This is a genomic window from Komagataeibacter swingsii (genome assembly GCF_003207895.1).
In the GTDB taxonomy this organism is placed as follows: Bacteria; Pseudomonadota; Alphaproteobacteria; order Acetobacterales; family Acetobacteraceae; genus Komagataeibacter; species Komagataeibacter swingsii.
The window spans coordinates 1-57,671 of the sequence record NZ_NKUB01000016.1; the positions used below are offsets into that span (position 1 = coordinate 1).

Here is a 57,671-nt window from a genome sequence, read left to right on the forward strand (position 1 = left end):
CCATCCAGAATGCCTCCTTCAGAGAATGGTCTGCATCCTATGAATCACATTTTTAAACCGATGGGTACCCCGTGAGTCAGGCCAAACAATGGTTGGTATGAGTGCCTCGCTCATTTTGAAACATCTCCTGTCGGGGCGGAATGCAACCTGACGCCAGCAAGGGCTTCGCCTGCCATTTTCCGCATTGCACAATCGAGTGCGAAATGATCCTCATCTGTTGTTGTTTTTTACAGTACCCGGGATACCCTGTTTCCCTGCCCGGCATGTTCCGGGTATTTTGGGGCAAAAATATGTCACGACATCAATACATGGAAAGAATTTCCCACCCATATTTTATTCATGTAAATTTCATATTTATACAAGTACGTTATTGAAACGTAACGATATCGGCGCATATATGGCTATTCAGGCTGTTCAATAAAAAACCGGCTGTCCCATGCGTGAAACCTGCGCCAGCCTTTCACGCATGGGCCGACGCCTTCCTTACCGCCGGCCGTACGTGTCCTCGAAGCGGACGATATCGTCTTCGCCCAGATATGGACCCGACTGGACCTCGATCAGGGTCAGGGGAATGCGCCCCGGGTTTTCCAGCCGGTGCATACACCCTAACGGCAGATAGACACTTTCGTTTTCCTGCAACATAAGTTTTTCTTCATTCCGCGTGACGATCGCGGTCCCACTGACCACGACCCAGTGTTCCGCGCGGTGGAAATGCTTCTGCAGCGACAGTTTCTGGCCGGGATACACCACGATCCGCTTGACCTGGAACCGTTCCCCCTGAATCAGCCCTTCGTAAAAACCCCAGGGCCTGTAACAACGATTGTGAATTTCGGCTTCCGCCCGGCTGGCCAGCCTGAGCTGTGACACTAGGGCGGACACATCCTGCGCATAATCACGATGAATCGCGAGTACCGCATCAGATGTCACCACCAGCACGATATCCGTAAGCCCCGCCACGGCGGTCAGCATGCCTTCGCTGCGTACGTAACAGTTATGCGACTGTTCCAGCACGACATCGCCCACCGCCACATTGCCGCAGGCGTCCTTGTCGCCCAGTTCCCACAAGGCATTCCAGTTCCCGACATCCGACCAGCCCAGGTCGGCGGGAATGACCGCGGCGCGGTCCGTGCGCTCCATGACCGCGTAATCGATGCTGACATTGGGGGAACGCAGGAAGGCCGTGGTTTCCAGCCTGCGGAAAGTCAGGTCGTTTTCACTGTTGAGCAGCGCATGGCGCACGTTTTCCAGCACGTCGGGTTCATGCCGTTTCAGTTCCGCCAGCATGACGGATGCCGAGGCAAGGAACATGCCCGAATTCCACAGGTAGTCCCCCGCATTCAGCATTTCGGTCGCACGCAGGTGGTCGGGTTTTTCAATAAAGCGGGCAACGCGGTACACGCTGTCATCGGGGTGATCGGGATGCAGGGGGGCACCAAGGCGTATGTAGCCATATCCCGTCTCGGGCACATCCGGCTTCATGCCGAATGTGACGATGTAGCCTTCCCGCGCCACGGCCGATGCTTTTTCAAGAATGGCAGGCAGGCGCTCGGGATATCGGAAAACGGCATCGGCGGCCATGATCCACAGAAGGGTTTCGGGATCATCCTGCGCCGCCAGCAGGGCGGCGGCCGCGATCGCCGCGGCCGTATTGCGCACGGCGGGTTCGAGGATGATACGCCCGTCCTCGCACCCGTTTTCGCGCAACTGTTCCGCGACAAGGAAACGATGTGCGTTATTACAGACGACAATCGGCGGCGCGAATGCCGCACCGGCGGTACGCTGCAACGTTTCGCCGATCATTGTCCGGCTGGATGCCAGCGCCCAGAACTGCTTGGGGTGGCTTGCGCGTGAAACGGGCCAAAGCCGTGTTCCCGTGCCACCGGACAGGATAACGGGCGTGATGGTCCGGTTACGGGGTTCCGTTACGGATACGGTTATATCCGCTGCTGCCATAAACGTCATGATCGTGACTCCGTCCTGCGTGTTTCATGCTGCACGTATCCGCGGCTTCCCTAGGGAAACAGAACCGGCCATGGCGGACATTGATGTTGCGGATGCACTTAGCGGGAATTTTTTTGTCAAGAATGTGGTGCTTAAACATATTTTCGTCGTGATCATGCCCTTGTGTAGCATCCGCGTGACATATTCCGGGTTACGGATCATGCGCCCCTTATTACTTTCGGTTTTATTCAACCCGCTTTGAAAAGCTTTAGATTCCGGCCTGTTCCGGACAGCAGGCCGCGATACGAAATCAGGGAGGTCCAGGTGCGAATTGCTATGATTGGTGGAGGCTACGTTGGGTTGGTCTCCGGTACATGTTTTGCGGAATTTGGCACCGACGTTGCCATTGTCGAAACCAACCCGGACCGCCTGACCGCCCTGCGTGAAGGGCGCATCCCGATTTACGAACCCGGCCTGGACCGCCTGGTTGCGGAAAACGTGGAAGCCGGGCGCCTGACCTTTGGCGACGACATCGCCGCCGCGGTCAGGGGGGCCGATGCGGTGTTCGTGGCGGTGGGCACGCCATCGCGCCGGAGCGATGGGCAGGCGGATACAAGTTATGTCTATGCCGCCGTGGAACAGATCGCGCGCGTGGCGGACGGCTACACCGTCATTGTCACCAAATCGACCGTGCCCGTCGGCACGGGGCGCGAAATTGCGCGCATTGTGCGCAAGACGCGGCCGGACCTGGATTTCGATATCGCATCGAATCCGGAATTCCTGCGTGAGGGCAACGCAATTCAGGATTTCATGCGCCCTGACCGTGTCATTATTGGCACGGACCAATATAAACCGGAAGGGACGGAACGCGCACAGAACATATTGCGCAAGCTGTACCGACCGCTCTACCTGCTGGAAACACCCATTGTCTTTACGGGGCTGGAAACGGCGGAACTGATAAAATATTCCGCCAATTCGTTCCTTGCGATGAAAATCACCTTCATCAATGAAATCTCGGACCTGTGTGAAAAGGTGGGCGCCAACGTCAATGACGTGGCGCGTTCCATCGGTCTGGACGGGCGCATTGGCAAGAAGTTCCTGCACCCCAGCCCCGGCTTTGGCGGTTCGTGCTTTCCCAAGGATACGCGCGCGCTTACGGCAATCGGGCGCAATGCGGGGTCACCCGTGCGCCTGATCGAAACCACGGTCGCGGTCAATGACCAGCGCATGAAGGACATGGGCGAACGTATCATCGCCTTTGCCGATGGGGATGTACGCGGGCTTACGATCGGGGTGCTGGGGCTGACCTTCAAGCCTGAGACCGATGACATGCGCGAGGCGGCTTCCATTAGCATCCTCGACATGCTGGACAAGGGGGGCGCGCATATCCGTGCGTTCGATCCCGCCGGCATGACGACCGCCCGCCCCGTGCTGCCACAATCCGTAGCCTACTGCACGAATGCACTGGATGCGGCGAAAGGGGCCGACATCCTTGTAGTGCTGACGGAGTGGAACGAATTCCGCTCGCTTGCCCCGGAAAAACTGGCGCGGGAAATGAAGGGCCGCAAGATTGCGGACCTGCGCAATATCTGGGATCCCCGAACCATGAAGGATGCGGGGTTCAAATATATCTCGCTCGGGCGGCCGGACGCGGTACAGCCACGTTAGCCATATTAAAAAAATCCGGGCCATGCATGGCCCGGACAGGAACACGGCACCGTGCCACATGCCCATGAAACGTCATGGGCATTATCCGGCTCGCAGTACGAAACACCGCCTTTCCAAAAAAAGGCGGTGCCCGAAACATTCATTGCCTTATCAGTGTGCTATTTCACATCCGTATCCTGCATCAGGAATGGCATAACCTGCGCCTGAGTGCCGCCGCCACCTGCCGTATCATGGCAGGCAGAAAGGCGGGCCGCCGCATGATGCGCCGGAAAATCGCCCCCACCGCCCCCGAACGCAGCGCCACGGACACAAAATAGGAATCATCAAGCCGCTGCAGTCCCGCCGCACGCTGGTGCAACAGCGCCACCAGTTCGGGATTATCCCGGATACGGGGATCCCGCGCCAGCGCCAGCGCCGTATCATGCATGTCACGATAGGCAATGACCGTACGCGACATGCCCGATGCACGCCCACTGACACTGCCCTGGCGCTGCGTGTAAAGATACGTGGCGTGATCGACCAGGAAAAACCTGCCGCCAGCCATGAGGAAGGCGATCATGAGCAGGAAATCCTCCCCATGCCGCACCACGGGGTCATACCGTATGCCATGGGCAAGCATGAATTCCCGCCGGAAAACCGGCTTGAGCAGCCCCCAGTCAAACCCGTCCCCGCCCGAGCGGTTATGGGCGATGTAATCGCGCAGGCTGATAGGTGTACGCGGCACCTGTCCTTCCCCCATCGCACGGCCTGTCACCTGGCCCGCCATGGCGTCATAATAGGCCAGGTCGTCCGCCACCGCGTCACAATCCCCGGCTGCGGCACGCGCCATCAGCACCTCCAGCCGGTCGGGGGCGAAGGCGTCATCCGCGTCAAGAAAGGCGATCCAGTCACCCCGCGCGGCCCCCAGCCCCACGTTGCGCGCAACCGATGGCCCGCCGTTATACGGCGTGGACAAGACGCGGATACAGTCATGGGCACGCGCCACCCTGCCCAGCAGGTCTGGCGTACCATCGGTGGAACAGTCATCCACTATGATGATTTCCAGCGGCGCATGCGTCTGTTCCAGCGCGGAACTGACGGCGCGCATGATGAAGGCCTGCGCATTATAGGTGGTAATGACCAGGCTGACGGACATGGGAACGTTCATGGGATGCGTCCTGTCATACTGTCGTAAATGTTTTCCAGTGTCGCCGCCCAGCGGGCGACGTCATGCCTTTGCGCCACGAACGCCGGCCCGGCCGCGGACATGCGCGCGGCCAGATCATCATCGCGCAGCAGGTCCAGCAGGCGCGCGGCCAGCGTCATGACATCCCCTTCGGCAAAGGCGAAGCCTGTCGTGCCATCGATAATGCCCTCCGTCGCGCCGCCCCGCGCCGATGTCACGACCGGGACGCCACTGGCCTGGGCTTCCAGCAGGACCAGGCCCATGCCTTCCGCATCACCATTGGCGGCGGTGACACTGGGCAGGCAGAAAACACGGGCCTGTTCCAGCAGTGGCTGCATTTCGGCCGCCGCGTACCGCCCGTAAAACGAGACACCATCCATCCCCGTGGCAAGGCTGGCCAGCATCGGGCGTTCAGGGCCGTCACCGGCAATGACCAGTTGCGCGTCAGGCAGTTGCGCGCGCACGGTGCGAAAGGCGTCGATCAGGTAGCGACAGCCCTTTTTTTCCACCAGCCTGCCCGCGAACAGGATAACCGGCGCCCGCCGGGCAACCGGCAGGCCGGTCGGATGAAAGCGGTGGACATCGATCCCCATGGGACAGACATGGATGCGCTGTTCGGGCAGGCCCGCGCGCAGCGCGGCTTCACGTATGCTGTGGGATACCGCGACAAAACTGACCTGCGGCACGGTGGCCAGTTGCCTGAGCCTGCGCGGATAGGCCCGCCATCGCCGCCCCCCGCCACCGGCGGCGAACCAGTGCATATGGGTGGTGATATCCGATCCATGCAGCGTGACCAGCAGCGGCACATGCAACGCACGCGCCACGGGCCATGCCTCCACCCCGTCAAAACCGAAATGGGCATGTACCAGTGCGGGATTTACGGCACGCGCCAGTTTCATCATGCCCGGCACGGGACGTTCCAGGTAACGCGCCCCCATGCCGACCAGGCGCTGGAAAAACGTGGGCGGTCCGTCATGCAGCGCCCGGACGTCCATGCCATCCAGTGGCAGTTGCCCAACTGTCCGCTCCCCGATCAGCACGGGCCGCCAGCGTGTCAGGGCGCGGGCCTGGTCGCGCACGAACGTTTCCGACCATGGCAGGATCTGCGTTCGGTATATTGCCACACAGGGCCTGGATGCGCCGGGAACGGCTGTCCCTGCCTGTGGCGGCATTTTCATGCCGCGACGGCCTGCACGGAGGCGGCCTGGGACATGGGTACACCATGATGGGCATGCCCCCGGCGACAGGCCCGATCGGTACGCGAGGATTCGCGACCGAAACGCCGGACCAGCGGTGCAAGCAGTACGCCCAGCACAAGGTCCTTGTACATGGCGCGATTGCCGAAGGTCCAGAATGAACGCTCGCTGTATCCCCCTTCGCGCACCAGCCGCACAAAGGCTGCGATGCGACGTGGCAGGCTGCTGCCCGAACAGATTTCGGCACGCAGGGCATAAAGCGGTTCCAGCCCGCGCCATGCCTCCGCGGCGACGCGCGCACGGTTACGCATGGTTTCGGACCATGATGGCGTCCGGGCCAGATCGGCAAACATGTTGCTGTCCTGCACCGTCATGCGCGCAAGGTAGCGGTAGGTATCGGCCCGGTCTTCCAGCCGGTAGCGCCAGCGATCCACAAAGGTGGGCCTGGTCCGCTTGCCCGACCCCACCGTATTGCCCCCATGCAGCCGGTATTCCGTCAGTTCGTCATCCAGATAGACAATGGTGCCGACGCCGGATGCGACAAGGAAGAAAAACAGGTCATGCCCCATTTCCTTGCCCGGATTGTAATGGTCCCCCATGCGGCCCCACAGGGCGGCTGAAGGCTTCAGGTCAGCGCGGAATGTCTGCATGAACCCATAGGAAAAACACCATGGCTGCAACGTCAGCGGACGCGAAACGGGGGGAACGGGCGACGTTGCGTAAAAGGGGGAAATGGGCATCCGCCGTTCATTCACCAGATGCGCGTTATGAAAGACCATCATGACGTCGGGGTCATTCATGAACGCCTGGCGCACGCGTTCAAGGTTATTGCTTTTCCAGAAATCATCCTGGTCGCAAAAAGAAATCAGGTCGCCTGAACTCAGGCTGACCGCATGCATGAAATTGCCTTTGTAGCCAAGGCGTTGCGCATTGCGGTGGACCTGCACGGGAAAGGGCGCGGTGCGAGCGAAATCGGCCACGATGTCCAGCGTGGCATCGGTCGAGCCGTCATCCGTCACGACCAGCTCGGCCGGCAGGCATGTCTGTGCCGCCAGACTGTCCAGTTGTTCGCGGATATGGGCCGCTCCGTTATAAGTTGCCATGACAACCGAAATGCGTGGTCCGTTATCACCTGCCTCAGTCATGTTCTCGCTCTTTCCTAATACTTTACGCAGGGACAGGCCTGCATTCAGACACGCGTGTCGGGATAGGCTTCGGGGGTCAGGATACGCTGCACGATTTCGGGCCAGCTATGGGCCTCAAGCCCGATCACGTCCGATGACCGCAGGGCCGCGTCGATCGCGCGCCCGATGGATTGCGCATCCCCCGGCCTGTAACCATGGCGGCCGGGCGTATCGTTCAATGCAAAATCGGGACAGACGGCGGGAATGCCAAACAGCGCGAACTGCCGCAGCTTCAGGGACGTATCCAGCAGGTAACGGGGCGTGTTCGCGTCCCGGTACGGGGCGACACCAAAACTGGCATGCTGGAGATAGGACAGCGTGCGTTCAAACGCCATTTCGGGATGGATGATGATATTGGGCGCGTCCAGCCCATCCGCCGCATGGCCCGCACCGATGATATGGAAATCGATATCGGGCCTGATCCGTGCCGCAATCTGGAAAAAACCCGGGTCAAACAGCATCGAGCCGATCGAGACGCAACTGGTCCGGCCGGGCGCGTAGGGATCGGGGTAGGTTTTTTCGGCAATGCCACGATCAATGCCATGCGGCGCGAAAACGGCTGAACGCGCGTGGGGCAGGCGTTCAAGCAGATAGCGCGAGGGCATGCGCACCGTGTCGATCATGTCGAAATTTCGCACAAAATCATTCTTGATGGTATCCGCGCATCCCACGACTTCCAGGTCGTCGGACATCAGGTAAATAATACGCGCCGATGGATTAAGTTTCCTGACATCGGAAATAAATATCGGCGCCATGCCGGATTCAATAAAGACAGTATCGGCGCGCCGTATCCATCTTCGCGCGATGGCGGGCAGCATCTGGCGATACAGCCAGAACAACCCCCGCTCCACCGGCGCCAGCGCCGCACGGCGCATGTTGAACGGGTGCCATTTCATGCGCCACAGGTAACATTCCACGCCGTCCACCGTTTCCACCTGGTTGGCGCGATCGGCAAGGCTGGCGCGCGTATCCCCACGCCGCAGCGACAGCGTACTCAAGCCTATGGACAGGAACGCGGTGGGGCCACGGCGGGCCATCTCGGCTGCGATGAAATGGATACTCGCCTTACGCAAACTCCTGAAATCATGGACGGAAATAAACAGGGAGCGCGTCATGGAACTCTGGTCTCCTGCCGTGCGCCACGTTGGCGGCAGGCCGCATGCGCCTGGCGCGCGGCCCCTGGGTTCATATCGATTGCGCAAGGATGCCCGGGCCGTCACGCAACCCGTTTCACGCCGCGCCAAATCCACAGTGTGATTGCGGCAAGATAATGACATGATCGTGCCACGATAAAGGCGGCGGCACAAAGAATTGTGTAGGCACATTTTGCATTTTTTCTACATTTATATTCTGATACGGTGTGCCCGCCATAACAGAATCACTGTATTGCCGCACCACGCCATGCCATTCATGCATCCGGAGGAACCGACGATGTCGTCTGTGACGGAAACTTCGGGAACGGAACGAAATTATCTGCACCAGCTGACATCCCTGCGTGGCGTTGCATGCCTTGTCGTACTGTTCGGTCATGCCATACAGGTTTTCCGTTACCAGAACCCGCAACGCACGGGAGTACAGGCCGCGATGCATGACATCGTGACCTACGCATTCAATGCGGAAGCGGCTGTGGTGCTGTTTTTTGTGCTCAGCGGGTGCGTCCTGTCGCTGTCACTGCGCAAATATACGCATCTGACGGGCCGGATCGTCGGCAGCTTTTACGTCAAGCGCGTGTTCAGGATCTATCCACTGCTGTGGTTTTCCATCGGGCTGGCCATCGCCAGCATGGTTGTCGCGCGTGAATGGGTCGGCGACGGCGTATTTGTCGGCTGGCTGTCGCGTAATCTGCTAACGCCAGTGTCCATCCGCAACACCATCATGTCGGTTGCGGGCGTTTTTACCCGCTACAATGGGCCGATGTGGTCGCTGCGGGTGGAACTCATGTATTCCGTGGCCTTTCCGTTCCTGTTCTGGCTGGTGCGCGCGCCACGGCTGCGGGTGGTTACACTGGCCGGCCTTGCGGCCATCGCCCTGCTGCCCCTGCCGCATGAGGTTGGCACGGTCTTTGCCCTGTCCTTTGGGGCCGGCGCCCTGATCCCGCTGCTGCCGACAACGCTTTCCCCGCGCCACGGGGCTTATGCGCTGCTGGCGCTGGTTGTGCTGCTGTATGACCGCTACGGCCTGATGGCGATGGGGCTGAACCTGCCCGAACGCATTCCCGACATGATTGAAACGGTCGCGGCTTTCGTGCTGATCCGTGACCTGTATGCATCGGGGCGGCAGTACCGCCTGCTGCTCAGCAGGCCGGTCATCGCCATTGGCGAACTGTCCTATGGCATCTACCTGCTGCACCTGCCCATCATGCTGATGGTGTTCAGCATCATGGGGCATGTCATGGGGGCGCCCGCCCTCCTTTCGCATCCGTCACTGACCCAGGCGGGGCTGGGGGGCGCGACCGTCGTACTGACCACGGCGCTCGCGGCCATAACGTACAATATACTGGAACTGCCCCTGCATAACCTCGGCCGGCGGCTGGGCAATGCGCTGCTTGCGCAGCCCGCCCGTCCGGTATCCCCACCACAGGGTGCGGATACGCATGCCTCACACATCTGATACGGGAAGCACCATGTCCGCCACGGTCCATGCCCCCCTGCCCCACCGGTCCATGACCAGCACGCCCGCCCTGTCGCGGGCGGATGGCGTATCATGGCTGGTGGTGGCGGGCGCGATCTTCAACCTTGTCCTGTGCTTCATCAACACACGCCATGTCATCACGATCCGCAGTTCGGAAATCGTACTGTGCGAACTGGCCATCATCTTCCTGGCGTTTGTCGAGGTGCGCAACACGATTTCCCCCGCCGTGGTGCGCATTACGGGGGTGATGATCTGTTTCGAGATCGGGGCCAAGCTGATCAATCCCCGCCTGGACATGAAGATCCTGCATGACCTGGCCATCGCCTATGTCTTCTACCAGTTGGGCACCCGGTCCACCCTGCGGTCGGGTGAGCGCACCATGTGGGTGATGATGGCCATGATCATGTTCGTCGGCTTTTTCGAACTGCTGTTCACCAACCTGTTCGGCACGATATTCGATGTCTGGACCTATTACGTGAACAAGGGCGTCATCAGCAGCAGCACCGTCAATTACAGCAATACGAACCTGTTTATCAGCGGGAACCGGGGGGCCGCCGCGTCCCGCACGTTTTTCCAGTCCATATTCGGGTCGCACCGCGTCTCATCGCTGTTTCTGGAACCGGATTCACTGGGCAATTTCTCGGCCATCGGATTTGCATGGTGCCTCAGCACAAACCTTGGCTCCCGGTTGCGACATGCATTCCTGTTCTTCCTGTCGGGGCTGTGTTTCGTGCTGGCGGATTCGCGCTTTGCCTCCGGTTGCGCACTGGGCATGATCCTGTTGCGCATGACACCGTTTTACCGTTCCCGCTTCGTGGTGTTCGCCATGCCGGTCACCGTGATGATGGGCCTGATGCTGCAGGGCGCCAACCACGAAATGCCCGGTATCCTGCCCTCCATCATCGGGGACAACTTTTCCGGCCGCCTGCTGTTTTCCGGGCGGCTGCTGGATTACTGGAACCTGCCGCAATGGTTCGCCATGGCCCCGTCGCAGGTGTACACGGCCGATACGGGCTATGCCTATATCATCAACAACCTTGGCCTGCCGCTGACGCTGTTCCTGCTGGCGCTGTTTACCCTCCATCCCGCCCGCACCGAAGCCGCCATATCGATGAAGGCGATGATCTCGCTATATTTTTCCACATCCCTGTGCATTGGCGCATCGGTCTTCACCATCAAGACGGCGGCGTTGCTGTGGTTCCTGTACGGCACGACCAACAGCGTCGTTGCGCCATCGGAACCCGAAGTCAGGGAAAAGGCGCCTGAACGCCTGAAATCATTCCGTTTCAACCGATATACGCCCGCAGCGGAGCCTATCGCATGACATTGCCCCATTCCCCCCGCTTATGCCGCTGGCTTTGTGGCTGCGTGATCGCGGCCTCCCTTGCACTTTCCGCCCATGGGCAGGCGGATGCGCAGACATATCGCGGCGTCAACCTTGCGGGGGGTGCCTATTCCTCATCCAGACTGCCGGGCCGTTACGGGTATGACTACCTTTACCCTAAGCCCGCGGAAGTGGATTATTTCACCGCGCAGGGCATGAACACATTCCGCCTGTCGGTATTGTGGGAACGCCTTCAGCCTTCCCTGAATGGCCCGCTGGATGAAAAGGAACTGGAGCGCGTGCGGCAGTTCATTGCCTATGCGCAGGGCAAGGGGGCCACAACGGTACTCGATATCCATGATTACGGGCGCTATCGCGGGCAGGAAATCGGCTCCGCCGCCGTGCCGGATCCGGCCTTTGCCGATTTATGGTCGCGGCTGGCGCGGGCACTAGGCAATAACCCGCATGTCCTGTTCGGCCTGATGAACGAACCGCAGCAGCATTCGGCCGAGGCATGGAAAAACACGGTACAGGCTGCGATTGACGCCATCCGCAAGGCCGGAAGCCACAATACCATCCTCGTGCCCGGCATTGGCTGGGACAGCGCGCAGGGTTTCCCGAAACTGAATGGCGACGCGCTGGCGCAACTGCACGATCCTGACAACCGTCTGGTTTATGAAGTGCATGAATATTTTGATCCCGATGCATCGGGCACCAAACCGGCATGCATTTCACAAGACCAGGCCCTTGGCCGGCTCAGGCCCTTTACCGACTGGCTGCACGCCCACAAGGCGCATGGTTTCCTGGGGGAATTCGGGGTCAGCCGCCAGCCCGAATGTGTCGCCCTGCTCAGGCCCATCCTGTCGCACCTGCGTGAAAACGCGGATGTATGGGATGGATGGACCTATTGGGCGGCGGGACCACTATGGGGCAATTACATGTTTACGCTTGAACCTGACCACGGTCAGGACCGCCCCCAGATGACGGCCATTAAACCTTTCCTAAGCCCGACCAAGCAATAACGCGGATATGGCCGCCACCGCGCAGACAGGAGAACAGGGTATCCCATGGAAATACGGACATTTAATATCGCGGGCATGATTCTGCTCACCCCCCCCACGTTTTGGCGATGAACGTGGTTATTTTTCCGAAACATTCAACGCGGCCCGCATGAAGGAAATCGGCATTCCCGGCCCCTTCGTGCAGGATAATCACAGCCTGTCACGCCAGCGCGGCGTGATACGCGGGCTGCATTGCCAGCTTTCCCCCCATGCGCAGGGCAAGCTGATGCGCTGCACCCGTGGCAGCATATGGGATGTAGGCGTGGACATCCGTACGGGATCACCCACCTTTGGCCAATGGGTGGGGGCGACCCTGTCCGAGGAAAACGGGTCGCAGTTATGGATCCCGACCGGCTTCCTGCACGGTTTCTGCACATTAAGCGAAAATGCCGAGGTGCAGTACAAATGCACCGATTTCTGGGATCGTGACTGCGAACGCTCCGTGCGCTGGGATGACCCGCTGCTGGCGATCGACTGGCCTGTCGCGGAAAAGGACGCAATCCTGTCTGAAAAGGATGCAGCCGCCCTGCCCTTTTCCAATGTTGATGACTGGTTCCATATATAAAAGTCGACATCCGGACGCTTTTCATCAATGCATTGTTTTCAAGCACTTCCGAAAGAAGGCATGTAACCGCCTGCCTTTCCCGATCCATATGAAAGAGGAAGCCGCGCATATCGATTCTGGTAAGCGGGGCATGGCCAGCTTGCAACGGCGCTGTCGGACCATGACGGCGCGGTATGGGTCGGGCGACCGGAGTTCGATTTCGACCGGCCCGATACGATTGATGCCGTCATAAGGGCGCATAATCCCGCCGTGGTCGTGAATGCCGCGACATGGGTCTATTCCCCCATAACCGCAATTTCGTCCGCACGATGGTCAATGCCGCAACCCAGCGGCCGACCCTGCGGGTTATCAGTGACCAGATCGGCAACCCGACCAGCGCGGAGGCGCTGGCGGATGTCATCATGCATATTATCAGGCAGATCCGCGATACCGGATGGAAAACGCAATATGCCGGGATCTATCATGCAACCGGACAGCGGCAGGCAATCTGTACGACCTGGCCTGCACGGCGGTAAATGCCACAGCCGGTCATGGACGCCATCACCATTACCGACTGGCCCACACCGGCACGGCGGCCACCCGATGCGCGCCTTGACTGCGCGCGCTTAAGGCAGGTGTCCGGCTGTGCGCCCGGCCCGTGGGAACGCTTCTGCCACAGCCGGCATAAGCCCTTTCCCTACGGGGCGCCACATACCTGCCGCAGCCGTTCAGCCGCGCGCAGCATGGCGGCACGGTACAGTTGCCCCCGTGATACGGCACCGGGAAAACGGCCAAGTTCACGCTGCAATGCACTGCCACGCATAAAGTAATGACGCACGAAATGTGTCTGCCGCAACAGATTTGCAATATATCTTTTCTGATCCAGGACAGGATGAAGAAAGGTATGCCCGCTTTGTGGCAATACAAGTTCTGTCGATAATATGGGCGGGAACCAGGAATAGCGCGAAACATCACCATAGCGCGCAAGCGGGATGAAGGTCAGGTCCGCCGCCGCCACTTCGGATGCGACAAAGGCTTCCCCCAACGGCCAGAAACCCGTTTTATCCATATTGGCCGACATCGCGCGCCGCCGCTGCGCCAGATGGATCAGCGCACGACGGGAAAAAAACGAAATACAGTTCAGTGACGCCCGCAACTGCCCCGCGGGGTAAATACCCGTATGGAAACGGTGCCAGTACCATGCCGGTCCTGCATCAATGGAATGGGAAATGAAATCGGCCCCATCCGCGATCATGTCAGCCAGCAGGCGGCTGCCATTCCCGGCGATACAGGCGTCATATTCCACAAACAGGTAATAATCATAATCCGGAATCCGGGCCTGTACCTGATAATGGGTGTAGTCGGCGTTCCACCATAGCAGGCTGCCCTTTTCAAACCGGTTGGCAAATCCGAGCGCCAGCATTTCCGCGTTACATGTGCGTAACACGCGGCCATATGGAATGGTTCCCGCAAAACCATTTGTTTCATCAATGGAAATAAAAACATCCGCTTCAGGAAATGTTGACTGCAACCGTTGCAACTGCAGCCGCACGAAGCTGTCCCATGTATAGGTTTTCAACACAATCGCGCATTTTTTTCCTGCACTCACGTCAGTCATCCTGTGTTACTGGATTACATCACACACAAAATAAAACCGGTTTTCTTTACTTAGTTTTCGAATATGTCTGCAAGGATGGGAACGATCCGCAAATCATGAAATTGCATAAATTCCCTAGATTGTTTTAAAATATCATATATCTCGCGCCTGCATAGTAATCACATAAACGTGTGGTAAATAATATATTTATATTTGCATTGAATGTACACGAATTATCTGCTTTTAACGTAAACGGCCGACACGGTCCGCCACCTTCCCCGATATCCGCCAGACATCATGATCAGGCCATCTGTTTGACGAAACCGGAATACAGAAATGTCCTATACGGAAATATCCTTCATACGTTCCAATATTCCGAAAATAAGCCAGTTGGCCGATGGCATCAGCGCAATGGAAAACTCTGGCATCTACACCAATTACGGACCAATAAACCAGAAATTCGAAAAACGCCTGGTTGAACAGGTATTCAGTGGCGTCGGCCATTGCGTTACGGTATGCAACGCCACGATCGGGTTGATGATGGCGCTGAAATATGCAACGCGGCACAAGGATGCCCGTGTGGCGCGTTACGTCCTCATGCCATCCTTTACTTTCGCCGCGGCGGCGCATGCCGTGTTATGGGCAGGATTTACACCCCTGTTCTGTGATATTGACCCCTCGGACTGGATGGCGTCCCATGCGGCGGAAAATGAATTGCTGCATGAATACGGTGAACAGGTCGCAGCAATATTTCCCTACGCCACTTTCGGGAATGCAACCGACCTAAACCATTATACGGAACTGGAAAAACAGACAGGTATTCCCGTTGTCATAGATGCGGCCGCATCCCTTGGGGCGCATGACGCACTGGGACGGGGATTCGGGACCGGTTCGCCGCACGCCATCATATGTTCCCTGCATGCAACAAAAACAATGGGGATCGGGGAAGGCGGTTTCATTTACGCCAGCAACCCCGACATGATCGAAGCCCTGCGGGCCATGGGCAATTTCGGCTTTGGCCAGTTCCGCCACGCCACAATGCCCGGACTTAATTCCAAGCTACCTGAAATCGGGGCGCTGCTTGCCCTGTCGGGGCTGGATAACCTGGAACGCGTTGTTGAAAGGAAGTGCCGCATAGAACAGATGTATTACGACCATCTGCCCGGTTTCGGTTTCCAGCGGCAGCGCGGCGCACGCATGTCCTACCAGTTCCTGCCGGTACGCCTGCCCCCACGATACGCGCCGCACCGCAACGCGATACTTGCCCGCATGAAAGAAAGGCGGATCGGCACATCAACCTATTTTTCTCCCCACCTGTATGAACAGAGTTATTTCGCCAGCCATTGCAAGGCTGGCGACCTGCAGGCGACCAACGCGCTTGCCGCCTCCATCGTATCCTTGCCGTTATGGCACGAAATGACGCCGGAAATGGTGCGTTACGTGTGCCAGGAATTCATGAACGCCTGCAACGCTACAGATATGTAAGCCCCCGTTCCTTATCACTTATGGAAAACGGATACATGCAGCCATGTCCACAGATACGAAAACACCTGTCCTTATCGTTGGTGGCGGCCCGGCCGCCATTGCCGTCCTGCTTGCGGCCTCGCGCATAGGCGAACTGCCACGCCTGCTTGATGAGGGCCTGACGCTGGTTGAGCGGGAGCCGCAAATCGGTTCGGGCACGCTGGGGCGATATGTCATCAATTCCGACAGCGCGGCGGAAACATTCGTCGATGCGATAACGGATAATCCGGTGCCCGAACTGGCGCGCCTGACCCACCATCCACTGGTGGAAATGATACGCAGCCGGGGCAGGCTCCCGTTACCGCTGCGTGTTGTCGCGGATTTCCTGGATATGGTGGGGCAGGTACTGACAGCCCTCATCACGGCCCACCCCGCATCACGGATACTGACCGGGTGGCAACTGAAAAGCCTGCACCAGACCGTGGATGGCAAATGGCGGGGCTACCTTGCCTCCAGCGACGGGGCACATACGCAGCACCTCATCGCCAACAAGGTCGTACTGGCAATGGGCGCGCACCAGCCGGAACAGCGGCTGCATGATGAAGTGGTGGGGGATGGCCCCCTGCTGCCCCGCCATGCAGGCCGGGTCATGCAATCCGACGAACTGCTTTCCCCCGATGGCATCACCAGATTACGCACCATGACGGCAGGACAGGAAACCCCCAGGATTGCCGTGATCGGCGGCGCGAGCAGCGCATTGTCTGCCGCACATGTCATAATGCGTGACATGGCGGACCGCATTGCGCCAGGCAAGCTGACACTGCTGCACAAATCCCGCCTGAAACTGTTTTACCGTACGGCGGAAGAAGCCGTGGCGGATGGGTACACCGAATTCCATGAAGAGGATATCTGCCCGGTCAGCCAGTTCGTCTACCGTTTTGGCGGCCTGCGTTATGATTCGCGCAACCTGGCCATGCGGTTGATGGGCATTGCCGGCGCCCCGCCCGAACCCCGCCTGCATGACGTGCGGATAACGGACGACAACCATGCGGAAGTACGGGCCATCGTGGATAATGCCGATGCCATTATCGCCTGCCTTGGCTACCGGCCCCGCCGTATCAGCATGATCGATGCGTATGGCCGCCCGATCGCCCTCTGCGCCGATGCCCCCGATGGCTGCCTGACCGGCCCGGAATGCGGGATCCTGAATGCAGCGGGACAGGAAATCCCGGGCCTGTTTGGCCTGGGCCTGGCATCGGGATTCCGCCCCACGGGGGCGATAGGGGGCGAAGCCAGTTTCCGCGGCCAGGTCAACAGCCTGTGGCTATGGCAGACCGCCATTGGGGAAAAGATCCTCCATCATCTCCTGCCGCCCGAAACGTCCCTGCTGGTCCCCACGCCGTGCCTGCGCGCGCCCGTACTGGAACCCGCGCGCGGGCATCTCCATCCCTGAATATCCATTTTCTGTATAACCAGAGCATGCGGGACGTTTTTTACTGTCCCGCCATATCCATTTTATCCAACACTGTTTGAAACGGGCCGCCCCCTGGCGCATACAGAAAATATAAAGAAATTTTGGGGAAGCTTTTTTCATAAAGCTAGGAAAGAACGCCGCCTTTCTGAAAAAGGGCGGCATCCAGAAACATTTGCTTCCATTTACTCAGGTCAGGGTATTGAACGTACCCGCCTTCAGCGCCGTTTCAATTTCTTCCAGCGACCGCCCGCGCGTTTCGGGCACGTAACGCCAGACAAAAGCAAAGGCGAGCAGATTGATCGCGGCATACATCCAGAACGTGCCCGCCGCCCCCAGCGCCTGCACCAGCGACAGCGTGGTCAGGGAAATCAGCAGGTCCGCCGTCCAGTGCGTCGCCGCGACTAGGCTCATGCCCTTGCTGCGGCACGACAGGGGATAGACCTCCGCCCCCACCAGCCATATGGCGACAGACAGGCTGCCCACATTGAATATGGCATAACAGACCACCGCCGCCGCCGTTATCCATGTATTGATGCCGTGGGTCGACCCGATGGCGAACATCGTCCCCAGCACCATGAGGGAGACAACCGCACCGGGAATAAGCCGCAACAGCAGCCTGCGCCGCCCCCATGCATCCACCGCCCAACTGCCAAATGCGGTGGACAGCACCATGGCGACCCCGATGGCGATCGAGGTCAACAGAGCGGATGACTGCCCGAAGCCGACACCTGCGAAAATGGTCGGTGCATAATATAGCACCGCGTTGATGCCGGTAATCTGGCAGAACAGCGCCACCCCGACCGATGCAATCACCGCCGGGCGCACCCATGGCTGCAGCAATGCGGACCATGGGGCCTGCTCGTCATGCATCGCGACAATGGAATCCAGTTCGGCCCGCGCGGCCTGGGGGTCACGCCGCAGGCGTTGCAGCACCTCGAACGCGCTTTCAAGGTTTCCCTTCATGGCCAGCCAGCGCGGACTGCGTGGCAGGACCGACATGCCGACAAACAGGATGATGGCGGGCACGATGCCCAGCCCGAACATCAGCCGCCATGACTGGTGCCGGCACAGATACCCCGCAATGAAGGAAACAAGGATGCCGCACACGACCGCAAGCTGGAACAGGACCACCATCTGCCCGCGTTTTTCACGCGGGGCGATTTCCGCGATATAGACCGGCACGATCTGCGAGCACATGCCCACCGCCAGCCCGAGAATGAACCGCGCGCAGACCAGTATTCCCACCCCGGGCGCCAGCGATGCGACCAGCGTGCCGACAATGAACACAAGGGCCGCGAACATGATCATGTAACGCCGCCCCAGCCGGTCCGACAACGGGGCCGCCATAAGGCAGCCCCCCAGCGCCCCGGCCACGATGGCGGATGTCACGACCTGCTGCCCCAGCGTGCCGAGGGTGAAATCGGTGGTGATCTGCAGCAGGGCTGCGGAAATGATGCCGGTATCGTAACCGAACAGCAACCCACCCGTTGCGGCCACCCCCGCAATCAGGTTCACGATACCGGTTCCGGGGGCCGTCTGCCTGTCATGCGCCATTATTATGCGTTCTTTCCAGCTTGCCCTTCAGGCTTATTTCAGGGGAATGCGCACCACCAGCCATGGCCGCTCTTCCATGTCGTGGCCGTCATGGAATACGGGCAGCCGCCCCCACTGGCCGACCGTCAGCCACAGGGCGCCGTCCTTCAGGGTCAGTCCATCCGGGGCGATCAGGCGCGGGTCATGCGCGACAACGGACAGGTGGCCATCCGCCGTGCGACGCAGCACGGCGTGACGTTCGATGTCCGTCAGGTACAGGGTATTGTCCGGGCCGGTCGCCATGCCATCGACCACCGCGTCTTCCCCCTCGTCGCGCACGGCGCGTTCCAGTTGCGCGGGCTTGACGGCAGGATCGGCCAGCAGGGCCGTGGGGGCGCTGTACAGCCTGCGGCTGGACAGGGGTTGCCAGTACAGGCGGCTTGAATCCGTGCTCAGCGTCACGCCATCAATGCCCCCCTGTCCCATGGCCGGGTGCGCCATGTCATAACGCAGCATCTGCCCGTCCAGTTCCATGGCGAAACCCGGTTCCGCACGGGTCGAAGGCGAGTTTTCCAGCACGCGCCGCGCCCGCCCGCTGGCAATGTCGACCACGATGATCGCCGGATGGTCCATAAGCGAGGTATCGCTGACATAGGCCGTGCCCTGCGCGCCATGCGTCATGTCCACACGCACGTCATTGACATGGCTGTCAGGCCGCGTGGCGCCAGCGCCCAGCGGTATGGTCGCCACGATCCGCCCGGTATGCCCGTCCAGCCCGATCAGCGCCGGGGCGGCCGGTGTGGTCTGCCCGGCCACGATGCCTTCATCCACGATCCACAGCCGGCCGGTTGCATCCACCGTCATGCCAAGGGGGGAGACGAAACGCGCCTGCGTTGCCTCATCGGGAAAGGGAACGGCCCTGCCTTTCTCCAGCACGCCCAGGCGCGGTCCCTTATGGTCGGCGGCACTGCGCGGGAAGGCCAGCACGATACGCCCGTCGGGCAGGGTTGCGATGCCCGATGGCTGCATGTCGTAAAAGCGCGCGACAACGCTGATATCACCCGACGGTGCCGCGCCATGATCCACGCTGTCGCGGGCAATCGCCGCCACGGGGGCCAGCAGCCCCAGCATGGCCGCCGCACATGCGGGATATAATGCCTTGTGAAATAAACCTGTCTTCATAATGCTCTCTGCTTTCCCCTGTTCATGCCCGATATGGGCGGCATGGTCGTTATAGGCCTATAACAGCCTTTTACCCGACCGGGACATGCCACGGGCACGGTAGCGCGCCCATTCTTCAGGCGGGCTGCGCGTCCATTGCGGAACGAAGGGCGGGATAGAGCCTGCGGTAGAACGCCAATGGCGCGGCGTAGGCATGGGCCAGTTCGGGATCGGGAACCAGCGTTTCCTCGCGCTGCTGCGGCAGGCAGACGGCCTCCACCGCCTCCCCCGTCACGGCAATGCGGGCTAGGCGGGCGGCGCCGAATGCGCCCCCCTGTTCCCCATGCGCCAGCCGGTGCAGCGACAGGCCCGTGACGCTGGACAGGATGGAGACCCATGTGCGGCTGTTGGACCCGCCACCGATCACATCCGCCTGCGTCACGATGGAACCGGCATCCGCCAGCACGTCCACCACGTCGCGGAAGGAAAAGGCGACCCCTTCCAAAACGGCCTGCGTCATGTCCGCGCGCGTGGTATTGTGGGACAGGCCGGCAAACATGCCACGGACATGCCCGTCATTATGGGGTGTCCGCTCACCCGACAGGTAGGGCAGGAAGACAACAGGCGATGGCCGCGTCACGCGCGCGGGCAGTTCCGCCAGCAGGTCGCGTTCCGCCATGCCGGTGGTGCGCGCCCACCACGCCAGCGAGGATGCGGCCGACAGTGTCACCCCCATCTGGTGCCATGTATCAGGCACGGCATGGCAGAACGCATGGATCCCGCCCTGTGGATGCGGCCGGAAACGGTCGGTTGTTACCCACAACACGCCCGACGTGCCCAGCGACAGGAAGGATGACCCGGCCCTGACCGCGCCCAGCCCTACCGCACCCGCTGCGTTATCTCCCGCGCCCCCTGCCAGGACCGGGCGCGTCTTCATGCCCCAGCGCCGGGCGATGGCCGCATCCAGTACGCCCGCGGGCGCCGTGCCTTCCACCAGTGCCGGCATATTGTCACGCCGCAGGTCGGTTGCCGCCAGCGCGTCATCGGACCAGCGGCGCTGGCCCACATCCAGCCACAAAGATCCCGAGGCATCCGACATATCCTCGATCATGTCGCCGGTCATGCGGTAACGCAGCCATGCCTTGGGCAGCAGGACATGGCGGGTCGCGGCAAAGACCTCCGGCTCATGTTCCGCCACCCAGAGCAGCTTGGGCGCGGTAAAGCCCGACATGGCGATATTGCCGCATATTTCACGGCTTTTGGGAAACCTGTGCTCGAATTCCGCGCATTGCGCCACCGCGCGCACGTCATTCCACAGGATACACGGACGCAGCACGCCACCATCCCGCCCCAGCAGGACCGCGCCATGCTGCTGGCCAGACAGGCCAATGCCCGTGACCTGCGCCATTTCCCCCGGATGGGCCGCAACCAGCGCGTCCATGGTTCCCAGCAGGGCCGTCCACCAGTCCTGTGGCGCCTGTTCATTCCAGCCCGGGTGTGGGGAGCTGACACGCAGCGGACTGGAATGGCTGCCTATGACATGCTGATGGCTATCGACCAGAACGGCCTTGAGGGCGGACGTGCCCAGATCAATTCCGACAAACATTATTATTATTCCCATGCCGTAACTGGCTTTCCAGTCCGGCTGTTCTTGCTTTGCCGCTTTGTTATGCCCCAAGTGAATACACATCGGGGATGGCATGGCAAGCATGGGTGGGACACCTTCTGGTGACCTGCAATCACAGAAAATTTTCCGTCATCCCGATGTATTACACAATATTACGGATGACGCAGGAACAATATCCGCGATTATTCCAAATATGAAACTGTTCCCTGTGTGAAGGGCCGTTTCCTTACTTCCATGAAAGACCCAGCCCCCCACAGGGATGCCCTGGGGCGGATCATTCGATAAAATATCCAAAGGCACGCCGCCTTTAAAAAAAAAGGCGACGCCCAAAAACTTTTATTTCTTTCTCCATGGGCTGTTTCAAAACAGCCGCCTGACCGGAAGTGGCCATGCAGGCCAAAACCTGCATGCCATCGTGAAACGCCCTTTGTATTTACGTGGCGACAACTTTTGATTTCATGAAGTCTTCCACCATTCCGTTGACCTTATCCGCGCATTCAAGCTGCGGCATATGCCCGATATCAGGCAGGATGTGCCGTTCGACAGAAGTGGACAGGCCATCAGCCTGTGTCACGGGCAGGATTTCATCCTCCCGGCCCCATATCACCGTGACCGGAACACCCACCGCCGCCAGTACGGGACGCAGGTCATCGCCCTGATGCCCGCCCGGGAAACAGGCATCCGCCACCGTGCGCAGGGCGGCCTGCACCCCATCCAGCCGTTTGTAGCGCAGCACGTCATCGGACATGCGCCGCCCGATCAGCGATTTGTCATGCACCAGGTATTTCAGCACGTCCTGCACCGCGCGCACGCGATCGGCTTCGATAAAGCCGTTGATGAAGGTCATGTTGATCTGCGGCCCAAGCCCGGCGGGCGCCACCAGCACCAGCGAGGCCACGCTGTGCGGCGCCGTATGCGCCAGGGTCAGCGCAATGCCACCGCCCAGCGAATGCCCCATGACATGCGCCTGCCTGATCTTGAGCTGCGCCAGAAGCTGCGCCGTCACATCGGCAAAGAACGCCAGCGTGCCCGGCCCGACATCCTTTGACGATTCGCCATGTCCCGGCAGGTCGAAGGCTATGACACGCCGCCCGTGCGCAAGGGCGGCGTGATTGAGCATCCAGTTTTTCAGGTCACCGCCAAACCCGTGGATCAGCAGCAGAGGCGTGCCATCGCCCTCCCCGCGTTCATGCACGCGCAGGGTGTGGTCGCCCACCGTCATCATGACCGGTTCATCAACCGGCGCGCTGTCCGACTGCGCATCGGATGATGCGGCAAAGTCAGCCTGGAAACGGGTAATGAAGGCGTCAATATCCGTATCAGGCACCGCCGGGTCCGCCACCACGCCAATCAGCGCGCCCACGGGCAGCATTTCACCGTTCCCTGCGACCTGTCGCCGCAACGTGCCGGTGACGGGGCTTTCAAAGGCATTGGTGATCTTGCTGGTTTCGATATCAACCAATTCGTCGCCGGTTTTTATGGCCGCGCCCGGCTCGACCATCCACCCGGCAATCTTGCCTTCGGTCATGGCCAGCCCGAATTTGGGCATGGTGATGGGGGTTATGTCATGGGTCATGTCAGACTTTCTCCACTACGCGGTGGGCCATGGTGGCGGTCACGGCGGCCTCGATCCTGTCCACGCTGGGCAGGTAGAGCGTTTCCAGAACCGTGGCGAAGGGAACCGGCGTATGCGGCGGCACCACGCGACGGATGGGCGCGCGCAGGGTATCGAATGCCTCTTCCGCCACGATGGCCGCGATATCGGTGGCCATGTTGCACCGTGGGCTGGATTCATCAACAATCACCAGCCGCCCCGTATCGGCCACGCATTCCAGGATGGTGTCGCGATCAAGTGGCGAGGTCGTGCGCGGGTCGATGACCGTGCAGCTTATGCCCTTCTTTTCCAGCCGGTCAGCCGCCTGGTTGGCAAGTCCCACCATGCGGCCAAAGGCGACGATGGTGACATCGCGCCCCTCCCGCGTCAGGTTGGCTTCGCCAAACGGGATGGCATAGGGTTCATCGGGCACGTCCTCCTCCTCATCATACATCACCTTGTTTTCAAGGAAGATGACGGGATCATCATCGCGTATGGCCGAAATCAGCAGGCCCTTGGCCTCATAGGGCGAGGACGGGATGACCACCTTCAGGCCGGGAATATGCGTAAACAGCGGATACAGTGCCTGACTGTGCTGGGCGGCGGCATTGAAGCCCGCGCCGAACATGGCGCGGATCACCAGCGGGGTCCGCGCCTTGCCGCCAAACATGTAGCGGAACTTGGCCGCCTGGTTCATGATCTGGTCAAGGCAGCAGCCGACGAAATCGACAAACATCAGTTCCGCCACCGGCCGCAGCCCGGTCACCGCGGCACCCGCGGCGGCCCCGATATACGATGCCTCGGTAATGGGGGTGTCCAGCACGCGGGTGTCGCCAAATTCCTCCAGCAACCCCTTGGTCACGCCCAGCACACCGCCCCATGCGTCCTTTATGCCGGCCGATCCGCCACGGCCGCCCGCGACATCCTCGCCCATCAGGATAACGGTGGGATCGCGGCGCATTTCCTGCCGCAGGGCTTCATTGATCGCCTGCCGAAAGCTTTTCTTGCTCATGGTTCATGTCTTCCGTGCGTTGGGGGATACGGGTCAGTAACGGACATACACATCCGCCAGCAGGTCGGCGGACTGGGGCAGCGGGTCATCCTTGGCCTGCACCACGGCGGCCTCGATCTCGTCCGCGACGGCGGCATCGACCTCATCGAGTTCGCTGCCTTCAAACAGCCCCGCTTCCGTCACGCGGGTGCGGAACAGCTTCAGGCAGTCATGGTCGCGCCGGGCATTGGCCACTTCATCCGCCGCGCGGTAGGTCATGGCGTCACCTTCAAAATGCCCGTACCAGCGCGCCAGGTGGACATGCAGCATGACCGGCCCCCTGCCTTCACGCGCATGGGCGATCGCCTCGCCCGCCGCCTGGTGGACGGCGAAGTAATCCGACCCGTCACATTCGATATAGGGCATGCCAAAACCCGCCGCCCGCGCCTGCTGGGTGCCGGCACAGGCATAGGATGCGCCGGTGGCCTCGCCATAACCATTGTCCTCCACCACGAACACGGCGGGCAGGTTCCATACGGAGGCAAGGTTGAGGCTTTCGAGTGTCGATCCCTCGTTCGATGCCCCGTCGCCATAGAACGCCACCGCCACCCCGCCGTCACGCAGGGTCTTGTGCGACAGCGCCGCCCCGCAGATCAGCGGCGGCCCGCCCCCCACGATCCCGTTTGCCCCCAGCATGCCGCATGCCAGGTCGGCAATATGCATCGACCCGCCCTTGCCACGGCATACGCCGGTGCTGCGGCCATAGATTTCGGCCATCATGCCCGCCACACCCACGCCCTTGGCAATGCAGTGACCATGGCCGCGATGGGTGCTGGCTATGGTGTCGTTATCCGTCAGGTTGGCGCATACGCCCACGGCGGACGCTTCCTCACCACAATACAGATGTACGAAACCGGGGATTTCCCCCGTGGCAAATTCAACATGCAGGCGCTCTTCAAACATGCGGATGGTGCGCATCGCCCGGTAGGAGCGCAGCAGCGTTTCACGCGCTATTTGCATGGTTGTTTCCCCTGTCTTTCCTGGTCCCGCGGCACTGCGCCTGTGCATGCCGCCGGGCTGCGTGCAGCACACACGCATTGCGCCATTGCGGGCAAGGACGCATCACGGCCCCTTCACGCCCATGTGACGCGGAGCGTACGAAGTGTCGCGAAACCGCGACACTCAGGCAGGTGTTTATCCACCAGCATCCCTGAAACACCGAACGCAAAGAAACAGCATGCTGCATGGTCCCGGCTTCTTGCGTCCTGACCCCGCCTTCCCCGCCATGGCCCGGACGGGGCTTGAGGCTTCATGGCAGCGCTGCCGGCATGAATACGGCCTTGACCCGGCGGCAGCCCCCCTGCCGGAGGTGCTGTCGGGCGCGGAGCTGCGGCAGTCATGCCTGCGCATGGGACGGCTGCTGTATTTTGCCGGGCCGGAAATGGAACGGCTGCACGCGGCCCTGGCCCCGGTGGGCTATACCGTCATGCTGTCGGACATGGATGGGATCGTGCTGACGCATCAGGCGGCCAGCACCCTCCGGCGCGGCTGCCGCCGGTGGCATTTCTGGCCCGGCGCGGTCTGGGACGAACGTCATGCCGGGACAAACGGCATCGGGACATGCCTTGCCGAACACCGCAGCATAAGCGTGCACCGCAACCAGCACTGGCGCAGTGGCCTGCATGGGCTGGCGGGCATTGCCACGCCTGTTTATGATGCATCGGGCCGGATGGCGGGCGCGCTGAACGCCAGTTCGTTCCATCCCACGCCTGATGGCAGTCTGGGCGTGCTGATCGCGTCCAACCTGTTGCAGGCGGCGCACCAGATCGAACAGGCCTGCTTCATGGACCGGTACCGGGGCCACGCCATCATGCTGCTGGGCAATGCGGTGGGCGCGTCCGTCCCGCTGGTCGCCCTGGATCGCGACCGGCACGTGGTGGGCGCAACCCATGCCGCACGCGCGCAGATGGGCCTTCCCCCCACGCAGGATGTAAATATGTGCCTGCTGGATGATACGGCCATCCCCGCCCCGGCCGCGCCATTGCGCGAGGCCCAGACCATGGCCATCCATACCGCGCTGGCCAGCGCACGCGGCAAGGTTGCGGTCGCCGCGCGCATGCTGGGTGTCAGCCGGTCCACCCTGCACCGCAGGATCCGTACCATTGCGGAACAACAGCAGGCCGGCGCACGCGCCTGAACGCCATGGACCCGGCGCCACCGGCACATGTCCAACACAGGATCTGACCCTTTTTTCACGGACAGGCGGCCTGTTTCCGTCATCGCGATGCCACGTCGTCCGTTTACGGATTGATCATTTTTATAAAATAGACTGCGAATTCGGATTTTATGAACGTCCCTGCCTGAACCGTTCCAGAAAAAAGGTGCCCGCCATGTTATTTATTAAAATAAAAATCCGTTATCGTAATTTCAAAACCAATATATAAATCAAACAAGGATAAATAAAAATGGCCGATACAACCATTCTTTATGGCTATGGAAATACCGTCGATAGCAGCGGTGATTATGTTCTCACTCCGGTAGCGTGGGTAGCGGGGATCGCAGGGGTAGGCGGCGGTAGCGCCACATTTGAAGGAAGCAATGTCAATGCGACCCTTTCCTTCGCCCCGACCGTCATCGGTCTGCTAAGCCCCTATTCCGTCACGTCGGAAGACGGGGCGCATGTAACACTGACCGGAACCGACGGGTCCCTTGTATCCGCCCTGACCGGCACCACGATTACCGCGAACGGGGGAACTGTCACCCTGGCGGGCGAAGATGCCATCTCGGCCCTGTCCGGCACCACCTATAATATCGAAAATGGCGGCACCCTGATGATCAACCAGGTGCAGGGGGCCGATGCCATCGCCGCGCTGGGGGGGTCAACGGTCAATTTCGGCACGGGTGGTGGAACACTGGTCATCACGCCGGGGTCCAATGTATCCATTCTGGAATTCCCCAGCATCACCGGGTTTGACCAGCCGGGCGCGACCATAGAAATTCCGAATGCGACCGCCATTGCTTCCGTATCGCAGTCCGGCGACAGCACCAATATCGTTACGACCACCGGCCAGACCATTCAGGTCCAGGGTGATTTTTACGATTACGCGACCCAGCACAACCTGTTCCAGTCAACCAGCGACGGGAACCTGTATATCAGCACCACCCCCGTCAACAGCACGGGCGATACAGGCGTTCTGGTCTGTTTCCTGCCCGGTTCGATGATTTCCACCCCCTCTGGCGCGGTTGCGGTGGAAGATATCCGGGAAAATGACGAAGTCCTGGCGTTGGTGGACGGCCAGATGATTCCACGCAGGGTCACATGGGCGGGCAGGGCGCGGGCAACCGTGCGCATGGACCTGCCTGATGACGAAGCGGGATACCCCGTGCGGATCCTGCAGAACGCCATTGCCGATGGCGTACCCTGCAAGGACATGCTGATTACCGCCGAACACTGCCTGTTTTTTGACGGTCGGTTCATCCCCGCCCGCATGCTGGTCAACGGGCGGTCGATCTTCTACGACCACTCGATCCGTTCCTATGATTACCATCACATAGAAACAGAAGAACATTCCGTCATCATGGCCGATGGCATGCTGACCGAAAGCTATCTTGATACCGGAAACCGCCGTGCATTCCAGCAGGATGGCAATGTCATCCGCATCGGTGGAAAGACCTGTGACTGGGCACAGGATGCCGCAGCGCCCCTTGGCATCAGCCAGGATTTTGCTGAACCCATTTTCCGCCAGATTGAGGCGCGCGCCATTGCGGCAGGATATGAAAACGTGTCAGGCGCCCCTGCCCTGAGCGACGATCCCGCCCTTTACCTGCTGACGGAAACCAATACCGTCATCCGGCAGATACGCGCGGCCAACGGCTTTGTCTTTTTCATGATTCCCCCCGGCGTGCAGGACGTGCGCATCATGTCCCGTGCCAGTCGCCCATCGGATATGATCGGTCCTTATGTGGACGACCGTCGCCAACTGGGTGTCCTGGTCAAGGACATCAAACTGTTTGAAGGCAATGCCATCCGTGCCATCACAACGCATCTTGCACAGGACATCCCGACAGGCTGGCACGATGGCGTATGCGCACCGCACAACGCCCCCTGCCGATGGACAGATGGCCAGTCACCCCTGCACCTGGGTGCGCATCATGCGGCCGCCATGCGCCTGCTCTGCATCGAAATTCTGGCTGGTGGCCCCTATGCCATCATAAAGAACGACATGGCTGCGACAGCTATACCCCGCCTGACAGCCTGAACCCGCGGGTGGTCCCTAAGGGAAGCAGGCATGGGTTCTGCTTCCCTACCGCGCGGATCGCATCGAATCCGCGCCCATCAATGCCCCCATTCATCAGTAAACAGCCATCAATTTCCGCACAGGAAGCTGTCTGATAGAAGTTTTTGGTGAAGCTTTTTTCAAAAAGCTTCAAAGAACGCCGCTTTTTTGAGAAAAAGCGGCATCCAGAAACCTTTCTTGTTTTCCACCATATAATTTATTTTGCTTTCGGCTGACCGGATACCTGTTTCTTGGCCAGCGCCTTGCGCATCGCCGGCATGATTTTGCGTGGCTGCCTGAACCACGCTTCAAGATCCTTGGGCGCCATGGGCTTGGCGAACAGGTAGCCCTGCATGACATCACAATGCAGGCTTTCCAGCAGTTCGTACTGCGCTTCCGTTTCAACCCCTTCGGTCACAACCGTCATGCCCAGGCGGTTACCGATCCCGATAACGGCGGTCGTCACGGCCTGCGCATTCGCGTCATGCTCCAGATTCATGATGAAGCTGCGATCAATCTTGATTTCCGTAAGCGGCAGGCGGGTCAGGCGCGACAGGGATGAATAGCCGGTGCCAAAATCATCCATGGACAGGCCGACATCAAGGGCACGGATGGCATGCAGCACATCCATCGTATCCTTGTTTTCATCCATCATGACGCTTTCGGTTATTTCCACCGTCAACCGTGTCGGCGCGATACCGAACCGCGTCAGCAGGTTGGAAATCATTTCCGGCAACTGGCGCTTGCGAAAATGACCTGCGGACAGATTGACGGATACCGCCGGGATCATGACGCCATCACGGTCCCATGCGACAATCTGGCGGCAGGCTTCTTCCAGGCACCATGCACCGATCGCCTCGATCTGCCCGGTATCTTCCGCCACCGCAATGAAGCGTGACGGGAAGATATTGCCCAGATGCGGATGATGCCACCGTGACAGGGCCTCCACACCATACAGGTCCCCTGTTTTCGCCTTGATCTGTGGCTGGTAATGCAGGTTCAGCAATCCCTTGGCCAGGGATTCACGCAGGGCGGACCCAAGGACAAGACGGTCCTGCGCCGCGGCATGATCTTCCGGCGTCGCGACACGGTACGTGCCCCGCGCTTCCTTCTTGGCTAGACGCATCGCGGCTTCGGCATGGCCGATCAGGGATTCACTGTCCGGCCCGTTTTCGGGGAACATGCTGATCCCCACGCTGACCGAGGCCACAAGGAAATTGCCCCCGATTTCGATGGGTTCTTCCATGCCCGTAATCAGCGTTTCGGCAAATGCCGTTGCATTGGCGGCCTTTGTATCAGGCAGGATGATAACGAACTCATCCCCGCCTGCCCGGCTGAGGATATAATGGCTGCGACACAGGCTTTTGATCCGTGTGGCCACCGCCTTCAGGAAGTCATCCCCGTTGGTATGTCCCAGCGCATCGTTAATGTCGCGAAAACGGTCCAGGTTGAGCATCAGCACGGCAAAATGGTTATCGCCCGGCTTGCCGACCAGCGTTTTCAGGACTTTATGAATCGCGGTCCGGTTAAGGAAACCCGTCAGGGGATCATAATTCGCCAGTTGGGAGATATGGTGCCGCGCATCATACTGTTCGATCAGCACGCTGCAGAAGGAAACGCAGCCCGCCACGACTTTCTGCGGCCAGTCGCTGGTTTTGTTCAGGTTGCGTGAAAACAGGGCGAATATTCCCGATATCCTCCCGTTTCCGGCCTTGATGGCGGACGCCCAGCAATGATGGAGGCCCAGCGACACCCCAAGCGATTTATAGCTGTCCCATACCACCGTCGCGGCTTCATCCAGGTCGTTGGATAGGGCCATGATATCCGCGTCGGACAGGGTCACGTTCTCCAGCGCCGCGGCATAACGTCGCGGCAGGCCGGGACCGGAGAGAACATGCAGGCGGTGGCCTTCACCGATCAGGACCAGAATGGCAACCGTATTGGGAACGAAGTTTTCAACCTCGCGGCAGACAAGGTCAGCGACATCCTGGATCTGCATTTCGGTCGAAAGGGACTGAAAGACCGTATTCTGCAGGTCCAGCAGTTTCTTGCGGTGGTTTTCCTCCGTTACGGCCTTGATCGACGCCAGATAATATTTCGCGCCCTTCGGGCCAACGGGGCTTGATGACAGGGTCAGTTCGCCAGTGATGTAATCGCCATGCCTGTTTTCGAATATGACTTCCCGCGATGTGCCGATGATGGTGTTGACATCCGTTTCACGGTTGCGGGCAATGTGCCCATCATGTTCATTCCGGACAAAATCCGGGACAAGCATCCTGACGTTATGGCCAAGAACCTCGTCCTGCGTATATCCCCACAGCTTTTCCGCCCCGGTGTTGAAAAAAATGATGTCATTCCTGTCATTGATGACAACAATGGCTTCGGTCGCGTCATGGAGCAGGGCCAGTGCCGCATCCCCTGACAGGGCGGGTTTCCGGGACGATGGGGAAACAAGAAGTTCATTCATGATGATGGGCCAGTTCACAATTGGACAGCTACGATGCGTTGGTCTGCACCGGACGGTAAAACGGGATCATGGGTCAGGCTGGTTGCAGCCCCAGTGTTTCAGGGCGGGCCGGGCGCCCCAGCAGAAAGCCCTGTCCCGCCACACAGCCTTCACCCCGCAGGACTTCAAGCTGTCGTGGCGTTTCAATCCCTTCCGCCAGCACGGAAATGTTCATGGTGCGGCCAAGGGCAAGGACCGAGCGGACAATGGCCGCGGCATCCGAATTGGTTTCGATCCCCTTCATGAAACTGCCATCAAGCTTGATCCGGTCAAATGGGAAGGACCGCAGTGTATCAATGGATGAATAACCCGTCCCGAAATCATCCAGTGCAATCGAAACGCCCAGCTCCTTGATCCTGCGTACGATTTCCAATGCACGTTGCTTGTCATCAATAATTGAAGTTTCCGTTAATTCCAGTTCCAGCCGGGCCGGCGCCAGCCCGGTGCTTTCCAGCGTTTCCTGAACCAGACGGGACAGGTCGGGGTGAAAGAACTGCACCGGCGACAGGTTTACCGCCAGTTTATAGGCCGGGTCCCAGTGCGCCGCCTGCGCGCAGGCGGTCTGCAGCACCCATTCACCCAGTGGAATGATCAGGCCGTTTTCTTCCGCCACGGGAATGAACTGGGCGGGGGGGACCTCGCCGCGTTCGGGGTGGTTCCAGCGCAGCAGCGCTTCGTAGCCAAAGATCTCGCCTGTCGCTATGGCCGTCTGCACCTGATAATGCAGGGACAGTTCGCCCTTTTCCATTGCAGCCCTGAGATCGGCCGCAAGCGCGCGTGCCTCCCGGACCGTTTCATCCATGGAGGGTTCATAATAGGCGACAGTGCGCACCGGGTCCGCCTTGGCGCGGTACATCGCAAGATCCGCGCGCGTCACGAGTGTTTCCTTGTCGGTCGCATCCTTCGGGAACAGCGCCAGGCCCACGCTCCCGCCAGTGGTGACGGCGTAATCATCGATCGGGATGGGCAGGTTGATGGCTTCCTCGATCCGGGCGACAAAGGCTGCCAGTTCATCGGGATTGCTGGTCAGGTGAACCGCCGCGAATTCATCACCACCCAGACGGGCCACGAATTCCCCCTTACCCAGCATTTCGGTAAACCTATTGGCAATGGTGACCAGAACGGCATCCCCTGCGGCATGCCCTCGCACATCATTGATTTCCTTGAATTTATTAAGGTCAATGCCAATCAGGGCAAACTGCGTTGCGTCCTTTTTGGCATCCTCGATCACCTGGTCCAGATGATCGTTGAAGCTGACACGGTTGGGCAGCGACGTCAGGGCGTCGTGCAGGGCCATCTGCCGCATGCGTTCATAGGATTCCGCGCGCGTGGCATCATCGATTGAAAAGCTGTTGCCCCCCGTGGCGACAAGCAGAAGGGTCGTGATGGCCAGCGCCACCCCAAGCACGACCGGCGCATTGCCACCGGATGTAAGGTCGGCAGACAGCATGGTCGTGCGCATGGCCGACACACCGACAAAATGCAGCCCGGCAATGGCCGCGACAAACAGGACCGTGGCCAGAAGTTCGCGGTGCCGGTTCCCGCTGCGCAGCAGGCACTGAAGCGACAGGGTACCAAAAACCATGCCCAGCAGCAGGGACAATGCGATTGTTGGCACGCTCCATGCCATATGTTCGCCAAAATCTACTGCATACATGCCCGAATAATGCATGCCAGCAATAGCCAGCCCCAGCACGGCGCCCCCCATGGCCGGTCCCATCCGGCTTTTGCTGGTGGTCGCGATGACGGTTGCCGACAGCACGCCCCCGGCCGCAACGGCGAACGAAAACAGGGTGAGTGGAATGTTCAGCAATCCGGCAACGCCGGGCATGTAAGCCAGCAAGGCCAGAAAATGGGTGCACCATATGGTTGTCGCACCGGCCGCCGCGCATTGCAGGTACCATGAATGGTTCTGCCGTCCCGGCGTTGCAGCGATACGCGCCATGATACGTACAGTAATCCATGACCCGGCGATGCAGACGATCAGAGCAGAAATAAGAAGGGGCATATTGGAATCCGCTATCGTTTCAAACAATTGGAGCACGGCATTATTCCATGAATAAACACACGCCATAATACATATGACTAATTTACTTAGACAAAATACGTATGACGCAGATACATATTATATTTTTACAACAAATAGATGGTCAGTAAGCTGAACATCCATGCAGTCCTAATGATTTATATGGTGCATTAAGCACTTATATCCTTAAACGATTTTTTTGTTGCAAAAAAAATCTATCTTTTCGATCGCCGATAAGCGCCCTTAAGACAAATCAAGAAAACGTGATATGTTATTTATCCCATACAGTATAATTATTACTGTATTCGCGTGCTTACATTAGGCTTTATAGTTTAAATTGTGATGGAATCACAACCACGCCATTCTTGCCTGTTTTCCATCATATTGGCTTACATCGTCCATATCGCCCGCATGACGGTTTGTAACAATCATGCGCATGCAGGAATTTTCCATCACAAAATATTTAGGGGCAGCATCATTTTAAATACCTGCAACATACATGTACCCATCTACGTGAATGAAAATACCATCTGCATGATCCTGTCACAGCAGAACAGGTCAGCGCGTGCCATCATATCCCTTGCGCAAGGATGGATGGCATTCCGGCGCATAAAATACTGTTTGGAAAGTCAGCGCATTATTTAATAAACAGAATACGTTTTTGGTGCAGCTTTTCCAAAAATCTTTAAAAAACGCTGCCTTTTTTCAAAAAGGCGGCATCCACCATGCCATGTCCGGTAGCAGGAAAGTCGTGCGCTGCCGTCAGGCCCATATACCGGATAGCCGGTAAATATCAGGGCAAGACTGTCGGTGAAGAATGCCAGACGCGCCTTTGCAAAGCTGTAACGACGTTGCTTCACATCCCCAGCGTCAGGAGACACGCTGTTCATGTCGGCGCGGCTACATGCAGCAGATCCCCAAGGCCGATGCGCCGCAGCAGTTCGGCCCGCATCCTGTCGGCCACGCCGTTGACGATTTCCGCCCCGTCCTGTGCCGGATCGACATGCACCCGGAACGGGCGGCTGCCACGTGGCGCATCCACAACCGCCTCGATCGCCCTGGCCACGCTCTGCGGGTCGGCATCGGCTGGTTCCAGCGCCGCAAGCCCCGCAAGCGCCTTTTCTTCCACACCTTTGTAAGGGCCATCCATATAGGCCCGCGCCACGGCCTGGTCGGCTGGGGCACCAGCATCACGGAAATGGTTGGTTCCCTTGGTAAAGGCGCCCGGCACGATGATGGTCGTCTCGATCCCCCAGCGGGTCAGTTCACCGGCGTAGGAAATCGCCAGCGCATCCATCGCCGCCTTCGCCGCGAAATAGGGGCCGAGGAAAGGCGGCGTGCCGCCCCGCGCACTCGATGACGAGACCCACACGACCAGCCCCTGCCCCCTTTTGCGCATATGCGGCAGGGCCGCGCGATTGAGGCGCTGGGTGGACAGGACATTGACGTCATACAGGCCCGCCAGCTGCTCCGGCGTGAACGCTTCCGCCGGGCCAAAACACATATGGCCCGCATTATGGATCACCACGTCAATCCGGCCCTGCTCCGCGATGATCCGGTTGACTGCCGCCCCGACCTGTGTGTCCTGAAGCACATCGAGTTCGACGGTCCGCAGGTCCACCTTCCAGTCGCTTGCAAACCGGGCGGCATCCTCCACCGCCGCCTTCCCCCTACCCATGGGGTCCAGAATACCGGCATAGACACAATGCCCCGCGGTGGCGAGCGCCCGTGCGGTCATGGCGCCAAACCCGCTCGACGCCCCGGTAATCAGGATAACCTGCTTGCCCATGCTCCGTTTCCCTTCCATGAGCGCCTCAGACCATGCCGCCATTGGCGCGTAGGGTCTGGCCATTGATCCACGCGCCATCGGGACCCACAAGGAAGGCCACGGCCGCCGCAATGTCGTCTGGCGTGCCCAAGCGTTCCAGCGGGTTCATCTTCGACAGTTTTTCGATCAGTTCGGGGCTTTTGCCATCCAGGAACAGCGCGGTTCCGGTCGGCCCCGGTGCGACCGCGTTGACCGTGGTGTTCCGGCCACGCAGTTCCTTGGCCATGATCGCCGTCAGGGTTTCAACCGCCGCTTTTGTAGCGGCATAGACGCCATAATTTTCGAATTTCAGCCCCACGACACTGGTCGAAAGATTGACGATGCGCCCGCCGTGCCGAAGCCTCTTCCCGGCCTCGCGCAGCGTGTTGAACGTGCCGCGGAAATTGATGTCCACCTGTCGCGTAAAGGCCGCATCATCCACATCGGCAATCCGGCCCAGCGTCATGATCCCGGCATTGTTGACCAGCACATCGACCCCGCCGAAGGCTTTTTCCGCCGCGTCAAACAGCGCGGCCACGGCAGCCGGGTCGGACACATCGGCCCTGACCGGCAGGGCTTCGCCGCCAGCCTTACGGATCTGCCCTGCAAGTTCGTCCGCCTGCGTGGCGTTGCCCGCGTAATTGATGACGACCGCCAGACCATCCTTTGCCAGTCGCGTGGCGATGGCCGCACCGATCCCGCGTGACGCGCCGGTGACGATCGCGACTTTCCTGTTCTGTGTCATATCCATTTTCCTTCTGTCAGTGGCCATCTGGACCATGGAGGGAACCCTGCCCCTTTTCGGCCGTCGGATAATCCCGCATAATCCGGACAGGCCATTCGGAAAAAGGGAACAGTCCATGGACCGGCTGGATGTCATGCGCCTGTTCATGCGCATCGTGGACCGCGAAAGCTTTACGCAGGCGGCAGAAGACATGAACCTGCCGCGTTCAACCGCGACCGATGTCATCAAGGCGCTGGAGGCCCGGCTTGGCGTGCGCCTGCTGCACCGCACGACACGCCAGGTCAGCCCGACGCCGGAAGGCGAAACCTATTACCGCCGCTGCCGGCATATCGTGGCCGATATCGAGGATGCCGAGGCGGCATTCGGCACAGTCCGGCCCAAAGGCACGTTGCGGGTCGATGTGCATGGCACGCTCGCGCGCCATTTCCTGCTCCCGGCCCTGCCCGCGTTCTTTGCAGCCTATCCGGATATCGAACTGCATATGAGCGAGGGCGACCGTCTGGTCGATCCCGTTCGCGAAGGCATGGACTGCGTGCTGCGGGTGGGTGAACTCAAGGATAGCGAGATGGTGGCCCGGCAACTGGGCATGCTGGAGGAAGTGACCCTGGCCGCCCCGGCCTATCTGGCTGCGCATGGCGTCCCGACCCACCCGGACGCGCTGGCGGATGGCCACTACATGGTCGGTTTCCAGTCCAGCCTGCGGGGCCGTATCCTGCCGCTGGAATTCGTCATTGACGGAAAACAGCGTGATATGACCCTGCCCCTCCACATGGCCGTCAATGCGGCGGAAAGCTATGTTTCGGCTGCACGGGCCGGGTTGGGCGTCATCCAGATCCCGCGCTATCACGCGGCGCATGACATCAGGGCCGGGACATTGGTGGAAATCCTGGCGGCGTTTCCACCAACCCCCTCTCCCGTCGCACTGCTGTATCCGCACAACCGGCAGATGTCCCCGCGCGTGCGCCTTTTCATTGACTGGGTTGCGGAGATTTTTCACGGCATTCGCCCGTAATCCCCCTCTCGCAACCAAGGAAGCCAATGCGAAAATACCCGCAGAACATGATCGCGATACTGTCGTTTCTCGCCCTCCTGCCTGCCGTGGCGTTCACGCGCGATCACCCCCGGCAGGAGGTGGCCACCATCACCGCCGCGCCGAGCCAGAACGAACGTCTTTTCAACCTGCCGCTGAATGGGGGAGAAACAGTCCGGGTGCTGTCTACCGCGCCCGACCGCCCCCGGGGGATCATTGTCATGCTGCCCGGTGGGGCTGGCGATATCGGCCTTGAAAAAAATGGAAGCATCCGACACGGCGACAATTTTGTCGTACGCACGCGTGGCCTATGGAATCAGAAGGGTTTTGCCGTTCTCATTCCCGATACGATCGACCGCGCCAACCTCAGGGGCCACCGCAGTTCCCCGACCTATGCCCGTGTTGTGGAGCAGTTGGTCACCCTTGCGCATCGGCAGGGACCGGAACCTGTGTTCCTGCTGGGCACGAGCCAGGGCAGCATCGCAGCCGTCAATGGCGCAGCACATGCCCCAGCGGGCAGCATTGCCGGTGTGGTGCTGACGGAATCCGTTTCCGTCATGGGGGGCAGCAGGGAGACAGTTTTTAGCGCCGATCCGCAGGCAGTACGCGCGCCGGTCCTTGTCGTCGCCAACCGTGATGACCGCTGCAACGTCGCACCGCCACAGGCCGCCCAGCGGATTGCGGACGCCATGACGGCTAGTCGGGATGTGCATGTACTGATGGTTGCAGGCGGCACCACCCGGTCGAAAAAGGCGTGTGGTTCCCTCACCCCGCATGGATATTACGGGATTGAAGACCGGGTGGTTGACGCGATCAGCCAATGGCTGGATGCCCACTCACAATGGGCCGGGCTACAGTAAAAAGCAGCTTCTGGTGAGGCTTTTTTTCCAAAAAGCTTCGAAGAACGCCGCCTTTTTGAAAAAAGGCGGCACCCAAAAACTTTTATTTTTTCAATGTGGCTTCAGGCTTGATATCTTCGTGGATATGCTGTCGCGCAGGGCATGAAAGGCTTCCTCAAACGCGCCCAGCCCTTCATGCAGCAGGGCCTCCGTCACCCCGGCCAGATCAAGCCCCAGCCGGTCCGCCTCATGCAGCACCCGTGCTGCGCCCGGCACATCCTGTGTCAGTGTCGGGGCCACCGTGCCGTGGTCGCGAAAGGCTGCGAATGTAGACGGTGGAATGGTATTGACCGTCTCCGGCCCGATCAGCGCATCGACATACAGCACATCGCTGTAAGCCGGGTCTTTCGTGCCGGTCGAGGCCCAGAGCAGGCGCTGGGGCTGCGCGCCAAGGGCCGCCAGCTTCCGCCATCGCGCCCCCTGCGTCACCTCCCGCCAGTATTGATAGGCCATCCTGGCATTGGCGATGGCGACCTTGCCGCGCAGGTTTTCCAGCACCCTTGCATCCGGGTCCGCTGCCGCCACCCGTGCGTCAATCGATGCATCGATGCGGGCGTCAATGCGGCTGACGAAAAAGGACGCGACCGAGGCGATGCCCGATACCGGCAACCCCTGCGCATGCCGCGCCTCCAGCCCAGCCATGTAGGCATCCAGCACCTTTTTGTATGCTTCAAGCGAGAACAGCAGCGTTACATTGACATTCATGCCATCCGCGATCGCAGTCCTCACGGCCTCGCCCCCTGCTTCCGTTCCGGGGATCTTGATCATGAGGTTGGGTGCGTCGACCCGTTTCCATAAATGCCGTGCCTCGGCCAGCGTGCCAATGGCGTCGTGGGCCAGATGGGGCGAAACCCCAAGGCTGACATACCCGTCAATATGCCTGCTGGCTTCATAGACGGGGTACAGCACTCTGGCTGCGGCCTTTATATCCTCCACCGCCAGAATCTCATACAGGGCTGCCGCGTCGACTGTCCGTTCGGCCAGCACCTGCCGGATGCGGGCGTCATATTCACTGCCCTGCCCTATGGCCTTCTGGAAGATGGCGGGATTGGAGGTAACACCCTTCAGCCCATCCTGATCCACCAGCCGTTTCAGGCTGCCATTTTCGGTAAAGGAGCGCTGGATGAAATCCAGCCACGGCGACTGGCCAAAGCGGGCCAGTTCGCATAACGGATTGGTCAGGGTCATGCTGCAAGGTTCGTTCATGATCTGTGTTTCCGGCTCTTCATATGTTCAGGCGCGCGCGATCTGCCGCCGTGCCGCGGCAAGGACGGCTTCCACGGTAAAGCCGAATTTTTCCTGCAACGCTTCCGTCGGGGCGGAGGCGCCAAACGAATGCATCACCACGGCCTCGCCTGTCAGGCCGATATAGCGCGCCCACCCCATGCCGGATGCCTGTTCCACCGCCACGCGGGCGGTGACATCGGGCGGCAGCACGCTGTTGCGGTAGGCTTCGGGCTGGGCCTCGAACAGATCCCATGACGGCATGGAGACAACACGGACGCTTACGCCTTCCTTTTTCAGGATTTCATACGCTGCCACCACAAGGGAAACCTCGCTACCCGTCGCCATCAGGATCAGGTCTGGCTTTCCGCCACATTCGGCCAGGACATAGGCCCCTTTCGCAAGCCCCGTGGCGGGGGCGTAAACGCTGCGGTCCAATGTTGGCAGGTTCTGGCGGCTGAGCACCAGCACGGCGGGGCGGTCAGTCATGGGGATGGTGACCCGCCAGGCTTCCGCCACCTCGTTCGCATCGGCGGGGCGGATCAGGGTCACGCCGGGGGTCGCGCGCAGCTGGGCCAGTTGCTCGATGGGCTGGTGGGTGGGGCCGTCCTCGCCCACGCTTATGGAATCATGAGTGAAAATATAAAGAACCGGCAGGTTCATTAGCGCCGACATGCGGATCGGCGGCTTCATGTAATCGGAAAAGATCAGGAAGCCAGAGCAGAACGGGCGAAGACCCGCCAGCACGATCCCGTTGCAGATCGACCCCATGGCATGTTCGCGCACACCGAAATGCACGTTGCGCCCGCCATAGGTGCCACCCCATTGCGGCGGCTGGAAATCGCCCGCGCCTTCGAATGTCAGATGCGTCTTGGTCGATGGCGACAGGTCTGCCGAACCGCCGATCATCCAGGGATAATGCTGTGCGACCGCATTGAGCACCGCGCCTGAACTGGCGCGGGAGGCAACACCCTTTGCATCCGCATCAAAGGTGGGGATGCTGGCATCCCACCCGACCGGCAGCGTGCTGTTGATGATGGCCGTAACCTCGGCCCCAAGGTCGGGATGGGCCTGACGGTAAGCGGTCAACAGCGCCTGCCACCGTGCGCTGGCCGCAGCCCCGCGAGCGCCCAGCCCGGACTGGAAATGCGCCAGCACGCCATCGGGCACGTAGAAGCTTCTGTCTTCCGGCCAGCCATAGAATTTCTTGGTCTCGCGGATTTCTTCCACACCCAGCGGCTCGCCGTGGGCCGCCGCCGTGCCCGCCTTGTGCGGCGCGCCCCAGCCGATGATGGAATAGGCGATGATGAGCGTGGGCCGCGCAGTCTCGGCCTTCGCATCCGCCAGCAGGCGTTCAAGATCGCCTGTATCATTGGCGTCCATCAGTTCCAGCACGTGCCAGCCATAGCCCTCGAAGCGCCTGCGCACGTTTTCGGTAAAGGCGATATCGGTCGAGCCTTCGATGGAAATACGGTTGCTGTCATAGATCCATGTCAGGTTGCCTAGCTTCAGGTGGCCTGCAATGGACGCGGCCTCACTGGCCACGCCTTCCATCATGTCGCCATCGCCGCACAGTGTGTAGATGTGGTAATCGAACAGGTCGAAGCCGGGGCGGTTATAGCGCGCGGCCAGCCATTTCTCGGCCATCGCCATGCCCACCGAATTGCCGCATCCCTGCCCCAGCGGCCCGGTTGTGGTTTCCACGCCTGCGGTATGGCGGTATTCCGGGTGGCCGGGTGTTTTTGAGCCAAGCTGGCGGAACTGCTCCAGATCACCCAGCGTAAGCGATGGCGCATCCGTCACCTTGCCCGCCTGCACATCACGCACGCCTGCCAGATAGATCAGCGAATAGAGCAGCATCGACGCATGCCCGATGGACAGCACAAAACGGTCCCGATTGGGCCAGAGCGGGTTGGCGGGGTCGTACTTCATGACATTGCGCCACAGGGCATAGGCACAGGGTGCGAGCGCCATCGCGGTGCCGGGATGGCCGGAATTCGCCTTCTGCACGCCATCCATCGACAGGGTGCGGATGGTGTTGATGCAGAGCTGGTCGATACTGGCGCTTGCGTGGCCGCCCCCATCGGGGGCAGCGGGTATTGTGTGGCGCATGTCGTGCGGTTTTCCCATGTCTTGAAAGTTTATTGGAAAATAAAAAAGCTTTTGGGTGCCGCCTTTTTTTTCAAAAAGGCGGCGTTCTTCGAAGCTTTTTGAAAAAAGCTTCACCAAAAACTTTCTTTTATTGGTCAGCGAATGGTATAGCCGCCATCTACTACCAGGTTCTCACCATTCACCATGGCGGCGGCATTGCTGACCAGATAGGCGACGGCGCAGGCGATCTCGTCAGGCTGGGCAAAGCGGCCGGTTGGCACCTGCGCACGGAAGGCGTCGCCCACCGGCCCGGACCAGACCTGCTTGCCCAGTTCCGTCTCGACCACGGTGGGCGAGATCGCGTTGACCGTTACCCCCGATGGCCCCCATTCAAACGCCAGCACCTTGGTCAGGCCAAGGATGCCCGCCTTGCTCGCGCTATAGGCGGCATGCTTGTCCAAAGCCACAAGCGCTGCCTGTGAAGCAATGTTCACGATCCGCCCGAAGCCCTTCGCGCACATGGCCGGGCCAAGCGCGCGGGCAAACAGGAAGGGCGCGCGCAGGTTGATCGCCATCGTCAGGTCCCACGCGGATGTTTCCAGTTCCGCCGCCGAGGCAATCAGGGCAATCCCGGCATTATTGACCAGAATATCGACATGCCCAAGCTGGGACAGGATGGTGCTGCACGCGGTCTTGATCGCAGCTTCATCCGTCACATCGGTATGCACGCCGCAATGCTGGCTGCCCAGGGAGGCCGCGATTTCGGCAACCTTTTCATTCCGGTCAACCAGGCACACCACGGCCCCCTGCCCTGCAAGCCGCTGGGCAATCGCCAGGCCAATGCCCGATGCGCCGCCGGTTACGACAGCGGTCCGGCCCGCAAGGCTGAGGAGTTCACTGAACGGTTTCATTTTATTGTTTCCGTATAGGTTTTTATTTTCTGGTTATTTGTTTGCAGCCACGGCACGCCGGGAACTGTCCAGTTCCGCCTGCAACGCCGGGTCCAGTGTCAGGAACCACGCAAGGCCGGCACTCAGCAGGTAAATCCCCGCATAGATGACCATGACACCAAAGATGCCAAAGCGCGGTTCAAAAAGGTAGACAACAGCAGGCCCGATCCACACGCTGGCCCCGGCCCCAAGGTTGAGCAGCGACATCGCGGCCGGTTTGTCATCGGGCGCCAGATAGGGCATCAGGGCTGAAAGCGGCACGTAGGCGGCCAGCGTCATGCCATACAGCGCGCCGGCCAACAGCGTGGGCAGCATGTGCCCCGGCCCGAAATGGGTCGGGCACCAGTACAGCAGCAGTGTGCTGATGGCTGACCCCACGCCACCGCCCAGCATGACCGTGCCGCGCCAGCTCAGCCAGTCGCTCAGTATGCCGAACAGAAGGTTCCAGATCACGTTGGAGATGAAGATGGCCTGCAACACCATCAGCCACTGCCCCAGGCTGAAATGCAGGTCGTGCATGAAATACAGCGGCAGGCAGACCAAAAACCCGAATTCGGCCGAGGTATCAATGGCGCGGACAATACAGCCAAGACCAACCTTGGGCTTTTCCCACGCAATCGACAGCGAGGCGAACAGGGTTTTCAACGGATGCTTGTCGGCAGTGGCGGCATGGACATTGCCATGTTTTTCGCGGATGCCACCCAGTGCTATGGCCCCGCCCAGCATAACGAGGCCAAGTGCCAGCCACAGCGTTGCGATGGGTCCGATATAGGGAATGGTGTAACCGGCAAATACGGACCCCAGCGTGGGCATGCCGCCGGTAAAGCAGAACCAGAACCACCCCACGGCGGACCCCAGCCTGCCCGGATTGACCGTTGTCACCACCCAGACAAGGAAGCCAAACGCAAACAGCGGATAGCCAAACCCCCTGATGCCATAGAACAGCAGCATGAGCGGCAGGGAACGTGCGGGGAGAGCCACCAGCAGGAAACCGACCTGCAGCAGCCCCCATATCGCAAGCCCGGCCAGCATGACCCGCCGCGCACCCCACAAATCGGACAGCGCGCCGGACAGCCATGCCGCAACCGCGGCGCTCAGCCCGTAGATGGTAAACAAAAGGGCTACGTCATGTTCGGTAAACCCCATGCTGACGAGATAGGGCGAGAGATAGCCGCTCTCCACCCCATCGCCGGTCATGAAGATCAAGACCCCGGCAAACCCCCATGCCAGGGCGGGCGGCATGCCGATGCGCGAAAGAAACCGGCCCAGGGTGGTGCGCGGCCTTTCCTCATGCGGGATTTCATCGCCGACCCGCGCGGGGTCGAGCAGGACTGTCTGGGCCATTATCTTACCCTCCAGCAGCGCGGATGGCGCAGCCGGGGCGCGCACTTTCCGCATAAGATGTTATTCTTGTTATTATCGGTGCAGAGATGGTGCCCCATGGCCGCAGGCAACGACCATGGGGTGGATATGCGTATGAAGGCTCAGGCTTCGGCAATGCCGGACAGGCTGGCCGCCATGGTCTGAAGGATCAGGCAGCACGACGTGGCCCCCGCATCCAGCACGCCGCGCGACCGCTCACCCAGCCGGCTGGCGCGGCCGATGCGCGCCACGAGGTCACGTGTTGAATCGCGTCCCTGCTCGGCCGCCACCGACATGGCGGCAAGTGCTGCTTTCAGCCCCTGCCCTTCCGCCGCGTGATAGGCCCTGACGGCGGGCACGAGCGTGTCCATCAGCGTCTTGTCGCCCACATCGGCATTGCCCAGCGAGCGGATGCCTGCTTCCGCCCCGTCCAGCATCAGGCCGAACAGATGCGCGTCGATACAGGTCACACCCGCCAGCGGCTTTGCCAGACCTTCGAAAAACCGCCCGTAAAGCGGCCCCATCGAACCACCAATCCCGGCCATGAGCGCGTCTGAAAGTGCGCGCAGGCCGCCTTCCAGCGTGGGTGGCGCATCGCCCAGCGCCTGCCCGCAGCGGGCAAAGCCCTTGGCCATGTTGATGCCGTGGTCGCCATCACCGATCTTGCCGTCAATCTCGCTCAGCCAGTCGCGCGCGCCGACGATGGCGCCGACCAGCGCGGGCACGACCGCGCGCGTGTTCTCAAGCGCAATCCCCGATGTCGGGATGTAGCGTTCGTTCTCCGCCGCTGCCGCGTGGGCGGCAAGGTCATGCGCCGTGGCCGTTGGGGCCTCCGTGACCGGGCCTTCGGGCGTGTCGCCCACACGGGTCAGACCGATGGCATGGGCGGGATGGGACATCAGCCGGTCCAGTTCCGCATCCAGCTTCATCACCGTCAGCGTCACTCCCTTCATGTCCAGGGAGGTGAACAGGTTGCCCACGAAGTTGTGGCGGATGGTGATGCCGCGTTCGCGCATGATGTCGGCAATATCGGCAAACAGCACGTAAAGCTCGATGACCGGCGTGGCCCCAAGGCCGGACACCAGCACCGTCACCTCATCCCCTGCCGTGAAGGGCAGGTCGGGCAGGATATGGTCGCACATCATCCGCGCGATTTCACGCGATGACCCCAACCTGCTGATTTCCACCCCCGGTTCGCCATGATGGCCGATGCCGACTTCCATCGTCCCGGCCTCGATCATGAAATTGGGATGGCCGTTGGCGACAATGGTGCATGGCGAAAGGCCAACGCCGATCGAGCGCGTGTTGTCGATCGCCTTGCGGGCGGTCGCCAGTACCTCTTCCAGCGACGCCCCTTCCTCCGCCCGGGCGCCGGCGGCCTTCCACATCAGGATTTCGCCTGCGACACCCCGCCTGCGGGCCGCGTCATCCTTCGGGGCGGAGGCCACGTCGTCATTGGCGACCACCGTGCCCACGGCAATCCCCTCGCGCGTTGCGTCATCCACGGCCAGGCGGACATTCATGGTGTCGCCTGCATAGTTGCCGAACAGGCAGGCAACCCCCGCGCCGTTATCCGCCTCGCGCATGGCGTCAAGGAAGCTGGCCGCCGTGGGGGAGGAAAAGATCTCCCCCACGGCTACCGCATCCAGCATGCCCCTGCCTACATAGCCCAGGAACGCCGGTTCGTGGCCGGAACCGCCGCCGGTAATCACGCCAACCTTGCGCGTAGCACTTTTACGCGCCCGGCGCAGGACACGCGGGTTGTCCGTGCCCGCCAGGATATCGGGATGCGCCAGCAGGTAGCCGCGGATTCCGTCTTCGACGATCTGGTCGGGATCATTGAAGATACGGTCCAGCGGACGCGCGGCGCGCAGGTGAATGTCGATGGTATTCATGGAACTTTCCCGTCTTTCCTCGTGCGACATTGGGCCGCCTTGTTGTTTTTGGTCCAGCTTCCGGAACGTTTGTAATTTTACCGGGACACATGTTTACGCGGAATCGTAGAACGACAGCTTCTTGCATAGGCTCTTACGCCTTTAACGCACATATTTCTGGCGTTTTCATATCACTATAACGTGATAATAGCGGATATATCCGGTTTACAAAGGTTATTATAATTATCTTTTGTTCCTGATTGTTGTCTTTTGTGCGGCGCACAACGCAGGGACCCAGCAACATAAACCCCGCCGGGCAGCCTTCGCTCCCGGGATAACCGGATAAAAGGATACACATCATGGATATCGCCATCGGCTGCGATGAAGCAGCATTCACCCTGAAGGAAACAATCCGTGATTTCCTCGCGGCGGAAGGTCACACCATTACCGATTACGGTACGCATGACGCCGCGCCGGTGCTCTACCCCGACATTGCCGTCACCGTGGCCGAGGCCATAAAGGCCGGGAAGCATGAGCGCGGCGTCCTTCTGTGCGGGACGGGCATCGGGGTCGCCATCAGCGCCAACAAGGTGCATGGCATCCGCGCGGCCCAGACACACGACACCTATTCCGCCGAACGGGCCATGAAAAGCAACAACGCCCAGATCATTACGCTCGGGTCGCGGGTAATTGGTCCCGAACTTGCCAAAACGATCGTGAAAGCGTACCTCTCATCGCAGTTTTCCGGCGGCCCATCCGCCGAAAAGATCAGTCGCATCGCCTATTACGAGGAGCGCCTCCCTGTCTGACACTCCGCGCAAATCCACCCGCACGGCATCGCCCGAACGCCTGCGGCGGCGGTCAGGGTCGCGCGATGCCGCGCAGGCCGCGTCCGATGCAAAACCCAATGGGCGCACGGAAGTCACGCTGGATCAGGTAACGGAAATCGCGGCCCTCTATTACCTTGAGCAGGTGACACAGGAAGAGCTGTCCAGGCGGTTTTCCATGTCACGTCCCACCATAAGCAAACTGCTCAAGCGTGCGCGCGAGGAAGGCATTGTCGATATACGGGTGCGCGCCCGCCCGGCGGCGGCGGCGGCGCTGGAGCAGGAATTCCAGCGCCGCTTCGGCATTGCCCGGCTGCTGACGGCGGTGGACCAGCGCGACCAGGATGCCCAGCGTGACAGCGTGGCGGCCATCGTCGCCATGCATCTCGACTCCCTCCTGCAGGACGAGATGATCATCGCCGTGGGCATGGGTCGCAATATCGCCGCCATCGCCAGCCATATCGGCGTGCCCGTGACCCGCGCCATTACCTTTGTCTCGGCCATTGGCGGGTCGATGCGCGCGGGCGAGCACATGAGTTCCGATCACATCTGCCGCCGCCTGGCCGCACGCTTTGGCGGCGAGAGCGAGACGCTGTACGCCCCCGCCCTTGTGGCCGATGCGCAGATGCGCCGCGCGCTCATGGCCAACGATGTGGTGCAGCATACGCTCAACCGGGCACGGCGGGCCGATATCGCCCTGATCGGCATTGGCGATGTCAATGAAGACAGCAACATGGTGCGCATGGGCTGGTTCTCTCCTGCCGAGATCGCGGCCTCGAAACTCGCTGGCGCCATTGGCGACATGATGGGCTATGACTTCATCACCATCGCGGGCAAGGTGGCCGACGTACCCATGCAGGGCCGTGTCATCGGGCTTTCACTTGATGAGTTGCGCCGCATCCCCAATGTCATCGCCATTGCATCGGAAAGCACGAAGATCGTCGCCATCCTGGCCGCCCTGCGTACCGGCACCATCACCACGCTGGCCACGACCGAAGCCAATGCCCGCACCATCCTGGAACTGGACGCCACGGCATAGGTACATGGAAGAAAAGTTCTTGGGTGCTGCCTTTTGCAAAAGCGGCATCTTTCGAAGCTTTTTCGATCAAAAGCTTCATCAAAAACTTCTTTACGATTTACCACTCGTTACAGGGGCAGGCCCTGATTTTCGGGCGCAATCTGCTACCTGAAAAAAATGGGCGCGTCATATGAAATCCGGCGCAGAAAACGCATGACTGGATTTACCGACAAGCGCTGGTCTTTCCCCTTCAACGTCCATATCTGCGCCTGAATAATTTTTTCGTGAGCAGAGCGGATGAAGAATACCGGCCTTTCGGCGGGCATGATGCTGGCGTTTGCGGCATACGCCTCGTTTTCGATCAGTGATGCCTATTCCAAGCTGCTGGCGGGCCGGATCGACCCGTTTGAAGTGGCGTTTTCCGGCGGTGTCTTCGGCCTGCTGCTCATTCCCTTCATCCGGGGAAAAAACGAATCCTACCGTGACCTGTTCGTGGTCCGGCAGCCGGTCATGTGGCTGGTGCGGGCGGCCGCCACCTTTGCCGCCACGGCGGCCAGTGTTGAAGCCTTCATGCTCCTGCCCATGCCGGAGGCGTTCTCCCTTATTTTCCTCATGCCGCTTTTCGTGACCATCCTCTCGGTCGTGCTGCTGCGCGAGAAGGTTTCCACGCTGGGCTGGCTGTCGGTCATCGTGGGCTTTATCGGCGTGCTGATCGTGCTGCGGCCGGGGCTGCGCGCGCTCCATTTCGGGCATCTGTGCGCGCTGATCTCGGCGGTCGCGAATGCCGTGGGCGTCATCGCCTACCGGATGTCGGGCCGTAACACGCCGCGCCTGTCCATGTTCAGTTCCAGCCTGTGCGGTCCGCTGCTGGGCAATGGCGCCCTGATGGTGGCCCATGCAAGCTGGCCGCAGGGCGCCACGGTATGGATGTTCCTGTTCGGCTATGGCTTCCTTGCCGCACTCGGGCAACTGCTCATGATGATGGCCGCCACCCGGGCGACCGCCAGCGCAATCGCCCTGCCGCAATACAGCCAGATGCTTTGGGCCGTGGCCTTCAGTTTCTATGTCTTCCATGAACCGCTGGATAGCTGGACCTTTGTGGGCATCGCCGTCATCGTCGCATCCGGCGTTTACAAATGGGCCTATCCGCGCGTGACTGCCAGACTGGCGACCATAAGGCGGCAAAGGATCATTCAGCCCCCATGTGGCCCCTACCCGCTGACCTGATGCCGCAGCGCACCGCAGGCGCCATGCCCGCTGTTTTTTCCAGAACGGCGGGCATTCATTTCCCTGGCGCCAGCATGACCCCACGTTGAAAACGGGCGTGACCCACAGCCCGAAAACCCTAGGGTGGCGCATCAAGCATGTCGCCGCGCCGCTGGTCGGTGGCAAGGACATCACCAATCTCGGTCGCCGCCTGTACCAGCAGTGCCTGCACCCCCCGCAATCGCACGCCTGGGACCAACTGGTCGCGCTCCGCCAGCCGCAGAACCGTCGCGATCACCGCTTCCGACTGCCGCGCCAGCAAAATAAGGTGCCAGCCTCCCGGGCCATGCGTGCCGTTCAGCCAGTTCTTGGCGCTCCTTTCACTTGCGCCCGTCCATCCCATCACCGTTTTGATCGCCCTGTGGCTTGATCCCAGTTCGCCGCGCAAGGCCATCCCGATCTCTTGCGCGAATCTGTCTGGCGGTTTTCGGCGAATGTTGCCCGCTTTAGGTAACATGTTGCCCCTCCATTCGGCTTAGGGTGTTGCAGCAATAGAAAACCGCAGCCCCATATGTTCGGAAGTCCAGATGGTTATTGATTGGAACCAGCGTGAGACAAATAACGACCGGCGGCTTCGGGCCGCAGAATATGTCCGTATGTCCACCGACCATCAGGAGTTCTCGACCCGTAATCAATCGGCGGCGATCCGGGCCTATGCCGGCAGGCGCGGCTACGAGATTGTCCATACTTACGCCGATGAAGGCAAAAGCGGCCTTAACGTCGATGGGCGGGACGCGTTCATCAGGCTGATTGATGATGTGGAAAGCGGTCGCGCGGACTTCAGCGCCATCTTTGTTTACGACATCAGCCGCTGGGGCCGTTTTCAGGACCCGGACGAGGCAGCCATGTACGAACTGCGCTGCCGCCGCGCCGGTGTGGACGTCTGTTATTGCGCGGATCAGTTCGAGAACGACGGCAGCATCGGCTCATCCATCGTCAAGACCGTCAAGCGGGTCCTGGCTGGCGCCCATAGCCACGACCTGTCGGTCAGGGTGTTTGCGGGCCAGGCCAACCTGATTCGGCGCGGCTACCGCCAGGGCGGCGCACCCGGCTTTGGCCTGCGCCGGATGCTGATCAACCAGAATGGCGAAAGAAAGGGGTCTCTGGGGCGCGGCGAACATAAGAGTATCGCCACCGATCGTGTCATCCTGGTTCCCGGCCCGGAGGACGAGATCTCGATTGTCCAGGAAATTTACCGGATGTTCGTTGAGGATGGGCGATCTGAACGCGATATCGCCGCGACCCTGAACACCCGCGCCATCCTGACCGACCTTGGTCGTCCCTGGACACGGGGCACGGTCCACCAGATCCTCATCAACGAGAAATATATCGGCCATAACGTCTGGGCGCGGACCTCATTCAGGCTCAGGCGCGCGCATATCCGCAACGATCCCGAAAAATGGGTGCGCATCAACGATGCGTTCGCTCCGATTGTCGATCGGAATATTTTCCTTCGTGCGCGTGCCATGATCGATGCCCGTTCGGAAAGGCTGAGCGATGAAGCCATGCTCGACGTGCTCAGGCTGATCCTTGAGGGACATGGTCAGCTATCCGCCATCATCATCGACGAAGCCGAGGGATGCCCGTCGAGCGGCGCCTACCGTTCACGTTTCCGCAGCCTGCTGCGCGCCTACGCGCTGGTCGGCTTTTCACCTGATCGCGATTATCGCTACCTTGAAATCAACCGGAAACTGCGGGCGCTCCATCCAGCCGTGATCGCCGGAATCACCGCCGGTATCGGGGCAGCCGGTGGGCGTGTCATCAGCGACCCGTTGACCGACCTGCTGACCGTCAACGCCGAATTCACCGTCTCGGTCGCGATCATGCGTTCGTTCCTTACCCCGGCCGGAACGCTGCGCTGGAAGCTGCGCCTCGACACGGCGCTCAACCCCGATCTTACCATCGCCGTGCGCATGGACGAACACAACGACCGGACGAAGGATTTCTACCTGCTGCCACGCCTGGACATAAGGGAGGCCGTCCTGCGACTGTGTGAACATAACGGGCTGTCGCTTGATGCCTATCGCTTCGACACGCTTGACCGCTTTTACCGGATGGCCGCACGCGCCGCCGTGCCAAGGGCCGCCTGATGTCCGCCCGTCCCGCCCAGCGTGTGGAGATGGTGCCGGTGGAACGGATTACCGTCCTCAATCCCCGCATTCGCAATCCCCGGATGTTCAGGGAGATTGTTGACAGTATCGCAAGGATCGGCCTCAAGCGACCGATTACCGTTACCCGCAGGGCCGGGGCTGACGGCCCCTTTTATGATCTTGTATGTGGACAGGGTCGGCTCGAGGCATTCCTTGAACTTGGTGAGACGGAAATACCGGCACTGGTCGTCAATGCCGACATGGAGGATTGCCTTGTCGCCAGCCTGGTCGAAAATTGCGCGCGTCGGCATCATCGCTCACTGGACCTGCTGCAGAACATCGGCGGCATGAGGCAACGTGGCCATACGGTAGCAGACATTGCCCGACAGACTGGGCTTTCAGGCGAGTTCGTCGGCTGTGTGCTGCGTCTGCTGGAAAAAGGTGAGCAGCGCCTGCTACAGTCTGTTGAAACCGGACAGATGCCGATTTCGGTGGCGATCGAAATTGCGGATGCCGACGAACCCGGCATCCAGCTCGCCCTGCAGCATGCCTACGAAAACAACCTGCTGCGCGGGCGTAAACTGCTGGCGGCCAAGCGTCTTGTCGAACAGCGCAAGCGACGGGGCAAGCATGTGCGCAGGCGGACGGATGGCGGGACGATATCGTCCGCATCCCTTCTGAACGCCTATCAGGAGGAAACCGATCGCAAACGGCTTCTGGTACGCCGCGCCGAAGTCGCCAGAAATCGCCTGACCTTCATAACCGAAGCCTTGGGCAAATTGTTTACCGACCGCGCCATGACGGAAATCCTTGAAAGCGAGAAACTGCACGATATGCCAGAAGAACTTCGTGATCGTCTTGGCAATACAGGGGCGCGCATGCCATGACCGCCGCGCGATCCACGGTTCGCATGGCCTTCGAGCAGGCCAGCATTCGCATCCCGATCGCCGAGATCGGCCTGTTGCGCGACGTGCCCCCGGCCATTCGCAGGACCATAAAATATGGGCAGATCGCGGCTTCGATCACCGAGGTTGGCCTGATCGAGCCTCCGGTCGTGGCGCGCGATGGCAGAAATCCCAACCACTACCATCTGCTCGATGGTTATCTGCGCATTGACATCCTCAAGGCGCAAGGCGAACACGAGGTGGTGTGCCTGGTAGCCCTTGATGATGAAGGCTTCACGTACAACAGGCGGATCAGCCGCCTTGCAACAATTCAGGAACACAGGATGATTCTGAATGCGGTCAGGAAAGGCGTATCAGAAGAACGACTGGCCCGCGCCCTCAACGTCAATATCGACAACATCCGACACAAACGGACGCTTACCGAAGGGATCTGTCCCGAGGCGATTGACCTGCTCAAGGATCGGCATGTCCCGATCGCCACATTCGCGGAATTGAAGCGGTTGAAACCGGTTCGACAGATCGAGGCGGCCATGGCCATGAATTCCATGAACAAATACAGTGTTTCCTACGCAAAATCGATCGTGACCGCAACGCGGGAGGATTTTCTGGTGGCACCACGCCGCAGGCCTGCCCGCGGCCTGACTGAAGACCAGATCACCACGATGGAACGTGAATCGGCCACGCTTGATCGGGAGTTCAGGATTATCGAAAGGGATTATGGTCGGGATCATCTTGTCCTGACACTGGCCATCGGTTATGTGCGCGCCTTGTTGGATAACGTACGGGTTGTCCGCCATCTTGCCCAATATCATCCCATGATCCTTGCTGAATTCCAGAAAATCGTGGAATTTCAGCCAACGGCATGATCGTCGCACCAAAGCCTAACCACGGTAACAGCGATCCAGCCGCACGTACTGCTGTTTTCCGGACCGAAGCGATGCAGAAATCATCAGCAGTCGATCTCAGATCCTCATTCCGACACCCAATATACTACCCATCCCGTTGCCATCACCATTCAGGATGCAACGAACAAAAGAGCGTTGCACTGGCTTATGTCGACCAGGGTTATACAGGCGGAAAGCCGGCCGAGGCAGCACGGGCACAGGGGCCGCCCTTGAAATCGTCAGGGTTGCCCGAGGCCAGACGTGGCTTCGTCCTGCTGCCGCGCCGATGGGTTGGCGAATGCTCTTTCGCATGAGCCACATGTTGCCGCAGGCTCGCCAAGGATTACGGGCGTTACGCTTCAACACTCGCAAATCTCCATGTCATCGCGTTCACATGCTTCATGTTCAGAAACGCCGCTATACTTGCCCAAATTGCATAATACCCTCCAGTAATGTAGCAATTTGTGAATGGTCCTTTAATCGCTGGAGCAGGTTGTTATGTCCCTTCCATTGATAACCATATGATCAGCACGGACTGAATTTATAAAGAAATGTGGTTGACCAAACGTTTAATCAATCGTGAAATTTTTATATTATAAACCATAAAATATCATTCGTATGGCTGGACTTGATATTCAAGAATCTTACTCATGAATGAAAGGCAAAGCTGCAATTGTGACTTTTCAATAAATTCATCAGCCTGATGTGCCTGTTCGATCATGCCTGGCCCACAAATAACGGTTGAGAGTCCCCGACTCTGGAACTGGCCACCTTCCGAACTATAGGGAACAACCTTATCCTTCGTGTTGGTACCTAGAAAATGCGCGCATAAGTCAATGGCTGATGAATTGTTTTCTCCGCCATAAGATGGAATATCAACCAGTTTTGTAATTGAAACCCCACATTCGGGAAACGCGGACCGACAAAGAGTATCAATGTGGCAAATTTCTTCAAGGAAAGGCGCCAGGATTGCTTCGGCATCGTCTTCAGGCCGGCAGCGCAGGTCAAAGGAAAATTCACAATTTTGTGCAAGAATATTGAACGCTGTACCTCCGGAAATCAATCCGATCGTAAGGGTGGCCTGACCAGGTTCATAGGGTGAATGGGGATCAGCATTGGCTTGAAGCTGATCGGCCAGTTCTACAAGATGATTCATCAGCCTTATCGCAACCTCATTGGCCGAAAGGCCCTTATGCGGAAGGCTTGAATGCCCTTCCCGCCCCGTTACAACGACTTTGTAACTGATGATACCCTTGTGGGAACTGACTACTTTCATCCCGCTGGGCTCACCCACGATTACTGCATCAATGCCGGGATGTTTCATGACGATATGATCAATCATATCGGGAGCGCCTAGGCAGCCGATTTCCTCGTCATATGAAAGGGCCAGGTAAACAGGCCGTTTCAGACTGTCAGGCTTGACATGGATAATGGAAGCCAAAGCACAGGCAGCGAACGACTTCATATCGCTGGTACCTCGACCATAAAGACGGCCTTCCCTTTCAATTAACACAAATGGGTCGCTGGTCCATGCCTGCCCATCGACAGGAACGACATCAGTATGTCCTGATAAAATAATACCTCCCGGCGCTGATGGTCCAACCCTCACAATTACGTTAGCTTTTTTTCCGCTTGCATCCGGAATACGCTCAACAAAAAGCGAGTGCTCAGAAGCCAGTTTCTCAATATAAGAGACGAGGGCCAGGTTGGAATTTCGGGATGTCGTATCGAATGCGATAAGGTCACGCAGGATACAGATAGTCGCCTCCATCATATCGGAAGGCAGTGGGGCAGTCGGTTTCATTATGACATAGCCTTTTTCAAAAAAGGGGAAATGACACCATTTTTATTTGTAAATATGAATAATTCTGCAATCATTAAGGGATGTTTTGTACAGCCAAAAATATCCACATCTGGCAGAATTTATTACATTAACTATTACTTTGTTTGTTTTTGTGTTTCTGCATCAATTTTGGATTTTATCCAAGAATACATATGACTACGGTCCTGCGTTACGATTATCAATGTTTTCAAACGGAGGCACTATGATGGCAGTGCCAGAACACCTGAATGGCGAATAGAAAGACCAGAATGTCGTAACGCGTTCACGAAACTTCATTTGCAATATTTGCAAATGAAGTTTGAATGCCCCACAGTCAATATTGGTTTATAGTCCGACATCGACCTGCATGCCGATTGTACGGGGACGGATACGGATATAATCATAGTAAACATCTGGCGGTTGCCCAAGACCATTCCAGTTGTTGAGGTTTTCACCAAATATGGTGACGGACCATTTCTGTCGCGAGTGATAGGCAATGCTCGCCCGGGATGTTAGTGGAGAATTGCTTGCATATACCATGGATGATCTGGAAACAATTGCCCGTGCAATCTCTTTTGACCTATAGTTCATGGATGCGGACAAGACAAGCGTATCACCCCGATTGGTTACCGGGAAGGTATAGTTTACATATGCACTGGCGGTCGTTTGCGCAGAATAATTGAGACGAGATCCCTTGGGGGTAAGAACAACCCCGCTAGACATTACTGAATTATCCAGTTGCAGATCATTCCAGCTAAATGTTCCACCAATTAAAAAATTGTCGGTCAAGTGGACTGTAGCACTAGCATCAACCCCAAAACCACTTGCGCGTCCGCCATTTACGGTGGCTGCCAGGTAGGCGCCATGGAACGGCACGTCAACATTCTGCTGGACATCCCGCCAGTCGATATAATAGCCGGCAAGGTCAAAGTCGAGCAGGCCGCGCCAGGCGCTGCCTTTCAACCCGACTTCATAATTGCTAAGCGTATCCCCTTTTACGGCTGGCAATGCTGGATCTTCGGTCATTATAAGCGGATTCTGGTTGAATCCACTTCTGAAACCTTGTGAATACGAAAAATAAGTATTTAAAGAATGGTTGATATGGTAAAGTATTGATGCTCGCGGCGTAGCTGCCTGAAATAGCTGGGTTCGATGTGCAAGTGGCTGGTGTGGGTTGCCGGAAGACGGTGATCGCTCCTGCTGCGTAACTTCATCGCGGAAGAATCTCCAACCGCCAGAAAGTTCCAGGCGGCGATCGAGAAGGAAGCGCGTCACCTCGCCATAGACAGCCTCTGACTGTGATATATCCCCAAAATTAATCGGCGCAGGGAGTACCTGCAATGTCTGGTAAATTACATCTTTTGCATTGCGGTAGAATGCGCCGGCAGACCATTGCCAGTCGCTTGGACCACGCGATGCCGCTGATAATTCTTCAGTAAATATCTTGGAACTTTGCGCAGTCAGAAGATCATCTCCCGGGGTAATGGTATGGTAGTCCACATAGCCATGATTCATGTAATGCAGGTAACTTGTCGTACTGTTGATTGTAAAACGGGAAAAATCGTACCCGATTGAACCACTATAGGCCTCAAAATCCGTGTAGGTAGGGAGGGCTATAGGCGTGGTCTGCTGGTTATTGTTATCAGCGTATGAAGTTGATCCGTTCTTGATTCCAGACAACCAGACTGAAGCACCAATCTTCAGGTGTTCGGTAGGCCTGGCATTCAGTTTGACGCGAGCTGAACGCGATGTCCCTTCATTCGCGTTCTTTTTCCCTAAAAGCGGTTGATCAATCCAGCCCGGTATATGGTCGTCGCCAAGCACGACCCGAAGTGCCAGTTTGTCCTTGATGATTGGTATGTTTCCCGCCAAATCACCGCCAAACCCCAGTCCGCCACCCTCCGTTCCGGAAACGTGTGAACGGGCCTTGAAGGAATAATGAGATAAATCAGCATCATGCGTCAGCACTCTGGCTACGCCATTCAGTTCATTCGCGCCATAAAGTGTTCCCTGCGGGCCACGATGCACCTCGACCCTATCCATGTCATAGGCGTCCATATCAGGCACAATCGCGGATTTGACCAGTCCGAACGGCACGGAATCCAGATAGTATGCAATAGGGCTTGCACCAGCCAGAAGCGCACCATTTGCCGATACGCCGCGAATGGCCACCTGGGTTCCGCCCCCGTGGCCAGTACTTGTGATGGCGACACCTGCAACGCGGCTTAATGCTTCCGAAACACCACCAAGGGGTTGCTTGTCCAACATCTCCCCGCTCAGCACCGAAACCGAAGCTGGTATATCCCGTAAGGGTTTGCGTGATTGGTTCGTACGAACAACGATCTTTTCTGCTGTCGGATGGGGCATGGTTGCCTGCTGTTTGGCGCCATGCTCACGTGGCGTTATCACATGCAGTCCGGCAGGCTTTGATTTGGCTCGCATTACCTTGGTTTCGTTACTTTTACGATCCAAACTGGCAGCGAAAGCGGAAGACCAGTATCCGATACTGGCCAGACTTACAAAGCAGATTGCAGCCATTATGGGTAATGGCGGACACAGAAATGAAGATGTTCGCAAATAAACCTTGCTCAAACCAGACGCCATTTTATTCTCCACGGAAAGGATCATTCAACAGAAGCTGGCGTATGGTGCACAGCTATATCATGGATGGGCATGCCATTAATTTCACTATCGAAACTATAATCCAGATAGAAAACACTGTGGAGAGAAAATGAATGCATTCATGCAAGAAAGATATGCAACGATGCATAAAAAGGCTTTAATGAAGATGAATATGGACTTTGACCCAAAGAACAGGCTGCCTAAGGACCTTCGATGAATTGGAATGATATCCAGTATGTTATAGCAGTCGCAAAAAGTGGTAGCTTCCAGACGGCGGCTGATCTGTTGGGGGCAAATCAGTCTACTGTGGGGCGCAGGATCCAGAGACTTGAATCCGAACTCGGATTCAAGATATTTGACCGTCATGCTACTGGTATGCGGCTTACACCAGCAGGAACAATACTGGTCGAAAAGTCCAAAGCCATGGAAGTGGCAGCAGAAGATATAGAGAAGGCGCTGCTAGGTCTCGACCACTCACTGTCAGGCAATGTGCGCATTTCTGTAACAGAAGGCGTAAGTTATCTGTGGTTAGCATCGGTTCTTGTTGATTTTTCTGATAATTTTCCAAGTATCTCTGTCGATATGGTCGTGGATCGCCAGGGACTCAACCTGCTTTATCGTGATGTAGATGTATCTGTTGTAATAGACAGGCCTGTAGATCCGCGCCTGGTTGTTGCGAAAGTTGCCCGGTTGGGCCTCTCCCTTTTCATCAGTGAAGCTTACAAAAAACGCTTTGGCCTGCCTGAAACTGTCGAAGCATTCAAGCAACATCGTTTTATTCACTATACAGCATATGAGAAAAGCAAAGAGCTTGCCTGGTGGAACCAAACGGTCATCGTCTCGAATACGGTCTTATTCAAGACGGATTCAGCTTCCACATATCTTTCCCTTGTGCGGGCTGGAGCAGGGATTGCATTACTTCCTAATTTTTATTTTACCGCAGCGCCTGATCTGATTCCGTTAAACATCGAGACAGGATGTCATCTCATACTCTGGCTGGTCTCGCATGAAGAAACCAATCAGGCCCGAAGAACACGCGTACTTCTGGATTTCCTGCGTCAGCGATTTATAAAGGATCGGTCTACCTGGTTTAGATTATGAACGGTTCATCAGGTATTTCATGCCATGTCTGAATCCCATCCCGACCTTTCATCACAGACACTATGAACGTTGTTGGAATGTATTCTTATCTGTTTGTGCCATACGGACTGGGTCAATTATTGGATATGGTATTGAATTACAGTCGCCAGACCGCTTTGCCCGAATGCAAGATGCGGCAAAGGCGTAAAAA

At 59.0% G+C, this 57,671-nt stretch carries 46 protein-coding genes and 2 pseudogenes (1 of these 48 running past the window's edge); 22 read left to right on the forward strand and 26 right to left on the reverse strand.

Annotated features, from left to right (window positions below; all coding sequences use genetic code 11):
* Positions 1–483: 483 nt before the first annotated feature.
* Complete coding sequence (locus CFR76_RS11950) at positions 484–1,962, reverse strand: mannose-1-phosphate guanylyltransferase/mannose-6-phosphate isomerase (RefSeq protein ID WP_110557240.1); 1,479 nt, start codon at positions 1,960–1,962, stop codon at positions 484–486.
* Positions 1,963–2,032: 70 nt separating this feature from the next.
* Between CFR76_RS11950 and CFR76_RS18090 the strand changes: the two genes are divergently transcribed.
* Together CFR76_RS18090 and CFR76_RS11955 are read left to right on the forward strand one after the other, a co-directional pair.
* Positions 2,033–2,203 carry a hypothetical protein gene (locus tag CFR76_RS18090; RefSeq protein WP_167402122.1) on the forward strand — a complete coding sequence of 57 codons (171 nt, stop codon included), beginning with the start codon at positions 2,033–2,035 and terminating at the stop codon, positions 2,201–2,203.
* A 74-nt stretch (positions 2,204–2,277) separates the two neighbouring features.
* Positions 2,278–3,609 (forward strand): UDP-glucose dehydrogenase family protein, encoded by a 1,332-nt coding sequence (locus CFR76_RS11955; RefSeq protein WP_110557241.1) that lies wholly within the window; start codon positions 2,278–2,280, stop codon positions 3,607–3,609.
* 181 nt (positions 3,610–3,790) lie between these two features.
* Here CFR76_RS11955 and CFR76_RS11960 read toward each other — a convergent pair whose 3' ends face one another.
* Genes CFR76_RS11960 through CFR76_RS11975 form a run of 4 tightly spaced genes read right to left on the reverse strand, consistent with a single transcriptional unit; the run spans position 3,791 to position 8,269 of the window.
* On the reverse strand, positions 3,791–4,756 hold the full coding sequence (locus tag CFR76_RS11960; protein ID WP_110557242.1) for a glycosyltransferase family 2 protein: 966 nt from the start codon (positions 4,754–4,756) through the stop codon (positions 3,791–3,793).
* Entirely contained in the window at positions 4,753–5,898 is a 1,146-nt protein-coding gene (locus CFR76_RS11965; protein WP_244191912.1) for a glycosyltransferase, read from the reverse strand. Before CFR76_RS11965 ends, CFR76_RS11960 begins: the two co-directional genes overlap by 4 nt.
* Before the next feature lie 50 nt (positions 5,899–5,948).
* Positions 5,949–7,115: a glycosyltransferase gene (locus tag CFR76_RS11970; RefSeq protein WP_110557244.1), complete on the reverse strand. Its 1,167-nt coding sequence runs from the start codon at positions 7,113–7,115 to the stop codon at positions 5,949–5,951.
* 44 nt (positions 7,116–7,159) lie between these two features.
* Positions 7,160–8,269, reverse strand: coding sequence for a GumK N-terminal domain-containing glycosyltransferase (locus CFR76_RS11975; protein WP_110557245.1), 1,110 nt, complete (start codon positions 8,267–8,269; stop codon positions 7,160–7,162).
* Between the two features lie 316 nt (positions 8,270–8,585).
* Here CFR76_RS11975 and CFR76_RS11980 point away from each other — a divergent pair, with 316 nt between their 5' ends.
* The 5 genes and pseudogenes from CFR76_RS11980 to CFR76_RS18450 all read left to right on the forward strand — a co-directional run bounded on the left by CFR76_RS11980 (position 8,586) and on the right by CFR76_RS18450 (position 13,250).
* On the forward strand, positions 8,586–9,764 hold the full coding sequence (locus tag CFR76_RS11980) for an acyltransferase family protein (RefSeq protein ID WP_110557246.1): 1,179 nt from the start codon (positions 8,586–8,588) through the stop codon (positions 9,762–9,764).
* Between the two features lie 13 nt (positions 9,765–9,777).
* Positions 9,778–11,109 (forward strand): polysaccharide polymerase, encoded by a 1,332-nt coding sequence (locus CFR76_RS11985; protein WP_110557247.1) that lies wholly within the window; start codon positions 9,778–9,780, stop codon positions 11,107–11,109.
* Positions 11,106–12,131, forward strand: a complete 1,026-nt coding sequence (locus CFR76_RS11990; RefSeq protein WP_208623988.1) for a glycoside hydrolase family 5 protein — start codon at positions 11,106–11,108, stop codon at positions 12,129–12,131. Before CFR76_RS11985 ends, CFR76_RS11990 begins: the two co-directional genes overlap by 4 nt.
* Positions 12,132–12,176: 45 nt before the next feature.
* Positions 12,177–12,735 (forward strand): annotated as a pseudogene (gene rfbC, locus CFR76_RS11995) (dTDP-4-dehydrorhamnose 3,5-epimerase).
* Between the two features lie 269 nt (positions 12,736–13,004).
* Positions 13,005–13,250 (forward strand): sugar nucleotide-binding protein, encoded by a 246-nt coding sequence (locus tag CFR76_RS18450; RefSeq protein WP_244191914.1) that lies wholly within the window; start codon positions 13,005–13,007, stop codon positions 13,248–13,250.
* Positions 13,251–13,411: 161 nt separating this feature from the next.
* Here the strand turns inward: CFR76_RS18450 and CFR76_RS12005 are convergent, their stop codons facing one another.
* Positions 13,412–14,137: a hypothetical protein gene (locus CFR76_RS12005; RefSeq protein ID WP_110557278.1), complete on the reverse strand. Its 726-nt coding sequence runs from the start codon at positions 14,135–14,137 to the stop codon at positions 13,412–13,414.
* Positions 14,138–14,647: 510 nt separating this feature from the next.
* Here CFR76_RS12005 and CFR76_RS12010 point away from each other — a divergent pair.
* Together CFR76_RS12010 and CFR76_RS12015 are read left to right on the forward strand one after the other, a co-directional pair.
* On the forward strand, positions 14,648–15,796 hold the full coding sequence (locus tag CFR76_RS12010; protein WP_110557249.1) for a DegT/DnrJ/EryC1/StrS family aminotransferase: 1,149 nt from the start codon (positions 14,648–14,650) through the stop codon (positions 15,794–15,796).
* Between the two features lie 43 nt (positions 15,797–15,839).
* Positions 15,840–17,228, forward strand: coding sequence for an FAD/NAD(P)-binding protein (locus CFR76_RS12015; RefSeq protein WP_110557250.1), 1,389 nt, complete (start codon positions 15,840–15,842; stop codon positions 17,226–17,228).
* A gap of 207 nt (positions 17,229–17,435) precedes the next feature.
* Here CFR76_RS12015 and CFR76_RS12020 read toward each other — a convergent pair whose 3' ends face one another.
* The 6 genes from CFR76_RS12020 to CFR76_RS12045 all read right to left on the reverse strand — a co-directional run bounded on the left by CFR76_RS12020 (position 17,436) and on the right by CFR76_RS12045 (position 25,175).
* Positions 17,436–18,803 carry a sugar porter family MFS transporter gene (locus CFR76_RS12020; protein WP_110557251.1) on the reverse strand — a complete coding sequence of 456 codons (1,368 nt, stop codon included), beginning with the start codon at positions 18,801–18,803 and terminating at the stop codon, positions 17,436–17,438.
* 33 nt (positions 18,804–18,836) lie between these two features.
* The gene (locus CFR76_RS12025; protein WP_110557252.1) at positions 18,837–19,964 is read right to left on the reverse strand and encodes an L-dopachrome tautomerase-related protein; all 1,128 of its coding nucleotides are present in this window, start codon (positions 19,962–19,964) and stop codon (positions 18,837–18,839) included.
* Positions 19,965–20,079: 115 nt separating this feature from the next.
* Positions 20,080–21,549 (reverse strand): xylulokinase, encoded by a 1,470-nt coding sequence (gene xylB, locus CFR76_RS12030; protein WP_110557253.1) that lies wholly within the window; start codon positions 21,547–21,549, stop codon positions 20,080–20,082.
* Between the two features lie 454 nt (positions 21,550–22,003).
* Entirely contained in the window at positions 22,004–23,146 is a 1,143-nt protein-coding gene (locus tag CFR76_RS12035) for an acetoin dehydrogenase dihydrolipoyllysine-residue acetyltransferase subunit (RefSeq protein ID WP_110557254.1), read from the reverse strand.
* 1 nt (position 23,147) lies between these two features.
* Positions 23,148–24,176: an alpha-ketoacid dehydrogenase subunit beta gene (locus CFR76_RS12040; RefSeq protein WP_025437817.1), complete on the reverse strand. Its 1,029-nt coding sequence runs from the start codon at positions 24,174–24,176 to the stop codon at positions 23,148–23,150.
* Positions 24,177–24,209: 33 nt separating this feature from the next.
* Positions 24,210–25,175 carry a thiamine pyrophosphate-dependent dehydrogenase E1 component subunit alpha gene (locus CFR76_RS12045; RefSeq protein ID WP_110557255.1) on the reverse strand — a complete coding sequence of 322 codons (966 nt, stop codon included), beginning with the start codon at positions 25,173–25,175 and terminating at the stop codon, positions 24,210–24,212.
* A 217-nt stretch (positions 25,176–25,392) separates the two neighbouring features.
* On the opposite strand from CFR76_RS12045, the gene CFR76_RS12050 reads away from it, so the two are divergent.
* Together CFR76_RS12050 and CFR76_RS12055 are read left to right on the forward strand one after the other, a co-directional pair.
* Positions 25,393–26,352, forward strand: coding sequence for a helix-turn-helix domain-containing protein (locus CFR76_RS12050; RefSeq protein ID WP_110557256.1), 960 nt, complete (start codon positions 25,393–25,395; stop codon positions 26,350–26,352).
* A 268-nt stretch (positions 26,353–26,620) separates the two neighbouring features.
* Entirely contained in the window at positions 26,621–28,414 is a 1,794-nt protein-coding gene (locus CFR76_RS12055) for a Hint domain-containing protein (RefSeq protein ID WP_110557257.1), read from the forward strand.
* Between the two features lie 235 nt (positions 28,415–28,649).
* Here CFR76_RS12055 and CFR76_RS12060 read toward each other — a convergent pair whose 3' ends face one another.
* The 5 genes from CFR76_RS12060 to CFR76_RS12075 form a co-directional block, all read right to left on the reverse strand.
* Positions 28,650–30,899, reverse strand: coding sequence for an EAL domain-containing protein (locus CFR76_RS12060; protein ID WP_244191915.1), 2,250 nt, complete (start codon positions 30,897–30,899; stop codon positions 28,650–28,652).
* 73 nt (positions 30,900–30,972) lie between these two features.
* Positions 30,973–32,883 carry a putative bifunctional diguanylate cyclase/phosphodiesterase gene (locus CFR76_RS12065; RefSeq protein WP_244191916.1) on the reverse strand — a complete coding sequence of 637 codons (1,911 nt, stop codon included), beginning with the start codon at positions 32,881–32,883 and terminating at the stop codon, positions 30,973–30,975.
* Positions 32,884–33,605: 722 nt separating this feature from the next.
* Positions 33,606–33,854 (reverse strand): hypothetical protein, encoded by a 249-nt coding sequence (locus tag CFR76_RS17760; protein ID WP_146222672.1) that lies wholly within the window; start codon positions 33,852–33,854, stop codon positions 33,606–33,608.
* Positions 33,851–34,753, reverse strand: a complete 903-nt coding sequence (locus CFR76_RS12070; protein ID WP_110557259.1) for an SDR family oxidoreductase — start codon at positions 34,751–34,753, stop codon at positions 33,851–33,853. Before CFR76_RS12070 ends, CFR76_RS17760 begins: the two co-directional genes overlap by 4 nt.
* Before the next feature lie 25 nt (positions 34,754–34,778).
* Positions 34,779–35,516 (reverse strand): SDR family oxidoreductase, encoded by a 738-nt coding sequence (locus CFR76_RS12075; protein ID WP_110557280.1) that lies wholly within the window; start codon positions 35,514–35,516, stop codon positions 34,779–34,781.
* Positions 35,517–35,631: 115 nt separating this feature from the next.
* Here CFR76_RS12075 and CFR76_RS12080 point away from each other — a divergent pair, with 115 nt between their 5' ends.
* Together CFR76_RS12080 and CFR76_RS12085 are read left to right on the forward strand one after the other, a co-directional pair.
* Positions 35,632–36,528: a LysR family transcriptional regulator gene (locus CFR76_RS12080; RefSeq protein WP_110557260.1), complete on the forward strand. Its 897-nt coding sequence runs from the start codon at positions 35,632–35,634 to the stop codon at positions 36,526–36,528.
* A gap of 26 nt (positions 36,529–36,554) precedes the next feature.
* Complete coding sequence (locus CFR76_RS12085; RefSeq protein WP_244191917.1) at positions 36,555–37,406, forward strand: alpha/beta hydrolase; 852 nt, start codon at positions 36,555–36,557, stop codon at positions 37,404–37,406.
* A 90-nt stretch (positions 37,407–37,496) separates the two neighbouring features.
* Here the strand turns inward: CFR76_RS12085 and tal are convergent, their stop codons facing one another.
* The 5 genes from tal to dhaL all read right to left on the reverse strand — a co-directional run bounded on the left by tal (position 37,497) and on the right by dhaL (position 44,967).
* Positions 37,497–38,651 (reverse strand): transaldolase, encoded by a 1,155-nt coding sequence (gene tal, locus CFR76_RS12090; RefSeq protein ID WP_110557261.1) that lies wholly within the window; start codon positions 38,649–38,651, stop codon positions 37,497–37,499.
* Between the two features lie 27 nt (positions 38,652–38,678).
* Complete coding sequence (gene tkt / locus CFR76_RS12095; protein ID WP_110557262.1) at positions 38,679–40,781, reverse strand: transketolase; 2,103 nt, start codon at positions 40,779–40,781, stop codon at positions 38,679–38,681.
* A 134-nt stretch (positions 40,782–40,915) separates the two neighbouring features.
* On the reverse strand, positions 40,916–41,671 hold the full coding sequence (locus CFR76_RS12100) for a GolD/DthD family dehydrogenase (protein ID WP_110557263.1): 756 nt from the start codon (positions 41,669–41,671) through the stop codon (positions 40,916–40,918).
* A gap of 33 nt (positions 41,672–41,704) precedes the next feature.
* Positions 41,705–43,054 (reverse strand): MFS transporter, encoded by a 1,350-nt coding sequence (locus CFR76_RS12105; protein WP_208623989.1) that lies wholly within the window; start codon positions 43,052–43,054, stop codon positions 41,705–41,707.
* 140 nt (positions 43,055–43,194) lie between these two features.
* On the reverse strand, positions 43,195–44,967 hold the full coding sequence (dhaL, locus tag CFR76_RS12110) for a dihydroxyacetone kinase subunit DhaL (protein ID WP_244191918.1): 1,773 nt from the start codon (positions 44,965–44,967) through the stop codon (positions 43,195–43,197).
* Between the two features lie 335 nt (positions 44,968–45,302).
* Between dhaL and rpiB the strand changes: the two genes are divergently transcribed.
* The 4 genes from rpiB (at position 45,303) to CFR76_RS12125 (ending at position 48,018) form a co-directional block, all read left to right on the forward strand.
* Positions 45,303–45,755 (forward strand): ribose 5-phosphate isomerase B, encoded by a 453-nt coding sequence (gene rpiB, locus CFR76_RS12115; protein WP_110557265.1) that lies wholly within the window; start codon positions 45,303–45,305, stop codon positions 45,753–45,755.
* A gap of 196 nt (positions 45,756–45,951) precedes the next feature.
* Positions 45,952–46,812: a sugar-binding transcriptional regulator gene (locus CFR76_RS12120; protein WP_408884369.1), complete on the forward strand. Its 861-nt coding sequence runs from the start codon at positions 45,952–45,954 to the stop codon at positions 46,810–46,812.
* 4 nt (positions 46,813–46,816) lie between these two features.
* A complete protein-coding gene (locus tag CFR76_RS18095) occupies positions 46,817–46,963 on the forward strand; it encodes a hypothetical protein (RefSeq protein WP_167402124.1) in 147 nt (48 codons plus the stop codon).
* 125 nt (positions 46,964–47,088) lie between these two features.
* Entirely contained in the window at positions 47,089–48,018 is a 930-nt protein-coding gene (locus tag CFR76_RS12125; protein WP_110557267.1) for a DMT family transporter, read from the forward strand.
* Between the two features lie 118 nt (positions 48,019–48,136).
* Here CFR76_RS12125 and CFR76_RS12130 read toward each other — a convergent pair whose 3' ends face one another.
* The gene (locus tag CFR76_RS12130; RefSeq protein ID WP_208623990.1) at positions 48,137–48,514 is read right to left on the reverse strand and encodes a hypothetical protein; all 378 of its coding nucleotides are present in this window, start codon (positions 48,512–48,514) and stop codon (positions 48,137–48,139) included.
* A 70-nt stretch (positions 48,515–48,584) separates the two neighbouring features.
* On the opposite strand from CFR76_RS12130, the gene CFR76_RS12135 reads away from it, so the two are divergent.
* From CFR76_RS12135 to CFR76_RS18455, 4 genes and pseudogenes are all read left to right on the forward strand, one after another.
* Positions 48,585–50,147, forward strand: coding sequence for a recombinase family protein (locus CFR76_RS12135; protein ID WP_110557268.1), 1,563 nt, complete (start codon positions 48,585–48,587; stop codon positions 50,145–50,147).
* The gene (locus CFR76_RS12140) at positions 50,147–51,034 is read left to right on the forward strand and encodes a plasmid partitioning protein RepB C-terminal domain-containing protein (RefSeq protein WP_110557269.1); all 888 of its coding nucleotides are present in this window, start codon (positions 50,147–50,149) and stop codon (positions 51,032–51,034) included. Before CFR76_RS12135 ends, CFR76_RS12140 begins: the two co-directional genes overlap by 1 nt.
* Positions 51,031–51,918: a plasmid partitioning protein RepB C-terminal domain-containing protein gene (locus CFR76_RS12145; RefSeq protein ID WP_110557270.1), complete on the forward strand. Its 888-nt coding sequence runs from the start codon at positions 51,031–51,033 to the stop codon at positions 51,916–51,918. Before CFR76_RS12140 ends, CFR76_RS12145 begins: the two co-directional genes overlap by 4 nt.
* Before the next feature lie 170 nt (positions 51,919–52,088).
* Positions 52,089–52,376, forward strand: a pseudogene (locus tag CFR76_RS18455) (transposase); the annotation flags it as partial.
* Between the two features lie 170 nt (positions 52,377–52,546).
* On the opposite strand, the gene argE reads toward CFR76_RS18455, so the two are convergent.
* Positions 52,547–53,740 carry an acetylornithine deacetylase gene (gene argE, locus CFR76_RS12155; RefSeq protein ID WP_110557271.1) on the reverse strand — a complete coding sequence of 398 codons (1,194 nt, stop codon included), beginning with the start codon at positions 53,738–53,740 and terminating at the stop codon, positions 52,547–52,549.
* Positions 53,741–54,103: 363 nt separating this feature from the next.
* Positions 54,104–56,386, reverse strand: coding sequence for a TonB-dependent receptor (locus tag CFR76_RS12160; RefSeq protein ID WP_110557272.1), 2,283 nt, complete (start codon positions 56,384–56,386; stop codon positions 54,104–54,106).
* A gap of 207 nt (positions 56,387–56,593) precedes the next feature.
* Between CFR76_RS12160 and CFR76_RS12165 the strand changes: the two genes are divergently transcribed.
* Positions 56,594–57,481 carry a LysR family transcriptional regulator gene (locus CFR76_RS12165; protein WP_110557273.1) on the forward strand — a complete coding sequence of 296 codons (888 nt, stop codon included), beginning with the start codon at positions 56,594–56,596 and terminating at the stop codon, positions 57,479–57,481.
* A gap of 60 nt (positions 57,482–57,541) precedes the next feature.
* Here the strand turns inward: CFR76_RS12165 and CFR76_RS12170 are convergent, their stop codons facing one another.
* Positions 57,542–57,671: the 3' end of an MFS transporter gene (locus tag CFR76_RS12170; RefSeq protein WP_110557274.1), read on the reverse strand. It continues 1,211 nt past the right edge of the window; only the last 130 of its 1,341 coding nucleotides appear in the window; its start codon lies off the right edge, out of view — the gene reads right to left on this strand; it ends in the stop codon at positions 57,542–57,544.

Coding starts and splice junctions, on each gene's coding strand:
- CFR76_RS12130 (WP_208623990.1), bottom strand. CDS start 48,514: ATGTTACCTAAAGCGGGCAACATTCGCCGAAAACCGCCAGACAGATTC.
- CFR76_RS12120 (WP_408884369.1), top strand. CDS start 45,952: ATGTCACGTCCCACCATAAGCAAACTGCTCAAGCGTGCGCGCGAGGAA.
- CFR76_RS12165 (WP_110557273.1), top strand. CDS start 56,594: ATGAATTGGAATGATATCCAGTATGTTATAGCAGTCGCAAAAAGTGGT.
- CFR76_RS11960 (WP_110557242.1), bottom strand. CDS start 4,756: ATGAACGTTCCCATGTCCGTCAGCCTGGTCATTACCACCTATAATGCG.
- tal (WP_110557261.1), bottom strand. CDS start 38,651: ATGAACGAACCTTGCAGCATGACCCTGACCAATCCGTTATGCGAACTG.
- CFR76_RS12015 (WP_110557250.1), top strand. CDS start 15,840: ATGTCCACAGATACGAAAACACCTGTCCTTATCGTTGGTGGCGGCCCG.
- CFR76_RS12020 (WP_110557251.1), bottom strand. CDS start 18,803: ATGGCGCATGACAGGCAGACGGCCCCCGGAACCGGTATCGTGAACCTG.
- CFR76_RS11975 (WP_110557245.1), bottom strand. CDS start 8,269: ATGACGCGCTCCCTGTTTATTTCCGTCCATGATTTCAGGAGTTTGCGT.
- CFR76_RS18450 (WP_244191914.1), top strand. CDS start 13,005: ATGGGTCTATTCCCCCATAACCGCAATTTCGTCCGCACGATGGTCAAT.
- argE (WP_110557271.1), bottom strand. CDS start 53,740: ATGAAACCGACTGCCCCACTGCCTTCCGATATGATGGAGGCGACTATC.
- tkt (WP_110557262.1), bottom strand. CDS start 40,781: ATGCGCCACACAATACCCGCTGCCCCCGATGGGGGCGGCCACGCAAGC.
- CFR76_RS11990 (WP_208623988.1), top strand. CDS start 11,106: ATGACATTGCCCCATTCCCCCCGCTTATGCCGCTGGCTTTGTGGCTGC.
- CFR76_RS12070 (WP_110557259.1), bottom strand. CDS start 34,753: ATGGGCAAGCAGGTTATCCTGATTACCGGGGCGTCGAGCGGGTTTGGC.
- CFR76_RS11980 (WP_110557246.1), top strand. CDS start 8,586: ATGTCGTCTGTGACGGAAACTTCGGGAACGGAACGAAATTATCTGCAC.
- CFR76_RS11985 (WP_110557247.1), top strand. CDS start 9,778: ATGTCCGCCACGGTCCATGCCCCCCTGCCCCACCGGTCCATGACCAGC.
- CFR76_RS12050 (WP_110557256.1), top strand. CDS start 25,393: ATGCTGCATGGTCCCGGCTTCTTGCGTCCTGACCCCGCCTTCCCCGCC.
- CFR76_RS18095 (WP_167402124.1), top strand. CDS start 46,817: ATGGAAGAAAAGTTCTTGGGTGCTGCCTTTTGCAAAAGCGGCATCTTT.
- CFR76_RS12040 (WP_025437817.1), bottom strand. CDS start 24,176: ATGAGCAAGAAAAGCTTTCGGCAGGCGATCAATGAAGCCCTGCGGCAG.
- CFR76_RS12035 (WP_110557254.1), bottom strand. CDS start 23,146: ATGACCCATGACATAACCCCCATCACCATGCCCAAATTCGGGCTGGCC.
- CFR76_RS12025 (WP_110557252.1), bottom strand. CDS start 19,964: ATGAAGACAGGTTTATTTCACAAGGCATTATATCCCGCATGTGCGGCG.
- CFR76_RS11955 (WP_110557241.1), top strand. CDS start 2,278: ATGATTGGTGGAGGCTACGTTGGGTTGGTCTCCGGTACATGTTTTGCG.
- CFR76_RS12100 (WP_110557263.1), bottom strand. CDS start 41,671: ATGAAACCGTTCAGTGAACTCCTCAGCCTTGCGGGCCGGACCGCTGTC.
- CFR76_RS12005 (WP_110557278.1), bottom strand. CDS start 14,137: ATGCTGGCGCTCGGATTTGCCAACCGGTTTGAAAAGGGCAGCCTGCTA.
- CFR76_RS11950 (WP_110557240.1), bottom strand. CDS start 1,962: ATGACGTTTATGGCAGCAGCGGATATAACCGTATCCGTAACGGAACCC.
- CFR76_RS12140 (WP_110557269.1), top strand. CDS start 50,147: ATGTCCGCCCGTCCCGCCCAGCGTGTGGAGATGGTGCCGGTGGAACGG.
- CFR76_RS12045 (WP_110557255.1), bottom strand. CDS start 25,175: ATGCAAATAGCGCGTGAAACGCTGCTGCGCTCCTACCGGGCGATGCGC.
- CFR76_RS12060 (WP_244191915.1), bottom strand. CDS start 30,899: ATGAATGAACTTCTTGTTTCCCCATCGTCCCGGAAACCCGCCCTGTCA.
- CFR76_RS12135 (WP_110557268.1), top strand. CDS start 48,585: ATGGTTATTGATTGGAACCAGCGTGAGACAAATAACGACCGGCGGCTT.
- xylB (WP_110557253.1), bottom strand. CDS start 21,549: ATGTTTGTCGGAATTGATCTGGGCACGTCCGCCCTCAAGGCCGTTCTG.
- CFR76_RS12105 (WP_208623989.1), bottom strand. CDS start 43,054: ATGGCCCAGACAGTCCTGCTCGACCCCGCGCGGGTCGGCGATGAAATC.
- dhaL (WP_244191918.1), bottom strand. CDS start 44,967: ATGAATACCATCGACATTCACCTGCGCGCCGCGCGTCCGCTGGACCGT.
- CFR76_RS12145 (WP_110557270.1), top strand. CDS start 51,031: ATGACCGCCGCGCGATCCACGGTTCGCATGGCCTTCGAGCAGGCCAGC.
- CFR76_RS12055 (WP_110557257.1), top strand. CDS start 26,621: ATGGCCGATACAACCATTCTTTATGGCTATGGAAATACCGTCGATAGC.
- CFR76_RS17760 (WP_146222672.1), bottom strand. CDS start 33,854: ATGAACAGCGTGTCTCCTGACGCTGGGGATGTGAAGCAACGTCGTTAC.
- CFR76_RS18090 (WP_167402122.1), top strand. CDS start 2,033: ATGGCGGACATTGATGTTGCGGATGCACTTAGCGGGAATTTTTTTGTC.
- CFR76_RS12125 (WP_110557267.1), top strand. CDS start 47,089: ATGAAGAATACCGGCCTTTCGGCGGGCATGATGCTGGCGTTTGCGGCA.
- CFR76_RS12010 (WP_110557249.1), top strand. CDS start 14,648: ATGTCCTATACGGAAATATCCTTCATACGTTCCAATATTCCGAAAATA.
- CFR76_RS12065 (WP_244191916.1), bottom strand. CDS start 32,883: ATGGCGCGTATCGCTGCAACGCCGGGACGGCAGAACCATTCATGGTAC.
- CFR76_RS12160 (WP_110557272.1), bottom strand. CDS start 56,386: ATGATCCTTTCCGTGGAGAATAAAATGGCGTCTGGTTTGAGCAAGGTT.
- CFR76_RS12085 (WP_244191917.1), top strand. CDS start 36,555: ATGCGAAAATACCCGCAGAACATGATCGCGATACTGTCGTTTCTCGCC.
- CFR76_RS12075 (WP_110557280.1), bottom strand. CDS start 35,516: ATGACACAGAACAGGAAAGTCGCGATCGTCACCGGCGCGTCACGCGGG.
- CFR76_RS12080 (WP_110557260.1), top strand. CDS start 35,632: ATGGACCGGCTGGATGTCATGCGCCTGTTCATGCGCATCGTGGACCGC.
- CFR76_RS11970 (WP_110557244.1), bottom strand. CDS start 7,115: ATGACTGAGGCAGGTGATAACGGACCACGCATTTCGGTTGTCATGGCA.